The following is a 55,132-nucleotide window of genomic DNA, read 5'->3' as shown; positions in this document are numbered from 1 at the left end:
CCTCAATCCTGTCCACACTCGTCGAGGACGCCCTCGCGGAGTCGTCGTGACGATCTCGGCGACGCTATGAATCCCGAAGCGATCATCGGATCCGGCGCGCTCTGGCTCGCAATCCCTCTCGCCATGCTCGCCGGACTCGTGTCGTTCCTGTCCCCATGCGTGCTCCCTCTCGTCCCGGGCTACCTCGGCTTCCTCGGGGGAACGGCCGCTCCGCGAGGCGCTGCGTCTCGCGGAGCTCGCTCAACAACCGGGGATGCCGGATCGCCGTCGCGAGGACGGCTACTGTTCGGAGTGCTGCTGTTCATCTTCGGGTTCAGCATCGTCTTCGTGTTCATCACGGCACTCAGCGGCACGGTGGGCGTCTTCCTGCTGCAGTGGGGTGACCTGATCACACGGATCCTCGGTGTGATCATCATCATGATGGGGCTCGTGTTCCTCGGCTTCTTCGGCTTCGCCCAACGTGAGCTGCGCTTTCACATCGATTCCAAGTACGGCATTGTCGGTGCCCCGCTCCTGGGCATCGCGCTGGGCATTGGCTGGGCACCCTGCATGGGCCCGACCCTCGCCGCCATCGTGGCGATCTCTTTCAACGCCGGCGATCCCGTGCGTGCCAGCTTCCTCGGGCTCGCGTACTCCCTGGGCCTCGGTATCCCGTTCCTGCTCGTCGCTCTCGGATTCGGATGGGCGACGAAGACAATCGGGTTCCTCCGCCGACACATCCGCGTCGTGAACGCCATCGGCGGGGTGCTGCTCCTCGCGCTGGGCGCCTTGATGGTAAGCGGAATCTGGACCGACATCATGTCCCGGCTGACGGCGGTGATGGGCACCGTCATCCTTCCGCTCTAAGACTGGCGAGGCAGCGGACAGTGAAGCGGTGAGTTCCGAGGAGAGCCTCTCGATGGCCGCCGATGCCTGCAGCCCCGATCGGTTTGGTGCAGACGATGTCAACGGCGGGATCCTGCGGTTGCAGTCATCGGGGATCGACTGGCGACCCACAACGGTCGTGGCGCCACCGAGTAGGGAATGAGATGGAAGCTTGTTCGCGCATCGCCCGCGGGGTGGGGAGTGGGCAGCCCATTAGCGATTGGTCATCCACTGCTGTACAGTCAGTGTGTGCTGACTATTACTTCCCGTATCGACGTGATGAACCGGCTTGGCCGGGCGATGGCAGATCCCACGCGCTCACGGATCTTGATGACTCTGCTCGAAGGACCCAGTTATCCTGCAGTGCTTTCGCGGGACCTGGTCCTTACCCGTTCAAACGTTTCGAACCACCTGACATGCCTACGCGATTGTGGCATCGTGGTCGCCGAGCCTGAAGGTCGCCAGACCCGCTACGAGATCGCCGACCCGCATCTTGCAGCGGCCCTCGTCGCGCTCGTCGATGTGACGCTGGCTGTCGACGCGCATGCGCCGTGCGTGGATTCAGCGTGCATGGTGGCTGGTTGCTGCGCGACGGGAGTGGACGCGTGAGCGCGGCGTGCGGCTGCGAGCACGAGCCCTCTAGTACTGCTGACGAAGAATCCGACGCGGTCGAGCAGCCCTGGTGGCGAGACCGCGGGATCATGGTGCCTGTTTTCTCCGGCATAGCGTTCCTGGTCGGACTGATTCTCGAGTGGTCGGGTCAGGAGATCCCGGCGCTGGTACTGTTCTGGATCGGCCTACTGCTGGGTGCGTCGACGTTCACGCCCGGTGCGATTCGGAAGCTCTTCAAGGGCAAACTCGGCATCGGGCTGCTGATGACAATCAGCGCCATCGGAGCAGTCGTCCTCGGCTACGTGGAGGAGGCCGCGGCCCTGGCGTTCTTGTACTCCATCGCTGAGGCACTCGAGGACAAGGCGATGGACCGCGCCCGCGGCGGGCTGCGTGCACTGCTCAAGCTCGTACCGGAGACAGCGACCGTCTTGCAGGGCGGCACTGCCGTGCACGTCCAGGCGAGAGAGTTGATGGTCGGTCAGGTCATGGTTGTCCGACCGGGCGAGAGGATCGCGACCGACGGGATCGTCCGCTCCGGTCGCTCCAGCCTGGACACATCGGCTATCACTGGCGAATCGATCCCGGTCGAGGTCGAGCCCGGCGATGTGGTCTCGGCCGGCGCGATCAACAGTGTCGGTGCACTGGAGGTCGAGACAACTGCGGCCGGCAGCGACAACTCGCTCACCACGATCGTTGAGCTGGTGGAGAAGGCGCAGACGGAGAAGGGTGAGCGTGCTCGTCTAGCCGACAAGATCGCCCGACCGCTGGTGCCAGGCGTTCTGATCCTCGCGGCGCTCGTCGCGATCATCGGTTCGGTGCTGGGCGATCCTGAGGTGTGGATCACCCGCGCGCTTGTGGTACTCGTTGCGGCGTCTCCGTGTGCGCTCGCGATCTCGGTACCGCTGACGGTCGTCGCCGCGATCGGTGCGGCGAGCAAGTTCGGTGTAATCATCAAGTCCGGTGCTGTTTTCGAGCGCTTCGGTACGGTCCGCCACGTTGCCGTCGACAAGACCGGCACACTCACCCGCAACGAACCGGCAGTCACCGCCGTCCTCACCGCGAACGGCGTGACGGAGGCTCAGGCCCTGGCGTGGGCGGCAGCGTTAGAGCAGCACAGCACGCATCCTCTGGCTGCCGCGATCACCGCAGCGGCCCCGGGTACTCTGGCGGCTGCCGATGTGACCGAGCAGCCCGGGCACGGCATCGACGGCACCGTTGACGGATCGAGAATCACCGTCGGCAGCCCCCGCTGGCTGGACGCCGACGACCTGACGGACCGGGTGGCGGGGCTCGAGGAGCAGGGCATGACCGTCGTGATCGTGCACCGTGACGGGTCCCCGGTCGCCGCGATCGGCGTTCGCGACGAGCTGCGTCCCGAAGTCCCCGACGTGGTCCGGACGCTGACAAGACAGGGCATCGGCGTGACGATGCTCACCGGCGACAACACCCGCACCGCTCGTGCACTGGCTGCGCAGGCCGGCATCACTGACGTGCGAGCCGAGATGCGCCCCGAAGACAAGGCGGCCGCGATCGGTGAGCTGTCGAAGGCAGGGGCGGTCGCGATGATCGGCGACGGCATCAACGACGCTCCGGCCCTCGCTGGCGCGGACATCGGTATCGCGATGGGCGCGACCGGCTCCGACGCGGCGATCGAATCCGCGGACGTCGCGTTCACCGGCCATGATCTCCGCCTCATCCCACGGGCGTTCGATCACGCCCGCCGAGGGCGACGGATCATCAACCAGAACATCATCCTGTCGCTGCTGATCATCACGGCACTGCTCCCGCTCGCACTCTTCGGAGTGCTGGGGCTCGCGGCCGTCGTCCTGGTCCACGAGGTCGCGGAGGTCATCGTGATCCTCAACGGGCTGCGAGCCGCCCGCGCACACACTCCGCGGCTGGAAAGCTGATGCTCGCAACCATCGGATCAGCGATCGGCTTGTTCGCAGCGACCAACATCGACGACATCGTCGTGCTCACCGTGCTGTTCCTCGCCTCAAGCCGGGGGAAGCCCCGGCCCTGGCAGATCGTCGCTGGCCAGTACCTCGGGTTCATCGCCCTCGTCGTGATCAGCGTGATCGCCGCGCTCGGCCTCACGATCGTCCCGGACGAATGGGTCGGTTTCCTCGGCCTGATCCCGCTCGGCATCGGTATCTGGACGCTTGTCGCCGGCCTGCGCCGCAACGGCGATGACGATGACGACGACGCCAAGATCACCGCGGTTGGAATGTGGGGTGTTGCGGGGATCACGATTGCCAATGGGGCGGACAATATCTCTTTGTACACGCCGATCTTCCGCACCACCGCACCCGGCGACGTCGCCGTCATGATCGTCGTGTTCCTCGTTCTCGTCGCCGTCTGGTGCGCCGCTGGACGGCTGATCGGCACCAACAAGGCTGTCACTGAGGGGCTGGAACGCGTCGAGCACTGGCTCGTCCCGGCCGTGTTCATCGGTCTGGGTCTGTTCATCCTGATCGAATCCGGCGTCATCGTTCGTCTGATTGAGGTCCTCGCATGACGTCGCCCGAGGCAGAAGCTCGCCCGTCCGCTCCGCGGAAATTGTCGCCGGCACAGCGCTGGCAACTCACTGGCGGAGCGCTGCTGATCGCCGCGGTTGTTGTTCTGATCGATCAGGGAACGAAAATGTGGGCGGAAGCAAGCCTCACCGAACGCGAGCGCATCCCCCTGATCGGGCGGCCTGGCTGGTTGCAACTTGCTTACAACCCCGGAGCGGCATTCTCCTTCGGGGAGGGCTACACCTGGGTCTTCGCGCTACTCGCCGTCGCCGCCACCATCGCAGCGATCGTATTCGCACTCCGAGTTCAGCGCCCAGGTTGGGCGATCATCGTCGGCGCGCTCGGCGGAGCTGCAGCATCACACGCAGGCGATCGTCTCTTTCGGGGCCTGGATTCGCCCGCGGACATGTCGTGGACTTCCTCGCCTATGGGAACTGGTTCATCGGGAACATCGCCGACATCGTGATCTTCGCAGCGGCGATCGCGGCGCACTCCTAGTCTCGGCGACCTTCTGCGGCAGCGACTGGACCAGCCCTCCGACGCGCGTGACCTCCGCGGCTTTGGCCGCTTCGTTGCTTTTGACTCGTTGGAAATCGTCCCAACCGAGATAGGACGCCGCGTACGGGGCGGACACGCCGGAGGTGATGCCGAAGCTGGCGAGAGCAACGGCGCTGAGGGCGCGATGTCCGAGCGCCCCGCGCCGGCTGATGCGCAGCTTCCAGAAGGAGTCGCGTTCAGCGGGGGTGGGCGCGCACCCGCAGTCCTCGGATGATGCAGCTGCTTCGTTCGCGATGTGGGCGTTCACGCTTTCCCTTCTTTCAGTCGCATGGATAACGTGTTCGCGCGTCCATCGTCTCCTGGGGGGCTGCCGCTTCCGTGGCACCTCGCCACATGTGACTGATTCGCGCTGGGTATGGTCGGCGCGTAACTGCGTCGTCGCTGCGACCCGATGGCCGGGGTCCGTACATCAGTCATGGCGCTGATCCTTCTTTCGGCGCAACTGTCGTGCGACGAGAGCTGTGGCGATGACGCCAACTCCGACCACGCCTACGGCGATGATGAGGGGAATCGCGATGGCTGTGGTTTCGTCCTGGGGTGGGGATGTCGGTGCCGACGACGGCTCTGAGTTTTCCGTTTCACCGCTCGTTGTGGGGGTAGGCGACGGAGTCGACTTACCGGGTTGAGCGCGGGACTCTTCATTTCCGCATGCTGGTTTGTCCCACCCGAATTCGGGGTCCACGCCTGTCGGTGCGTAGGTGAACGTGTAGCTCTCGGAGATGGGGTGCCCATCGCTGGAGACCGCGTTCCAGAGGACGGTGTAGACACCAGGTTTTCCGAGTCTCACCGGAGTGGTGAGGACGTTGCGGTCGATAGTCGAGCACGCGCTCTCGTAGTACAGACCATCGGGGCCTTGGACCTGCGCGAAGCTGGCCTGGCTGAAGTCGATGAGCTCTCCGCTGAAGGTGAGGGCGACGGCGTCGAGCTGTGTCACCGTCTCTTCCGGCGCGGGTACCGCGTCGAGGAGGTTATCGTGCGCCATGGCCGCGGGTGCGGGGGCGACGATGATGCTCAAGGCAATCAGGGTCATGATGCTGCCGGCGAGCCAGGTCGGGCGTCGGGTCGAGGTCACCGCGATGCGTCCTTTCGGGAGGTGTGCGTGGGGAGGGTAACTGAGTTTGTGCGCTGGGGGCGCAGCACCGAGGCTGCGATCAGGGCCGCGAGCAAAGCCGCGATTCCGACGATGATGATTCCTCCGACGCGCTGGTCCTGGAGCGGGGTGGATCCCCAGCTCCGTCCCATGGCGCCGAACCACTCGGCGACGATGAGGTCTGTTCGGGTGATGGTGGCGATGCCGATGAACACCGTCGTCAGAGTCAGAGTGATGAGTGCGGTGAAGGTCCACCGCCGAGATCGCCCGGGAGCGGGCACGGCGCCATTGCGCCGGAAGAGCGAACTGACGAAGAGGCACCCGATAACGAGGAGGTGCGTGATCATCCATTCGCTTCCGAGTTGGTCGTAAAGCGACCATCGGAAGAGGTCCGAGTATGTGATCAGCCACATCGTGGCGGTGAACAGTATGGCGGTGATGATGGGGTTGAGCGCCAGCCGAATTGTTCGGCTGGCGGCAACCCACAGAAGCCATTCGAGAGCTCCGCGGCTGTCGTCGTCCCGAGGATGTATGACGGTGAGTGCGAGCACGAGGGGCGCAGCGGAAACGAGAAGTACCGGTATGACGAGGCCGAGAAGTGCGAAAGAGAGGAAACGCATACTGATCAGAGGTTCGTCGTACACAGCGAGCGGGCCACTGGTGGTCCACACGAGCGCGCCCATCCCGATCACCCAGCCGATGGTGCGCCGCATCGGCCAAGGCTGCCCGAGACGTCTCATGCGCTCCACCCCGGCAAGGTAGAAGAACACCGCGAAACCTCCCACAATCACCCACAGCAGATCAATGCTCCACGCCGTGAACCATCGCTCCGTCGTGAATTCTGGCGGGACTGGGGCGTCGGTGAGGATCTCCGCGGCCGTGGTCTGAGGAATCGTGATCGTGTCCGCGGGTGCGGCTGTTCGGGCAAGGGCCGCGGCGGCGCCGCTTGCGATACCCATGAATGCCAGCTCGACGCACACGAACATCCAGAAGGTGTTGCGGCCCTCGCCCGCTTTTGCGATGAGTCGACCGCGGTAGGCGGCTCCGAGGATGCCCATCACCACCAGCGCGAGGATCTTTGCGAGCAGGATCAGCCCATACGGCGTGACGAGGTCGTCCCATCGTCCGAGGGCAGTGAGCGCCCGGGCATACCCCGATACGGCGACGACGACGAAGGCGATGAGTGCCAACGTCGAGTACCGTCGGAGTATGTCCTCGAGGGTGGACGATGGAAGGCCCGGACGGATCACGATGAGCAATGTGAGCCCGCCGAGCCACACCGCCGCCGAAACGATATGCAGGGTGAGAGACATGACTGCCGCGTCGTGGTTGGCCAGTTCCCCGGAGTGCCCCTGAGTGGACATCGGAATCAGGCTGATGATCGCGAGCATCGTTGTGACGAGCACGGCACCGTAGCCGCGCACCGCGAATGCGAGCACGGTCACGACCGACGCGAAGATGGCGGTGATGAGCCAAGATCTTCCAAGCTCGGTGTCGAGGAGGAAACGGCCCAGTTGTGCGCCGAACTCTGCCTCCAGGCTCACCTTCGGGTTGAACGAGGACAGGAAGGTGAGGAAGGTGACCGTCCCGCTCGCGACGGTAAGAATTGCGGCACCCGCCGAGGCAAGATTGAGCGCGGTGAGGAAGGGCTTCGTGCCGGATGCGAGAGCGAACAGAGCGAACACGAGTGGTCCTACCATTGCAGCGCCAGAGAGGTTGACGAGTAGTTTCGCGACCGGGAGGCCCCAGCGAACCACCGCGCCGGGGTCGCTGGTCAGCCTCGGTGCAGCTCCTCCGCCGATCACCAGCCCGATGACGACGGCGACGATTGCAGAGACGACGAAAATCGTCAGCCCGGCGACGCGGAGAATAGGAGGCGTCACGGTGTCGCTCCCTCCGTCGAAGAGGTTTCTTCGTCAGGGTCTTTCGTGATCGGTTCTGTGCACGCATCGTTCTTCGGAAGCTGCTGAATCGCTCCGGCAAGTGCTTGGAGAACGGCGTCGGCCGACAACGTCGTCGTGTCCACATACACTTGCGCTGCGGGCTCCCGCCCGTAGGTCGTCAACCGTAGATTTGGTGTCTCCGCTTCGTCCACGATCCAATCGACGCCCCCCAAACTCACACATTGCAGCGTGGTGGGAGCCGGTGAGTCCAGCCCGCAGGTGAGCAGCACGCTGGTGGGACTTCCCCATGCGCCAGTGGCTTGCGCGTCCGTCCACACCCGCGCCTGATCACCGATAGAGTCGGGTAGCCGGGCCGTGACCTCCGCGCACAACGGATCGTTCGCTTTCGGAGCCGCCTCGAGATGCACGGTGGGAGCGCACCCGCTGAGCAGAAGCAGCGCGCCGAACGCCGCACCAAGCGAGAGCGATTTTGTCTTCACAGCGTGTTCCCTTCGTGAAAACGGAAATCCTCGCCCGCTCGCTGCTGACGAGTAGCGGTGGTGACGAGCAGCATCAATACGGTTCCCATGCTCAACGCCCACCCGATCCACGGCATAAGAACCACCGCTGGCGTGGTCCCGGTATAGAGGGGCACTTCGGTGACGTTTGCGCCTTGCGTGTTCACCGCGAGCTCTGCAAGTGGGGTCCCATCAGGGCGGATGACCTGGCTCGTGCCGGTCGTCGACACGTTCACGATGCTTCTTCCGGTTTCGATGGCGCGCATACGCGCAATAGCGAGCTGCTGGAGGTTCTCATCTGTGCCTCTGAAGTCGGCGTTGTTCGTCTGGAACACGTACAGTTGTGCGCCCTTCGCCGCGCTGTCCTCAATGACGTTGTCGTAGATGACGTCGAAACAGATCGCCAGACCGACGGGAACACCGCCGACGTTCACGAGGGGCGTGTTTGAGCCAGGCGTGTACTCGCGCTGAATGAGTCCGATGAGGTCAGGAGCGATGGCCTCGTAGAACCAACGGTCCGGGACGTATTCGCCGAAAGGCACGGGGTTGGCTTTGTCGTGGATCTGCTGCGGTCCGGCGCTCGTCCACAGGATCGACGTATTGAAAGTATCGTCGCCGCGCACGGTCGCCGCATTCACCAACACCGGAGCGCCGGCGTCTGCTACGAGTCGGTCAAGCCGGTCGGTGACGTCTGCATCCTGGAAAGGATCCGCGTCGACTGCGCCTTCTGGCCAGACGAGAAGATCCATCCCCCGACCGAGGAGAGGAGCTGTCGCCCCTTCCTGAGCCCGCATGATGTCGCCGGGTGCTTTGGTGTCGAAGTAGCCGCTTGGTCCGTTTCCTTGCACCCATCCGACACGTATGGCACCTGCCTGCGTAGTGGGGAACAGGGGGGCGAGCGCGGTGGCAGTGAGAGCGAGAACTGCGACTGCTCCCGGTCGCCGTCGTCGATGAGCGAGTGCGTCCAAGCTGCTCGCGCAGATGAGGACCGTCAGGAAGGAGAGCCCGGTAGTTCCCACCCAGGAGGCGGCTTCCGCGAACGGGCTTTGAGTAAGGGTGAATCCGATCCGCGCCCAGGGGAACCCCGTGTAAGGGAAAGTTCCCATCACGGTTTCGCGCAGCACCCACACGCCTGCGATGAGCGCAGGCGTGATCATGGAATATCCGCACCGCGAGCGGCTGGTCATCACCCTATATGCGAGCGCAATCAGCATCCCACCGGCACCAAAGAGCAGCGATTCCAGTCCGGCCAACGCCACCCAGGGGATGGGGCCGAGAAATCGTGAGACCCAGACGAGGTGGGTGAAATAGAACGCGGCCCCGTAGACGAGGGCAACCAAGAACGCCGCGGGTAGCGAACGCCCGCGCAGTGTCCACAGGCCGATCGTCACACTCGCAAAGGCCACGGGCCACCAGCCGAGCTCCGGGTACGCAAGATCCAGCGCGGCGCCGGCGATAGCGGACGCGACTATCGCAACGGGCAACGGTACTGCCGTCGACATGGTGCGTGGATCGAACCCGATGTGACGACTACACCTCCTGCGGGAGGCGATTGGGCGCCTCACGACTGCATCAACGTTGAGGGTCATCAGAGTTCAGTTTGCTGAGGTAGGAGTTATACGCGTCGAGCTCTGAGTTCCCATGCAGATCGACGTACCGGTCTGCAGCAGCAGCAGCGGCCGTGTCGCTGCGGAACCAGCGGTGCATCACGTACACCAGCATCAGCACCGTGGGCGCTTCGCCATACGACCAAGCCAGCGCGCCGGCAAGCTGTTGATCTTCGAGGGGGTCGACGCCCAGGGCCTCCGTGGGTGCGACGAACGAACCGACCAGGATCGTGCTGGCCATCATGAGAAACACTCCGAAAAACGCGTGGAGTGCGGCTTCGGCGAACACATCGAGTGCCCGCGCTCCGTGACCCAACCTCACCGGGAGTGGATCCGAAGACAGGATCGGAATGGTGAACAGCACGCCGGCGAGGAGGAACGCCAACTCGAGCATGACGTGGCCGGCAGGCAGGGCGAGGATGACGTCCGCCGAGCCCGCGAGGTAGAGGCCGTAGAAGGCGAACAGGTAGAGGGGAACCGTGCACCACGGGCTGAGCAACCACCTGGCGGCGCGACTCCGAAGACCGGTATGCGCTGCCGTGAGGATCATCCGGCCGGCTCCACGGTGCGGTGTCGCTCGGAGGAGAAGAGTGCCCGGCGAGCCCAGAACCAGCAACGGCGGCACCGTCATCATCAGGGTCAGCTGCTGGAACATGAACACAGAGACAAGGACTTCTCCGTACGCCTCTACCCCAAGGCCAGTGACTGCCGCCAGGAGAACACATCCGAGAAGAAAGCTGACGGTCCGCCAGACGGACCAGCGCCGACCATGCATCCATAGGCGGACCGCTCCGACGAGATAGAGGGCCGCAAGGACTCCGGCGATGACGGGCAACACAGGAATGGTCAGATCCGCCGGCGCGAGCAAGGACTGCAGCGTTGGCGGAGTGTCGGGGATCGCGCCGCTCACAAGCATGGTGTTGACGCGAGGTTCCCGCAGATCATTTCCGGATCACCTTGATCGTCGCCCCCGCCGCCAGGAAGACCACAGCGGCGACGGGCTGAGCTATCTCCCACACGACACCGGAGAAGGGGAAGGGCATCACCGGATTCCAGAGCACAGCCACCGCGACGAAGATCGGTACCCACCACCAATGACGGGCCTGCACGGCGAACCATGCGATGATCAGCCCGAAAATCGACGCAACAAACAGGACGAGTGGCGCCCAGCCCGCCTGGACGAGCAAAGGCGCGAGAAACAGGATGGCGGCAGCGACGAGGCTGGGGGCGAGAGCATTGCGCTGATAGGTGGAGGGAACACGTTGTTTGGGGCTCATGGGCGGGCCATCTCTTCGGCTGGTGCGGGATCTGTGGATTCGGGGCGAGAAGGCGAGGAGTGTCGGCGACTGGCGCGCAGACCCGCGATCACAAGGAACACGGCGCCGATACCCAGGGCGACATCGGCCAGATTTCCGATGAAGAGGTTTCCGTAGGCGAGGAAGTCGGTGACGTGTCCGATTCCGAACGACGGGGGAGAGAAGAGGCGATCGATGAGGTTGCCGATCGCGCCTCCCACGATGAAACCGAAGCCGACTGCTGACCATGCGTTTTGGGTTCGCGTAGCGGCTCCCACGAGCAGAGTGGTCGCGATGACGCCGACGACAGTGATGACCCAGGTCGCATCTTCGCCCAACGAGAAGATCGCCCCCGGGTTGAACGCCAATTGAAGACCGAGCCAATCGCCGACCAGGGGTATGCGCTGATCCTGGCTCAATGAGCTCAGAGCGAGGGCCTTGGTTCCCTGATCGACCAAAGTGACGATCGCGGCGATGATCAACACCACGGCGAACCTTCGTGCCCGGTCACGCATCGTGACCCCCCTCCCCAGCCGCCGTATCTCTAGAAGCCTGGGCACGGTCTTGCTGGTGGCGCCGGCGTCCGGCCAGAATCACTCCGACGACGCCGAACCCGAGAATCACTGCCAGGCCGCCGACGAAGAACACGGGCAGCATCTCGGACTCTGCTCCGCCTGATGGTGTGCCACCGTATGTCTGCCTGGCAGGAGCGGGCTCTGGCTCCTCCGTAGTGTTGTCGGATTCTTCCGGGCTGGGACTGGGATTGGGGCTCGGCGTTGCGGGTGGCGCGGTTTTCGTACTCGGTCCGGGCTGTCCGACGGTGTACGAGAACTGCCCGCTGATCGGATGCCCGTCCCCAGAGACTGTCTTCCAGCGCACTGTGAACAGACCATCGGCGGCTTCCGGGGAGAGATGCTGAGTGATCGATTGACCGCTCACCGTCGGCGAATCGACAGCAACGTCTTCTCCGCCTTCATCAAGGACCTCGATGATCGTCGTGCCGGCCTCGTTGTTGAGGGTTCCCGTGAACATCAGTGAGATCTCATCAGGCGAGCCGCTGATGGTCGAGTCGGCAACGGGGTACGACGAGTCGAAGTTGTCGTCAGCGACAGCGACCGTCGGGGTGGCGACGACGACTGCTCCTGACAACAGCACGGCGGATAAGACAATGGCGGTGCGTCTGGGGAGGTTCTTATGCATGGGTGTCGTGCTCTCCGGGATGCGATTCGGGTTCGATCTGGAAAGTGGAGTGCTCGATGCTGACGGCGAAGTGCTCGCTGACGCACTCCTGAAGAGTTGTCAGCAACGCCGCGGAGGTCTCCATGGTGACGGTGTCGTCGACCACGACGTGGGCACTGAGGGTGGGGAGGTCCGTTGAGACCTGAGTCGCGTGCAGATCATGCACCGCGACCACGTGCGGAAGGGCAAGGATGTGGCGGCGGACATCGTCCAGATCGAGACCCGGGGGTGTCGATTCCAACAGCACACGTCCGGATGCTCGCAACAGGATGAGCGTGCGAGGGATGATGAGCAGGGCGATCAAGATACCGGCGACGGCATCGGCCTGATACCAGCCGAAAGCGGCGATGAGGATCGCGCTGGCGATCACGCCTACGGAGCCGAGGGCGTCGTTGACGACCTCGAGGAATGCGGCGCGCATGTTGAGATTGCGTCCGCGGCCGCTGAACAGGACGAGCATGGATGCGATGTTGGCGACCAGGCCGACGATACCGAAGAACAGCAGGCTTCCTGACGCGATCTCTGGGGGTTCGAAGAGCCGCCGTATACCTTCGACGAGCGCGAAGATGCCGACCCCGAGGAGCAGCGCTGCTTGGGCGAGTGCTCCGAGAACCTCGGTCCTTTGCAGGCCAAAGGTGTACTTGGGGGTGGGAGGGCGATTCATGAGATGCGCCGCGGTGACGGCCATAGCCAACCCGGTGACATCGGTGAGCATGTGCGCCGCATCGACGAGTAGTGCGAGGCTGCCGGTGATGATCGCCCCGATCACCTCGATGACGAAGACCGAGGAGGTGATCGCGAAAGCGATGATCAGACGATTGCGGGGAGTGGCGTCACCCACTCCGTGCGAGTGCCCTGCTTCTGTCATGGTGATCCTTTCAGGGGCGGTCGATGATGTTGGGGGCGACGATGGCAGCATCACTCCATGCCCCCGGAATCGTGTCTGCGCCGGTTCGGGAGTACTTCGGGATGCCGACCGTGAACAGTCCGGGAATATGCGTGTTGGCTTGTGTCCGAGCACCGGTGGGTTCCGGGGCGGGTAGCCACTTGTCGCCGGGTTCGTAGCCGGTAGCGAGGATCATGGAGTGCGGCTGCATCGTCGACTCATCGGCAAATGTCACGACGGCTCCGTCGGCCTCCACGACGGGGGGCGCGTGGCTCACGCCGGCCAGAGCGGTGGGCGCGGGGCCGGAACGAATCGAGTGGTTGCGGCGCAGCCTCGGCCAGATGGACCATCGCGCTGACGGCCGCGGTCGTTCTGTTCGGGTGGATAGAGTGACATCTCGCGAGTGAGCGAGTTCTTCGGCGATCTGTACGCCGCTGAACCCTCCGCCGACCACCAACACGGTCCCCGAAGGGATCTGGCCCGGGTGTAGGTACTGACTGGAATGTAGAACCGTTCCGGGTGCCGACAGATTCTGGCGCCAGGTAGGGACTCGGGGCACTGCCGCAGATCCTGTGGCACAGACAACGTTTCGCGTTTGCACGTCCCCGATGGACGTCGAAAGGTGCAACGTGGATCCGTCTCCGCGGCGTTCCACCTCGAGAGCGCGAACGCCCCAGAGAGGTTTCACGCCGAGCGTCTTCTCTACAGAAGCCAGGTAGTCGCTCATCTCGCGACCGCCTGGATGACGGCGATTGTCCCCGGGAAAGGGGAACCCGGGGAGAGTGCTGTTGCGAGCATCGCTGAGAAGCCTCATCGAGTGCCAACGGGTTGCCCAGCTTCGTTGACCGGTCGGCGCGGAATCGATGATGACGAAGTCTTTCTGTGCCTCCAGCCCATAGGACGACAGCGCGGACGCCATCGCCAATCCAGATTGGCCGGCCCCGACGATAATCGCTCGGCGATGCGATAACGAACGCACCATCACTGCGTCCCGTTCACCGCAGCTTCGATGCCGTCCTCGAGGTCCGTCCACTTCTCCAATACGACCTGCTCCCCGTCGATGAAGAACGTCGGAGTGCTGCTGACGCCGAGTCGCTCGCCCTCATCAACGTCGAACTCCACTCGTTGTGCGGTCGCCGGATCCGCGACCGCTTCATCGAAAGCAGCCATATCCAACCCGAGCTCCACAGCGAAACCCCGGAACAGGTTCGCACGCGACTCCTGAGCCTCACCCCACTGGGCCTGTGTTTGGAACAAGCGGTGGTACATGTCTTCCAGCCGTCCCTGCTGGGCCGCCGCTTCTGCCGCGATCGCAGCGTTCTTCGAGTTGAAGTGGCCAGGCAACGGGAAATACCGGATGACGTAGGTGATCTCCCCATCAAACTTCTCACGAAGGTCCTCGACCAGCGGGTAGAAGGCGCCACACGCCTCGCACTCAAAATCGAGGAACTCGACCACGGTGACCGCTGCGTCGCCGCCATCGTCGAGCACATGTGAATTCTCTCGCACCACCTGAGGGCCGTCGTTGCCTTCTGTCTCGGGCGCGGAGGCCCGATTCTCACTGAGAAGGACGTACACCAGCGCGACGACAAGGAGGACAACGACGAGACCCACCGTGACGAGGATCGCCTTTTGAGACGCTTTCATTTCTCTCCAACCACAACACAGCACAACGAACGTGAACCCCACCGAATGTGAAGCGCCATCGTGAGATGGCTGATCGATGTCAGGTGCGCGACAGAGAGAGTTGCGTGAGGGAAAGAGTTCGTGCAAACGGGCGGTCGGGTGCGGCCCTCATCTCGGGCATGCGCGGAAGTCGCTCGCGATTTCCGTTCGGCACGCGATTTACGAAGGCTCGAGCGACGATGAGGATCAGGAAGGAGCAGACGAGGCCAAACACGCACCCTGTAAGGCCGATCAGTGCGTTCGCGGAGGCGCCGTCTATCAGGAGCCGTTCCGATGAGGCGCCACCAGAACCATGCGTCGACGAGCCAACCGCACCATAGCTCGTAAGCTCGGTTTCCATCGATGCAGTCGAGGTAGCAGTGAGATATGGAGAGGCGTCCGCGTCGCGATGACCACCGGACCATGCTCCGACAATCAAGAGCAGGGCCAACCCAAGGCCTGTAATGATCTTCGTTATCAGGAGCTTGTCAACAGACGCCGCCTGGTTACGAGACCGGCCAGACGTGATCATTTCACGAGGATGTTACCAGCCTCGACAATCAAACCGTACGGGTACGCACCCTCGTGGACGAGGCCTCCTGGACTAGTACCTACTAGGGCCCTCCATGACTGACACCACCACCAAGCGCTCCGTCCTCTTCGTCGGTGTCCACAACGCCGGACGCTCGCAGATGGCGGCCGGATGTCTCCGCGACATCGCAGGCGACCGCGTCGAGGTCCGCTCGGCGGGATCCATGCCCGCCGAGCGGTCCAACCCGACTGCTGACGAGGCGATGGGCGTGCTCGGAATCGACAGCACAGCCGAGCAGCCCAAAAGTGCTGACAACCGAAGCCGTGCAGGCGTCTGACGTCGTCATCAGTATGGGATGCGGCGAGGCCTGTCCGTTCTTTCTTGGCAAGCGCTACGAGGACTGGAAGCTGGACGACCCAGCGCGCCAGGGTATCGACGCCGTCCGTTCGAACTGCGACGACATCCGCGCACGCATCGAACAACTCGAGAGTGAACTCACCTGATCTCGTGGGCGGGATGGCAATCCGGTGGTGCATCGTCAGGAATGTGTCACCGCAAAGCGCGTAGAGAATCCGACGCCGTCCCCGTCCGAGTGACATCTAGCGTCATCTCACCGCGCTTCCGACATTATCGCGGCCGATGCACTCGTTCTCAGTGGGGTGTCCGACTGAACGGACATCCGGACGGGTGCAGCGGGGGGCTCCAGCGCACAAGACGCAGAACCTCTGATGTTTATCTGATGTACTCTGGTCTCATGAGCACCGCGACTTTCACCGATCTCCTCCGTAAGCCGAAGGATGTCCTTGCCCACATCGACGAGGGCCAGGTGCGTATCACTCGTCGGGATGGCGATGACCTGGTGATCCTTCGTGGCCACGACCTCGACACGCTCGAGCTTGGCGTGAAGCTCTCCAGTGAACTGCTCCGCGCTATCGGGCGGAACAGGGGCGATGTCGGCGCTGCGCTGCGGGAGCTCTTCGCGTGGACGAGTGAGTTCGATGAGGGCGAGCTGGCCACTTACGCGAGCGAAATTGAGCGGCTGGTTTACTCCGCCAGCGAGTTGGGCACGTTTGAACGCCTGCTGCGTGCTCAGCACGAGTGGCGGGAGACTGCTGCGGCTTACGCCATGGGTGCGCGGCCGGCTAAGCCGATCGATCTGACGGAGACGTCTGCGCGGGTCGAGCGCCCGTAATGGCGGGAAGGCGGGGATCGTCGGTTCCGCGACCGACAAGGGTCAGCGAGTACGAGATCGTCTTCGGCGACGTCGCGGCGGAGCGCGGGTGGCGCGACCTTCGCGCGACCGCGAAGAACGCCCTCGCGGATGCCTGGGACTACCTGACCGCTCACCCGACGCGGTTCGACAGCTCGCGCTGCTACCAGCTGAAGGGCAACCTATCTACAGCGGTGGTGGGCGGGAGGACCCTGCCCGTCTGGCAGTACAAGGTCACGGACGGCGCGAGGCTTCGCTACGCGGTCGACGCTCCCCAGCCGAAGGGCAAGAAGCCGGGACGGGTGATACTCATCGAGGCATCCCCGTCGCATCCGAACGACACGGACTCGTCGAAGAACTTCCGGTAGGCGCGATCCTGAGTGAAGCTCGGCACGTTCCAGGAGGTGGTGGACAAGGCGCCACGCCTCGATGCAGTGTCCAGTGGAGTCGCCATCGCTATAGTTCAGTGTCCCGTGTATAGTCATCGTGTGCTGACTATTGCTTCTCGTCTTGATGTGATGAACCGGCTGGGTCGGGCGATGGCCGACCCGACGCGTTCGAGGATCCTGCTGTCGCTGCTGGATGCCCCGGGTTATCCGGCCGAGCTCGCCCGTGATCTTGAACTGAGCCGCACGAACGTGTCGAACCATCTCACCTGTCTTCGGGGCTGTGGACTGGTGATCGCGACGCCGGAGGGTCGTCGCACGCGGTACGAGATCGCAGATCCGCACCTGACGGTGGGCCTGCGGCATCTTCTCGACGCGGTTGTGGCGGTCGATGAAGGCGTGCCGTGCGTTGACGAGAAGTGCGAGTGCTGCGCATGAGCGCGGAGTGCTGCGGCGACGACGAGCCGCGGAAGACAGGCACCATCCACCGCGTCGAGTTGTCGCTACCGCAGGGGGGAGACGGCTGCTGCGGCCCAGAGGTCGTGCAGGCGGCGGCGGGCGTATCTGCTCATGATGACGGCGATGCGTGCTGCGGCCCCGCCCTGCCACCAGCCGCCGGCGCCGATCACGAGTTCGAGGTGCGTCCACCGTGGTGGCGGGACATCGCTCTACTGCCGTCGGCGCTGTCCGGTGTGTTCCTACTCGCCGGGTACGCGTTCGAGTGGACGGGCCTGGAGATTGCCGCACTGGTGCTGCAGTGGGCAGCTCTGCTCGCTGGCGCGTACACGTTCGTTCCCGGTGCGATCCGGCGCGTGATCCGTGGCCGGCTCGGTGTCGGTCTGCTGATGACGATCGCTGCTGTCGGCGCCGTCCTGCTCGGGCACGTCGGTGAAGCAGCGACCCTGGCGTTCCTGTTCTCCCTCGCTGAGGCGCTGGAGGACCGAGCGATGGACCGCGCTAAGGAGGGCCTGCGCGCACTGCTGTCACTGATCCCGGAGACGGTGCGCGTCTCACGGCTCAGTGGCGACATCACGGTCCCTGCTGCCGATGTGCGCGAGCTCGACATCCTCGTCGTCGGAGCGGGCGAGCGTGTGGCGACCGACGGTGTCGTCGTCGAGGGACGCTCCAGCCTGGACACATCGGCGATCACCGGGGAGTCCATCCCGGTCGAGGTCGGGCCCGGCGACGTGGTCGCGGCAGGTTCGGTGAACGGGTCGGCGACGTTGCGGATCGAGGCGACCGCGGATGGCCGCGACAACTCCCTCACGCAGATCGTCTCGCTGGTGGAGCAGGCCCACGCCCGCAAGGGCGATCGGGCACGACTAGCGGATCGGATCGCGCGCCCGCTGGTTCCCGTCGTCCTGATCGCCGCGGCGCTCGTCGCGCTGTTCGGCTTCGTCGTCGGTGACCCCTGGACCTGGATCGAGCGGGCACTGGTGGTCCTGGTCGCGGCGTCCCCGTGCGCGCTGGCGATCGCGGTGCCGGTCACCGTGATCAGCGCCATCGGCTCCGCGTCGAAGTTCGGCGTGGTGATCAAGTCCGGGGAGGCGTTCGAGCAGCTCGGCACGATCCGCGCCGTCGCGCTGGACAAGACCGGGACGCTCACCCGCAACGAACCCGCGGTGGTCGACGTCCGACCCGCCGACGGGACCAATCGCGACGACCTGCTCGCCTGGGCTGCCGCCATCGAGGCGACCAGCACGCACCCCTTGGCCGCCGCGATCACCGCGGCATCCCCGAAGGCGCTGTCCGCCATCGATGTCGTGGAAGAAGCCGGCCACGGCATCGCCGGCCGCGTCGACGGCACACTCATCCGCGTCGGGAACGCGCGCTGGCTTGACCCGGCCGTGCTCAGCACCGCCGCCGAAGGGATGGCTGCGGAGGGCATGACCGTGGTCGTCGTCGAAGCCGACGGCGCTGTCGCCGGGCTCATCGGCATCCGTGACGAACTGCGCCCGGAGTCGGCCGAGACCGTGCGGATGCTCCACAGTCAGGGCATCGAGACCGTCATGCTCACCGGCGACAACGAACGCACCGCCCGCGCCATCGCCGCCCAGGCAGGCATCGACGATGTGCGGGCCGAGCAGCTGCCCGCCGACAAGGCCCACGCGATCGAATCCCTGACCACCGTCCGCCCGACGGCCATGGTCGGGGACGGCATCAACGACGCCCCAGCACTAGCGACCGCCACGGTCGGCATCGCCATGGGACTGAAAGGTTCGGCGGCCGCCATTGAGTCCGCCGATGTCGCGTTCACCGGCCACGACCTCCGCCTCATCCCCGGCGCGCTCGCGCACGCGCGCCGCGGGCGACGCATCATGACCGCGAACATCGCCCTGGCCCTCGCCATCATCATCGTGCTCTTCCCGCTGGCGCTGTTCGGCGTTCTCGGTCTGGCCGGTGTCGTCCTGGTACACGAGATCGCCGAGGTCGTCGTCATCCTCAACGGCGTCCGTGCAGCCCGACGCCCCGCTGCTCTCCGAGAGCTAGCGCCGGCACCCGAGCCCGCACGCGCCTGACCAACCCTGCGGTGATATCGCCGTCCGAGCTGGAGCCATCCTTCGTGAAGACCCCCGTCAAAGTCAGCCTCATCACCGGTGCCGTCGTTATCGTCCTCGTGATCGCAGCTCTGGTCGTGGTCATGCTGACCCGGCCCGCTGCTCCCGACCCTTCCGGCTCGGCGGGCGCACTGCCCGGCGCCCGGACTGACTCGCACGTCCTGGACGACGCCGGCCCGGATGCGCCGACGCTGGTGGAGTTTCTCGACTTCGAGTGCGAAGCCTGCGGAGCGTTCTACCCGGTGGTCGAACAGATCCGCGCCGACTATGAGGGCGAGATCAACTACGTCGTGCGGTACTTCCCATTGCCCGGACACTTCAACTCCATGAACGCCGCCCTCGCCGCCGAAGCGGCAGCTCAACAGGGCAAGTTCGAGGAGATGTACGCTCGCCTGTTCGAGACCCAGGCTCAGAGGGGCGAGCAGCAGACCTCTCACACCCAGTTGTTCCGGACGTTCGCCGAAGACCTAGGCCTCGACATGGACTCGTACGACGAAGCAATCGCCGACCCCGCCACCAAGGAAAGAGTCGAAGCAGACCGCAACGACGGCCAGTATCTCAACGTCAGTGGCACGCCGACCTTCTTCCTCGACGGCGAGAAGCTCGAGCTCACCCAGCTCAGGGACCTCACGGATGCCCTCGACGAGGCCGTCGCTCGCTGACACTATCGAGCGTGCGCGAGGCCCGCCTCAGCGGACAGACTTTGAATCAGAGGATTTCGTCGACCAACCTCTCGATGCGTGCCCGGATCTCGTCTCGGATCGGGCGAACAGCCTCGATGCCCTGACCGGCAGGATCGTCGAGCTTCCAATCCTCGTAGCGCTTGCCAGGGAAGAACGGGCAGGCGTCGCCGCATCCCATGGTGATCACGACGTCGGAGGCCTGCACGGCTTCGGTGGTGAGGATCTTGGGCTGCTCGGCGGTGATGTCGATGCCCAGTTCCTTCATCGCTTCCACGGCGATGGGGTTGATCTGGTCGGCCGGCATGGAGCCGGCGGAGCGGACCTCGATGCGGTCGCCGGCGATGTCGCGGAGGAACCCGGCAGCCATCTGGGAGCGGCCGGCGTTGTGCACGCAGACGAAGAGGACGGAGGGCTTGGTGGTGTCGGTCATGAGGGCTCCTGTGGGTGGTGGTCAGTGCGTGAGCTCATCGACGAGGGCGCGGACGCGGTCCTCGATGTCGTCGCGGATGGCTTCGACGCCCTCGCGGGATGCGAGGGCAGGGTCGCCGACGGCCCAGTCGTCGTAGCGGACGCCGGGGATGATCGGGCAGACGTCGCCGCAGCCCATCGTGATCACCACGTCGGCGGCACGGACGGCATCGTCGGTGAGGGGCTTGGGGAAGCGTTCGGCGGCCAGGTCGCCTTCGATCTCGGCGAGGATCGAGCGGACGTGCGGATGGATGACGTCCGCGGGAGCAGATCCTGCCGAGCGGGCGACAACCCTGCCGGCGGCGAGCTTGTTGACAAGCGCGGCAGCGAGCTGCGAACGCCCCGCATTGGCCACGCAGACGAACAACACCTGGGGTACAGCGGAGTCGCGGTCGCGCGTGAGGTCGGCGAGTCGCTGACGTGCGAAGCGTTCGGTGAGCGGGACAAGCGCTCCCGTGACTATTGCCGTGCGGGCGAGTGACGTGTACGACTCACGAACGATGCCCAGCACGGTCTCCGGGGCGAGCTCGGGGACCTCGGCGGCGAGCTCATCGGCGAGGTGGGTGATCCGCGCATCGAACTCGGGGTGGCCGGCGCGGCCTTCGGCGTCGCCGTCTTCGCCGGGCGCCGTCATGGTCGCAGGCGCGAAGGAGTCCAGCAGAGCGGTGACGGCGCCCCGGCGGCTGGGGTTGATGCGGTACCAGACCCAGGTGCCGCGCCGTTCGGAGGTGAGCACGTCGACGCCCTTGAGGACCTTCAGATGGTGCGACACGGTGGGCTGTGAGACGTGTGCGAGCTCGGCGAGATCGCACACGCAGGACTCGCCTCGCGGATCGGAAGCGATCGCGGAGAGCATGCGCAGGCGCAGCGGATCCGACAGAGCCTTTAAGGTCGCGGCGACGGTGGACGCCGCCTCGTGGCCGATGGCGTGGGTAGCGACCGGGCTGCAGCTGTCGACGGCGTCGGTGAGCGTGACGTTCATGAGGTGATCCTTTCGCCGGTGTAGGGATCGGTGTGGAACCAAGCGCGCGCCGCCCAGAGGGAGACGTAGACGAGTCCAACGAGGACGGGCACCTCGATGAGAGGGCCGACGACGCCCGCCAGAGCCTGCCCGGAGGCGGCGCCGAAGGTGCCGATGGCGACGGCGATGGCGAGTTCGAAGTTGTTCCCGGCCGCGGTGAAGGCCAGCGTGGTGGAGCGGGCGTAGTTCAGGCCCAGGCTCTTGCCGAGCAGGAGCCCTGCGAACCACATCAGCCCGAAGTAGACCAGCAGTGGCAGCGCGATCCGCGCGACGTCCAGCGGGTTGGCCAGGACCGCATCGCCCTGCAGCGCGAACAGCAGCACGATGGTGAACAGCAGCCCGTACAGCGCCCAGGGGCCGATCACGGGGAGGAACTTCTCCTCGTACCAGGCGCGGCCGCGACGCTTCTCGCCGATCCAGCGGGAAGCGAAGCCGGCGACGAGTGGCACGCCGAGGAAGACCAGCACGTTCAGGGCGATCTGCCAGACCGAGATCTCCAACCCCTGAGTGTCCAGACCCAGCCAGCCGGGCAGGACGGTGAGGTAGAACCAGCCCAGCAGTGAGAAGGCGACCACCTGGAAGACAGAGTTGATCGCGACGAGTACGGCGGTCGCTTCCCGATCGCCGCAGGCGAGGTCGTTCCAGATGACGACCATCGCGATGCAGCGGGCGAGACCGACGATGATCAGCCCCGTGCGGTACTCGGGCAGATCTGGCAGGAAGATCCAGGCGAGGGCGAACATGACCGCAGGGCCGACGAGCCAGTTCAGCACCAGCGAAGACACGAGGAGCTTCTTGTCGCCGGTGACGGCCGCGATCTTGTCGTAGCGGACCTTCGCGAGCACCGGGTACATCATCACCAGCAGCCCGAGCCCGATGGGCACCGAGATGCCGCCGACCTCGAGGTGGCCGAGCAGGTCCGACAGAGCGGGGACGAATCGGCCGAGGAGAAGTCCTGCGACCATGGCGAGCCCGATCCACAGTGGCAGCCACTTGTCGAGGGTGGACAGACGCCGGACGGCGGCGGGAGCGGAAGCTGCGGTTGCGGTGGTCATGCGAGCAGCGCCTCGATCTTCTCGGCGATGACGGGCTTCGGGTGCGCGCCGATGAGGATGTCCGTGCCGGTGCCGTCGCGGAAGAAGCCGAGGGTGGGGATCGACGTGACGCCAGCGGCGGTCACGGTCTCGGGATTCCGATCCGCATCGACCTTGACGATCTTCACTCGTCCATCGTACTCGGCGGCGAGCTGCTCAAGAAGCGGAGCGACCTGGCGGCACGGACCGCACCAGGTGGCCCAGATGTCGACGACGACAGGGATGTCGGAGTCGAGAACTTCGTCCTCGAACGTGGCGTCGGTGACGGCGGTGAGCGTGCTCATGCGAAGACCTCCTCGGCCTCGATCGGAGCGGCCGGGTCGTTCTCGAGGTTCGAGAGGTAGTGCTGGGCGTCCTGAGCGGCGGCGCAGCCGGTGCCGGCGGCGGTGATCGCCTGCCGGTAGGTGTGATCGACCAGATCGCCGGCCGCGAACACCCCGGGGATGTTCGTGCGGGTGGAAGGATGATCCACTCGGACGAACCCGCCTGCGTCGGTGACGACCTGTCCTGTGACCAACTCCGAGCGGGGGTCGTGGCCGATCGCGACGAAGACACCGGTCGCCGCCAGCTCGCGCTCGGTGCCGGTGACGGTGTCACGGAGGGTGACGGATTCGAGCTTCTCGTCGCCGTTCAGCCGGGCGATCTCGCTGTTCCATGCCACCTCGATCTTCGGGTGGTCAAGCACGCGCTGCGCCATGATCTTCGAAGCGCGGACCTCGCCGCGACGGTGCACGACGGTCACCTTGCATGCGAAACGGGTGAGAAACAGGGCCTCCTCCATCGCGGAGTCCCCGCCGCCGACGACGACGATCTCCTGCTCGCGGAAGAAGAACCCATCGCAGGTGGCGCACCAGGACACGCCTCGGCCGGTGAGTCGCTCCTCATCCGGCAACCCGAGCTTGCGATAGGCGGAGCCCATGGTGAGGATCACCGCACGCGCACGGAACGTCTCACCCGCGCCAGTCACGATGGCCTTGATCGGTCCGTCGAGGTCGACGCTGACTGCGTCGTCGAGGAGGATGCGGGCGCCGAACCGCTCGGCCTGCTGACGCATCGACTCCATCAACTCCGGTCCGTTGACGGCGTCGACGAACCCAGGGAAGTTCTCCACCTCGGTCGTCGTCATCAGCGCACCACCGGTGGTCACCGAACCGGCGATAACGACCGGGGCGAGGTTTGCCCGGGCCGCGTAGATCGCGGCGGTGAAGCCTGCGGGGCCCGATCCGATGATGACCAGCTCAATCTGTTGATTCGACATGAATCTATATTGACATTCTTCAAAGTAAGGCGCAATCGGCGGCGAGACAGTTCACGGACACTGCACCTGGATGCCAAGAAGCGACCTCCCAATCGGGAAGTCGCCCTCTCGTGGGTCGGTCAGACTGCGCCGACGGGCCTTGCGCCGATCTGCGCAGTACGGATGGCGTGCCGCAGCAGCTGGCACCCTCGGCGTCGAAGCCGCCGGCACCGCCGCAGACCCCGGTGTCGGGAAGGACGAGCTCGTTGCGCTCCGCAGCCTCGTGATCTCCGGCAAGGTGAGCTGCGACGCTGCGGACCTGCTCCTAGCCCGTGAGCGCCAGGAAGGTGGGGGCGCGGCCATAAGACTTCGCACCGACGATGAACAGGTCCTTCTCGGGCTGCGCGAGCTGGCGTGCGCCGGTGGCTCCGACGGAGCCGCAGGAGTGGATGTTCGGGTCGATCTCCGAGGCGATGCTGGCCACGGCGTCGAGCACTGGCGAGGATACGGCCATCGCAGCCGTCCTGGTCGACCGTGTGCACAACGAATGGCTGGCCCTTGCGGCCGCTGTCTACGTCTTTGTCGCGCCCCTGCCGCGCGATTCCCGTCACCGTTGTGCCGTAGAGGACGCGGTCACCCAGCACATCGACGAGTGGGGTGAGGTACTCACTCACCCACTCCGCCCCCGTCGGGTAGCCGTTTGCCGGCGCCGTCCCGGTCGGCTCGAGCAGGCGACGCGCTGCAGTGTCGGTGAGCTCCGGCCAGCCTGAGAAGAGGCGTGCATGACCCCACTCGGACACGGCAGCACCAGCGGAGGAGCCACGCTCGACGACCACGTCATCGACGCCACGTTCGGTTAGATGGGCGGCTGCAGCCGGATGGCCAGCCCAAGCCCGTCATCGATCACGATGGCATCCTCGATCAGTTGCTCGATTCTCAGCGTCAGGACGGCGCCTTTGACTACAGGCGCGCAAAGTCCTGAGCGTCCACTCGCCCAGAGCTATCCGAGGAGCATCGAAGGCATCCGCGGGGCCGCCTCGCTGGCTTAGCGGACGAGGCGTGCGATGGCCTGGGATGCTTCAGTGATCTTGGCCTCGGCAATGTCTCCGCCTGCACGTGCGGCGTCGGTGACGCAGTGGCGGAGATGGTCTTCGAGAAGACCGACAGCAACGCCCTGGAGTGAGCTCGTCAGCGCTGAGATCTGGGTGAGGATGTCGATGCAGTACTTCTCCTCGTCGACCATGCGGTGGATGCCGCGGGCTTGTCCTTCGATCCGTTTGAGACGGGCGAGATAGCGGGCTTTGTCGGTGATGTAGCCGTGTTCGCCGTGTTCGCCGTGTTCGCAGGCGGTGTCGGACTCGACCTGGTCGGTCTCGATGGTGTCGGTCATCGTGGTCTCCGGTTCTGGATTGGTTATCGGTTGAGGATCGCGCGGGCCGTGGTTTCCGGGCGAAGGTCGAGTCGCCGCAGGAGCTGCGCGTTGAGGGCAACCACGATGGTGGACAGGGACATCAGGATCGCCCCGACCGACATCGGCAGCACGAACCCGATGGGGGCGAGGACGCCGGCGGCGAGGGGTACGGAGATCAGGTTGTAGCCGGCGGCCCACCAGAGGTTCTGCTTCATCTTCCGGTATGCGGCGCGGGACAGTTCGATGACGGAGAGCACCGAGCGGGGGTCGTCGCTGGCGAGGATGACTCCGGCAGAGGCGATGGCAACGTCCGTGCCGGCGCCGATCGCGAGCCCGACATCGGCCTGGGCGAGGGCGGGGGCGTCATTGACGCCGTCACCGACCATCGCGACCTTGCGTCCCTCGTTCTGGAGCTCCTGCACCTTCGCGGCCTTGTCCTCCGGTCGGACGCCGGCGAAGACACGGTCGATGCCGAGGTCCTCGGCCACGGTGTGCGCGACGGCTTCGGCATCGCCGGTGATCATCACGACCTGCACACCCAGCGCGTGCAGTGCATCGACGGCTTCGCGCGATTCCGACCGCACCTCATCGGCGAGCTTGAGAGCGCCGATCACACGGCCGTCCTGAACCACGTGGAGGATGATCGCACCGTCATTGCGCCACCGCTCGGCAACGGGCAGCTCCTGCGCATCTTCCTCGGTGAGCAGGTGCGGTCCCCCCACCCGTACAACGGTCCCGTCGACGGTCGCGGTGACGCCGACTGCGGGAGAGGAGGTGAAGTCCGAGCTGCGGGGCACGTCGAGGTGACGGTCGGCGGCGGCGCGGACGATGGCCTTGGCGAGCGGGTGTTCACTGTCGGCCTCCGCGGCGGCGGCCAGGGCGAGCACCCGGTCGGTGTCGTTGCCTTCGACGACTGAGACCTCGGAGACGGTCGGTTCGCCCTTGGTGAGGGTGCCTGTCTTGTCGAACAGCACGGTGTCGACGGTGCGCATGCTCTCCAGCGCGAGCCTGTCCTTCACGAGTACGCCACCGCGTGCGGCGCGTTCGGTGGCGATGGAGACGACCAAGGGGATTGCGAGACCGAGTGCGTGGGGGCAAGCGATGACGAGCACCGTGATGGTGCGGATGACGGCATCATCGGGAAGCCCAACGAGCGTCCACACGATCGCCGTGATCACGCCAGCGCCGAGAGCGAACCAGAACAGCCAGCCTGCCGCCGTGTCGGCAAGGCGCTGCGCGCGCGAGGACGAGCTCTGTGCTTCGGTGACCAGGCGTTGGATGCCGGCGAGAGTGGTGTCGTCACCGGTGGCGGTAATCTCCACGCGCAGCCCGGAGTCGGTCGCCACAGTTCCGGCCGTGACCTGGTCATCGATACCGCGCGTCACGGTGCGGGACTCGCCGGTGACCATTGACTCGTCCATCGACGCGCGACCGTCGACGATGCGACCGTCGGCGGGGACGCTGCCCCCGGGGCGAACGATGACGACATCACCGACGACGAGTTCGGCAGGCGAGACCGTCACGACCTGGTCACCTTCGACGCGTTCTGCTTCGTCGGGCAGGAGCGCGGCCAGGGAGTCGAGAGCGGACGTGGTCTGCGCGAGGGACCGCATCTCGATCCAGTGCCCGAGCAGCATGATCACGATGAGGAGCGCGAGCTCCCACCAGAAGTCGAGCTCGTGGTGCAGCAGGCCGAGGCTCGCACCCCAAGAGGCGATGAACGCAACGGTGATGGCGAGTCCGATGAGGAGCATCATCCCGGGCTTGCGGTCGCGGATTTCGCTGACAGCACCGACGAGGAACGGCTTTCCACCCCAGATGTACATCACTGTTCCCAGTACCGGGGACACCCAGGCCAGGCCGGGAATGTCGGGGAGGGTGTAGCCGAGGATCATCGCGAACATGCCCGACAGCGCGACGGTGGGGACGGCGAGGATCAGCATGATCCAGAACAGGCGACGGAACTGTCCGACGTGGTCGCCATGCCCCGCATGACCCCCGTGTCCACCGTGAGCGTCGTGTCCACCATGTGCGTCATGGCCGGCATGCTCGCCGTGACCCTGGTGGCCCATCGGCGCGCCGCTTCCGTGCGGTGCAGTATCGGGACCGTCGTGGTGCACGGCGGTGTCGTGGTGAGGGGTGTGGACGGGGGGGTCTTCTGTGGCCGCGGCGGGGACCGATGGGGTGTGCCCGTGCGCTGCGTGTTCGTGGGTGTGATCAGCGTCGTCGCTGTGTGGCTGGCTCATGAGGCTATCCTCCTCGGAAACGATGAAGCTGTGCGGGGCGATCCGTGTGCCGCCCCGCACAGGTGAAGCGATGTCAGGCTGCGGTCACGTACTTGGCGGGGTCAGCGTCGAACAGGGGGCCGCAGGCGGCGCAGCAGAAGTAATAGCGGGTGCCCTCGTAGTCGCGGTAGAGGCCAGCGGCTTCAGCGTCCGCTTTCACGACGGTGCTGCCGACCATCACGGGGCATTCGGCGAGCTGTTCGGCGGACGGCGCGAGGAGGTCCTTGCGTCCGTCGGCTGGGACAGAGCCGTGGCTGTTGTGGCTGCAGCAGGATCCGGAATCAGACATGTGTGTTCCTCTTTCGTGATTTCAGTGGGTTCCGACGGTTGCGTTCCGCGTCGCATGATCACGCGGTGCGGGCGCGGCGGTCGGGGATGGGTCCGCCGCCTGGCTGCGGAACGTGCGCAGGCGGAGGCTGTTGCCGACGACGAAGACGCTGGAGAACGCCATCGCGGCGCCGGCGAGCATGGGATTGAGCAGACCGAGGGCTGCCAGCGGGATGGCGGCGACGTTGTAGGCGAAGGCCCAGAACAGGTTGCCCTTGATCGTGCCGAGCGTCTTCCGAGACAGACGGATCGCGTCGGCCGCGCTGCGCAGATCGCCGCGGACGAGCGTGATGTCGCTGGCCTCGATCGCCACATCGGTGCCCGTGCCCATGGCCAACCCCAGGTCTGCCTGGGCGAGCGCGGCCGCATCGTTGACGCCGTCTCCGACCATCGCCACGACCTTGCCCTCGCGCTGCAGCCTGGTGACCACGTCGACCTTGTCTTTCGGGAGCACTTCGGCGATGACCTCATCGATGCCGACCTCAGACGCGATCTGCTCGGCCACGGCACGGTTATCTCCGGTGAGGAGCACCGGTGTCAGTCCCAGCGCCTTCAGCTGCCTGATGGCTTCGGTGCTGGTCGGCTTGATGGTGTCCGCGACGATGAGCACACCGCGTGCTTCCCCGTCCCACCCCACGGCGACCGCGGTCTTGCCCTGACGCTCTGCTTCGCTCTTCGCGGCGGCGAGATTCTCGGGAAGGCGCTGGGACCAGTCCTCGAGAAGCGACTCGCGGCCGACAAGGACGGCGTGCCCGTCGACGATGCCCTGCACTCCCTTGCCCTCGATGTTCGCGAAACCCTCGGGTGTCGGAAGCGTGCCGACCTCTTGGACTGCGGCTTTGGCGATGGCCTGCGCGATGGGATGCTCGGAGGCGTCCTCCACCGCACCCGCCAGGCGCAGCAGCTCGCCGCGGTCGACGCCGTCAGCGGTGAACACGCCGGTGAGCGTCATCCGCCCTGTGGTCACCGTCCCGGTCTTATCCAGAACGACGGTGTCCACCCGTCGCGTCGACTCGAGAACTTCCGGACCCTTGATGAGGATGCCCATCTGCGCGCCGCGGCCCGTGCCCACCAGCAGTGCGGTGGGCGTGGCAAGGCCCAGGGCGCACGGGCAGGCGATGATCAGCACCGCGACCGCGGCGGTGAACGCCGCCGCGGCAGGGAATCCCGCGCCGAGCCAAGCGCCCAGCGTGGCGATGGCGATCGCGATGACAATGGGCACGAAGATACCCGACACCCGGTCGGCGAGGCGCTGCACCTCGGCCTTGCCCGATTGGGCGTCCTCGACGAGCTTCGCCATCTGCGCCAACTGGGTGTCCGACCCGACCCTCGTCGCCCGGATGACGAGCCGGCCACCGGCATTGACCGTCGCCCCCGTGACGGAGTCTCCTTCGCCGACCTCGACCGGCACGGATTCACCGGTGAGCATGGACGCGTCGACCGCGGAGGTGCCGGAGACGATCACACCATCGGTGGCGATCTTCTCGCCGGGCCGTACGACGAACTCGTCGCCCTCTCGCAGGTCCGCGATGGGAATGCGGGTCTCGGCGCCGGCGCGAAGCACAGCAACATCCTTCGCTCCCAGCTCCAACAGCGCGCGCAGGGCGGCGCCCGCCTGCCGTTTCGCCTTCTTCTCGAAGTAGCGTCCGGCGAGGATGAACATCGTCACCGCGGCACCCACTTCGAGGTAGATGTTCGCCGCCCCGTCCGACGGTGCCACGGTGAGCTCGAACGGGTGGGTCATCCCGGGGACGCCGGCCGTGCCGAAGAACAGCGCGTAGAGCGACCACAGTAAGGCGGCTATCGTCCCCATCGAGATGAGCGTGTCCATGGTCGCCGCACCGTGCCGGAGATTCGTCCACGCTGCCTTGTGGAAAGGCCAGGCCGCCCAAACGATGACGGGGCCGGCCAGGGCGAGTGAGAGCCACTGCCAGTAAGTGAACTGCAATGCGGGGATCATCGACATCGCAATCACAGGAAGGGTCAGCACGATGGAAGCGATCAAACGGTTCCGCAGGCTCACCAGCTCCCTATCCGGAGCGTCCTCACCGTCGACTACCGCGGACGGCTCCGGTGAGGGAAGGGCGGCCGTGTAGCCGGTCTTCTCCACCTCGGCGATCAGCAGCGCCGGGTCGAACCCGTTCGGTGCGGTGACCTTCGCCTTCTCCGTCGCATAGTTCACGGTGGCGGTGACACCGTCCAGCTTGTTGAGCTTCTTCTCGATGCGCATCGCGCACGACGCGCAGGTCATCCCGCCGATCTCCAGCTCCACGCTGGACGCGGCTGCTGACTGCGTATCCGTCATGATGTCTCCTCGATCCTTCTTGCAACTCGATGCGCACTGAGCGGGTCAGTGCCCGTCGTGCTCGGCGTCGTCTTCGGTGTCCGCCTGGTCGCCGGTGGCGGGGGTCGCCTCGAGTACGAACTGTGCGGTGTGGACCTGTCCGTCGACCTGGAAGTCCAGGTACAGCAGGTAGCGGCCGGTGGTGGGTGTCTCGGCGGTGAATTCCACCTCGGGGCCGGCCAGATCGCCCGGCTGTGGTTCCTCGCCGCGCGCGTGCACATGCAGATACGCCAGGTCGCCATCGCGCAGGGCAACGAGGTGGCCGAACGCACCGAGGTACGGCTCCAGCACCGTGACGGGTTCCCCGTCCCGAGAGACCTTGACAGTCAGTTCGCTTCCAGTTCCGGCGACCAGGTCGCCGCTGACGGTCACGTCGAAGCCGTCGACCGTGTCGCTTGTCTTGACGGCGACCTCGGGCTCCGGTGTCAGCTGCCCCGCCACATCGACGGTGCGGGAGAGCGTGGCGCTCACCCCCTCAGAGGTGAAGTCCGCATACAGCCGGTACGTTCCCGCGGTATCCCAGGACCATGGCAGCGACCAGACCCCGGTCCTCGGGTCGAGTTCGGGGTGCACGTGACGGTATTCACGCCCGTCGTTGCGGACCACGATCAGGTGCAACTGCTTATCGTGGGCCTCGTCGAAATCGGTGATCGGGACACCTGAGGGATCGCGGATGTCGAAGGAGAGTTCACCGTCCGTCTCGACGTTCGCCGGCGCCTGTACGGGGCTCATTGTGAATCCCGATGCCGCGCTCATCACTCCACTCACCCCCATCTCCTGATCGTCTTTCGTGCCAGCAGCATCCTCGGGCGCTTGCGCGTCATGCGAGGAATGCCCGGCGTCCGCCCATGCGGTCACCGTGCTGTCGGGCACGAGTGCGCCCGCGGCGGCGAAGGCGGCGCCGAAGACAACGACAAGGCCCGCGCCGTAGAGGCCGAGGCGGCCCGGGGCGTTCATGAGAGTCGGACCGCCTCGTACCCGGCCTCATCGACGGCCGCGAGCACGGCCGCGTCATCCACTGCGGAACTCGTCGTGACGAGAAGCCGGCCGGTCTGCGCACTCACTTCGATGTTCTCGACGCCGGGGACCTGGCTGACCTCGCCGCGAACAGCGACCTCGCAGTGGCCGCAGCTCATCCCGCTCACCTGGTACTCGCTCGTGCTCATGATGGCTTCCTTCCCTCGATTCGGAATACCCCGGTAGGGTACTGGTATGCCTAACCATATACCCACCCAGGGTATTCCGGTCAAGGGGGTGAAGGGAGCTTCTCATGGATAAGACCAGCTCGGATGTGCTCATCGTCGGCGCGGGCGCCGCGGGTCATTCTGCGGCGGTCACGTTGCGGCGCAGCGGTTTCGACGGGTCGATCCGGATCGTGCATGCGGAGCCGTTCGCCCCGTACAACCGCACGCTGGTGACCAAGGGCATCCTTCGTGGCCTGCTCACCCCGGAGCAATCCGCGCTGCCTGCCTTGGACTCGATCGATGTCGAGACGATCCCCGGCAGCGCTGTCGGGATGGAAGAGCGGGGCATCTTGCTGCACGATGGCAGACGGCTGATATTCGCAACGGCTGTCGTGGCGACCGGCGCCGCCCCGCGTCCCCTGCAGGCGACAGGCGTCAGCGAGGGGGTCTTCACGCTGCACAGCGCGTCCGACGCGCTACGCATCCGAGGGCATGCGGGTCCGACGTTCGAAAGGCGGGTTGTCACTGTCCTCGGTGCCGGGCTGGTCGGAGCAGAAGCAGCAAGCTACCTTGTGAGCGCTGGTGCCAGAGTGCATCTCGTCGCGCGCTCCGAAATCCCCTTGGCGCACAGCCTCGGGTTGCCGATCGCCACCCGGCTCCGCGATCTGCACGCTGCGCACACGGAGTTCCATCCAGGCCGGACAGTGCGCTCCATCTCGGCTTCCGGAAGCGGGGGTGACGTACTCCTCGATGATGGGACATCTGTATCGTCAGACGTGATCGTCCTCGCCCACGGAACAGTTCCGGCTGTCTCATGGATCCGCTCAGACGGTGCCGCGATCGAGGTCGATGACCGGCTCCGTGCCAGGACGATCCCGGCAGTGTATGCGGCCGGTGGGGTCGCCGCTCATGTCGGTCCCGACGGTTCGCTCTATCGTATGGATCATTGGGATGATGCGGTGGCACAAGGGGCTCACGCCGCCCGAGCGCTGCTTCATGATCTGCACGGCGGGGACGATCCTGGCCCGTACCGGCACGTTTCCGGGTTCACGGTGAATGTGCACGGCGTCACGCTGAGTGGAGCGGGCGTCGTCTTGCCGCAGGCGACCGCGGAAACGACGTCATCGGCCGGCGGCGGCCTCGTCTCGACCTTCAGGACCGCCGACGGCAAGAGGGCGGGTGCTGTCGGGTGGTCAGCGGCAAGGGAAATCCTGGCGGTCAAGCACGAGCTGGCAGGCGGCTTCTGAGTGTGCACAGGATCGATGTCGGGCACACAGGCGGCGGTGCTAGCGTCGTGAGGAACAGGAAGGATCGAGGATGCAGGTGACGGTTCGCGCCACAAGCCCGCAGTTGTCGCTGCGCACCCTGCTGATGCTCGGCACCGCGGCCGTCCTGATCATCGTCGGCCTCCTGGGCATGCACACCTTCACCGCGGAACCTGCCGGGCACGGCTCCTCGGGCGTCGCCCATTCCGCATCGACAGTCGCTCACGTTCCGGACGCCACGGCGAGCCTCGACGACGGTGGTGCCGCTGCCTGCGACGGGCCGTGCCACGTGACCACCGGACAAGGGCAGGGTCACGACGACATGGTCACCGCCTGCGTACTCGCGTTGCTGGCCGGCCTTCTGCTCCTCGTCCCACCGACGTTTGCCCGACGCTCCGGCATCTCCCTTCGCGAGGTGACCAGCTGGTTGCGGTGGGAAGCGACCGATGCCCTCCCTCGTGGCCCCTCGTTGACGGTTCTTTCGATCAGTCGAACTTGAGTATTCGCACGCCGACCCAACTGTGGGCGGCCCTGCGGCGCCCGTTGGCGCCGCCGCTTCAGCGAACTCTCATACGACTTACGAAGGAACGACCATGAACAAGAAGATCCCCCTCGCACTCAGCACCGGCGCTCTCACCCTCGCCCTGGTACTGACCGGCTGCGCCGACACCGGCACCGCGCCGTCCGGTACCAGCAGCTCACCGTCCGCGTCGACGTCCTCGTCGGCCTCAACCGAGGCTGACGAGATGTTCGTCACGATGATGATCCCTCATCATGAGCAGGCCATCGAGATGTCGGACATTCTGCTGGCCAAGGACGGCGCGGACCCGCGGGTGGTCGAGCTCGCCGAACAGATCAAGGCGGCGCAGGGCCCGGAGATCGACAAGATGCTCGGGTGGCTCGAGGACTGGGGTGTGGAGTACGACCCCGATTCGATGGGCGGCATGGACCACGGCTCCATGGGCGGCGACGACAGCATGATGTCCGAAGAGGACATGACCATGTTGGAAGACGCCGACGCGACCGAGGCCAGCCGTTTGTTCCTCGAGCAGATGATCGTGCACCACGAAGGCGCCGTCGACATGGCACAGACGGCGCTTGACGACGCGCAGAACCCGGACGTCCTCGAGCTCGCGCAACAGGTGATCGATGACCAGACGGCGGAGATCGCCACGATGAAGGACCTCCTCGGAGAACTGTAGAACCACGCGGGGCGGGCCGATTCCCGAACGACCCGCCCTGCGTTTCCCGCGCGATCGCCCCGCGCGAAGACCGACCCCGCGGCGCGCTCCCTGCTGCCCGCGTCACAAGCCTGGCCACCCTCCTGGCCGCTACCCGGAAACCATCATGAAACGATCATTTCTTCTCGCCGCCGCAACCATCCCCGTGCTGACGCTCGTCATTACGGGCTGTACTGCCGCGCAGTCCGACGAGCCCGATGCGACACCCCGCATCGACCACATCCACGGCATCGCCGAAGACCCCCGCGGTGACGATCTGCTCGTCGCCACGCACAACGGCATCTTCACCGTCACACCGGACGGGAACGTCTCCGGACCCGTCGGCGGCCATGACTTCGATGCCATGGGATTCACTGTCACCGGCGACACCCTGTTCGCCTCCGGACACCCCGGAGAGCAAACCCCGGCCGAGCTGGGATCCCCGAACCTCGGCATCATCCGTAGCGATGACTATGGCCTCAACTGGTCGCCCATCGCCCTGAACGGAACAACCGACTTCCACGTCCTCACCGCCAGCCCCGACGGAACCCTGTACGGCATCGCTTCCAGCCAAATCGACCTGCTCTCCAGCACCGACAACGGAACGAACTGGACCACCCATGCCCCTCTAGCGGCAGCCGACCTCGCCGCCACAGAGTCCGGGCTCTATGCCGCCACCGAAGAAGGACTGCTCGTCAGCACCGACGGTGGCGACACCTTCACCCCCGTCCCCGAATCACCCCTGCTCTACGCCCTCGTAGCACGCACAGACGGCACACTCGTCGGCGCCGGCACCGACGGGGTCCTCTGGGCCCAAGATCAGAACGGGACGTGGCAGCAGCTGGGGCCACTCGACGGAGCCGTTCAAGCCCTCAGCACCATCGATGACCGCATCATCCTCGTCGATGACCGAGGCATCGTTGGTGTCACTGTCGACGGCTTCACCGTCCTCAGCCCGGCCCGGTAACCGCAGCCCACTCACGAATCCACCATGAACGAACACAAGAATCCGTTCCGGAACTTCGTCTTCTTCATCACCGCGGCAACGATCGCCGTCGTCCTCCTCGCCTTCGCCACCTACCTCGCGATTGGAGCGATCCTCTGATGTCGCCGGACGCACGATTCGATCCGCTCCGCCTGTCCGCGCTCAGCCATCGTTCCGCACCGAGCAGGCCGCCACCTCGCCCGTCGCGTGCGTACCGACTGCACCGCCGACTTGTGCGGTTAGGGATTGTGCTCCTGGCAGCCGGACCCGCGCTCGTCCTGATCCATCTGAGCACCGATACACAATACGGAAGCCACAATGGCACTTGGTGGACGTACACGGTGGCGAGCTACGACGTCGCCATCATCACCACGATCATCGGGGTAGCACTGGTCTGGCGATCGCCGCCGGCCTCCGATGAACGGCGTGAATGACTGGCCGAATCGCGGCGTCAAGAGACAGGGACATCCCAACGTCTCATGACCTTGTCGATCTCGACGAGGCCGGCGAAGCGGGCAACGTCGCGTCCACCCATGACGCGGTTCCGAGCGAGCTTCGCCGGGAACTGCTTCAGGGGAGGGATCTCGGTCTCGTGTTGCGGCGAGGGTCTGGCGTTGAGCCTGGACGGTCGCCGCTAGCGCACGCCGGAACGGAGCCACTGATCGTGTAGCAGTTGGCTCATCGCCACGCGTGGTGTCAGGTCACCGTGTCGAGCTCCACGCCGTAGTCATCGGCGTTCTGCGTTATCGGCACGAATATCGAATCATCCCCGGCGTACTCAGCGAGCTCCGGCGGGCAATCGAGATCGCCGATCGAGAGCGCACGTTCAGGTGGCAAGAGATGGGCTTGTTCGAAGCCCTTGCCCGAGGGTCGACGATTCGGTAGCCGTCAGCGAGACTGGCGGAGATCGAGGCCGAGGGCAGACTCGGACCGCAGATCATCGGCCCCTCGATTGCGGGGCATCCAGCTCAAGAAGGGCGGTATCCATGACCGACGCATCCACTCCCCCAAGCGACACCGTCAACGATCTGACCAACCCACCCGTGCCGCCGGGAGCCTTGTTGCTGGAGCTCGTGCCGGTTCCGGTCACCGACATCGAACGAGCAAAGACCTTCTACCGAGACCAGCTCGGCTTTCGGCTCGACGTCGACATCAACCCAGAGCCCGGCGTCCGCATCGTCCAGCTCACGCCACCGGGTTCGGCATGCTCGATCACCCTGGCCGAGGGCCTGCCCACGCTCGACATGCCTCCGGGGACCCTGCGAGGGCTGCACCTGGTGGTCGCCGACATCGAGGCATCTCGTGCCGAACTGGTCGAGCGCGGCGTCGAGATCAGCGAGGTCGAGGACCTCGGCGGAGTGTTCTACGCCTTCTTCGCCGACCCCGACGGCAACACCTGGTGCCTGCAGCACATGCCCTGGCGATAGCTACGACGCCGGCGAGGGCGCCGGGGTCGGTTTGATGCGGCGGGTCGGCACACGCAGGAGGACGAGCGCGACAAGGTAGATGCCGCCGACGACGATCGCGATGTCGGCGACGTTGCCGATGAACAGATCGAAGTAGCCGATGAAGTCGATGACGCCACCGCGTGCCAGGCGGTCAGCGGCATGACTGATCGCACCGCCGAGGACCAGGCCCAGCCCGATTGCCCACCAGAGCGATCCCACCCGCCACAGGTAGACCGTGATGGCGACCGCGGCGGCAGCGGCGAGGAGTCCGAGCAGCCAGGTGAAGTCGGTGCCGAGGGAGAACGCGGCGCCACGGTTGACGGTGAGTTGGAACTCGAGAACCGGTGGCAGGACGTCCTTCGATTCTCCGCCCGAGAGCGCAGAGGCGGCCCAGATCTTGGTCCATTGGTCGACGGCGACGACGACCGCTGCGATGGCCAGCCCGGCGAGGAAGGACCAGCGCACTCCCGAGCGTCGGTTCGTGGTCGGTGACGTCACTGTGCAGTTCCCTCTTCGTGCGATAGCTCGTGCCGGGCCGGTTTTCGGTTACCGGCTTCACCAGACTATTCGCTGGGCTATGGCCGAGAGGTCAGGGCTTCGACGCCAGTCACACTTTCACGGGGAACGTCGCCAAGATGACCACACCGATGACAGCGAGAGTCAGGCCCAGAATGAAGAAGGTGCGCCGGCGCCATTCGGCGCGCTGGTTCTGGGACAGCGCCGCGAAGAACAGCACGAGCGCGAAGAGCACGGTGAGCAGAGCGTAGTTGTCTCCGCGCTGGTTGTTCACGAGTGCTTCGTCGAACTTGGCGTCCGCGCGCGCGTGCAGGTCTTCCGCTTCCTCGGTCCCCGGCGGAATGTACTCCTCCCTGGCGAGGGGCCCCTGGGATACGCGCCCCTCCGCCGTCCAGGCGTCGAACGCGATCCGGAACTCGTCCGTGAAGCGTTCCTCGATGAAGGTGACGAGTTCCTGGTCGTCGTCTGCGGTGGCGAGCACCCATTCGGTGTAGATGGTCAGATCGTATTGGCGCGCCGCTTGGGCCCTGCTTTCGGCGGAGGCGGCCTGGACACGTGCGCTGGACGCTTGGCTGAAGGCGATAGACATCTCACCGCCCCATTTCGACGCCTCGAATCCGCACCATGCGGTGATGACCGCGGTTATGGACAGCAGCACCACCGTGGCCACCTCCAACCACCGGCCGGGATGAGTGACTTTCTCGGTGGCGTCCATGCGCGCCGTCTTTTAGGGCAGCACGATCTCGAATGCCGGGTCTCCGGGGGTCAGTACGCCGAGCAACTGCTTCAGGACGCCGAGGTCGCCGCGCACGTCCAGGCCCTCGGCGTCGAGGTCTCCGCCGGCGAGGCGGATGAGCCGCTCCTTGGTGAGGGTGAGATGCAGTGCGGCATCTGTGGCGGGTTCGCGCTCGACGTAGACGAGCACGCCGTTGCGGAGCGTGACGTGGAACGAGCGGTCGAGATCACTGAGTGTGATGTCGAATCCGAGGTCGAGGTCCCAGGCGCGCGGGCCGTCGACGGTGATCGCGACGGCATCGAACAGCTGTTCCGGGGTGAGCTGCGCTCGGATGGCTGGGGCGTTGGTCACGGTCGGGGTACCGAAGTTTCCCTCGCGCAGTTCGGTCGCCCCGGAGAGGAAGAAGTTGCGCCAGGTGCCGTTCTCAGCGCCGTAGCCGAGCTGCTCGAGGGTGTCGGCGTAGAGCGCCTTCGCTTCCGCATTGTTCTCCTCGGTGAAGACCGCGTGGTCGAGCAGTGTGGCCGCCCAGCGGAAGTCTCCCGAGTCGAAGGCGGCGCGGGCGAGCTCGAGGACCCGGTCGATGCCTCCGATCGCGTCGACGTAGCGCTTCGCCTGCTCCTTCGGCGCGTGCGGCCAGAGCCGAGCCGGGTTCCCGTCGAACCAGCCCATGTACCGCTGGTAGATGGCCTTTACGTTGTGGCTGACCGAGCCGTAGTAGCCGCGGGCGTGCCAGGCGTTCTCGAGCGCGGGCGGCAGCTGGATCGCCTCGGCGATCTCGGCGCCCTGCATGCCCTGGTTCAGCATCCGCAGCGTCTGGTCGTGCAGGTACCCGTACAGGTCCCGCTGCAGACCGAGGAACTCACGGATCTCCGCGTTGCCCCAGGTCGGCCAGTGGTGCGAGGTGAACACGACTTCGGCGTCGTCGCCGTAACGCTCGATGGCCTCGGTGAGGTACTGCGACCACACGTGCGGATCCCGCACGACCGCGCCCCGCAGGGTGAGCAGGTTGTGCAGCGTGTGCGTGGCGTTCTCCGCCATGCACAGCGCCCGGTACTTCGGGAAGTAGAAGTGCATCTCGCTGGGCGCCTCGGTGCCCGGCGCCATCTGGAATTCGATCTCCAGCCCGTCGACGGTGTGGGTCTGCCCCGTCTCGGTGATCTCCAGCGTCGGCGCGAGCAGGGTCGCCTCCCCGGTCGACGTCGTCTGTCCGAGACCGGCGCCGACTGCCCCCTGCGGGCCGCGTGCGAGTGCCGCGCCGTACATGTACCCGGCGCGCCGGCCCATCGCGGTGCCCGCGTAGACGTTCTCTGCCACCGCGTGCTCGACCATGCCCGCGGGGACGATGATCTCGACCCCCGCGTCGACGTCGGCCTGTGAGACGATGCCCTGCACGCCGCCGAAGTGGTCGATGTGAGAGTGGGTGTGGATGACAGCGGTGATCTTGCGGTCACCGCGGTGACGCCGGTAGAGCGCCATCGCCGCGGCTGCGGTCTCCTTCGAGATCAGCGGGTCGATCACGATCACGCCGGTGTCGCCCTCGACGAATGACATCACCGACAGGTCGAGCCCGCGGATCTGGTACAGGCCGGGCACGACCTCGAACAGGCCGTGCTTGGCGACCAGCGTGCTCTGGCGCCACAGGCTCGGGTTCACCGTCTCCGGAGCATCACCCTGCAAGAAGTCATAGGTGGACGCGTCCCAGATGATATCGCCGGCGGCGTTGCGGATCGCAGGCTCGTCTAGCGTGCCGATGAATCCTCGCTCGGCCGCCGCGAGATCCCGCTCATCGTCGAACGGGAGCCGTGCCTGCAGCTCTGCCTGCTGTTGCCGGATGGTCTCTGATGCGTCGCGCTGACCCATGATGGTGCTCCCGTCTCCGAAGAACAGTTCACGACGAGTCTTGCGGTCACGAAAGACGGTGACAACCACCTTTCGTCTGAACCTTGTGCCGGCCGCTGTCACGCGGCATCCTGAGGTATCGGATCACCGCGGGCCCCCGCGGGTGTCCGGTTCTGGGGACGAGGCTGGGGAGGCCTCACGCGGGATGCCTCATGGGTGGCGACTCCCTCGGTCGCACGTGCGGCATCCCGCACACCCGGACGGACGCTGGCTGATACCGTCGGCGCATGCCCCGACGTATGGCGGACCCTGAGTTTCGACAGCAGCAGTGGGACGATCGCTATGCGCTGCACATCGCGCCGGTCAACGAGTACGTCGACGAACTGCGTGAGGTCGGCCGCGGGTGGGCGCCGTACGTCGCGCCCCTTCATGGTGGAGTCGAAGCGCGGGTGCTGAGCATTCTTCGCGATCCAGGGCCCGCGACGCAGGACGGCAAGGGTTCGGGCTTCATCTGCGTCGAGAACAACGACGGCAGCGCCGAGCTTCAGGCGGTCCTGCTCGAGCAAGCAGCGCTATCTCCGTACGAGCTGCTGCCGTGGAATGCGTACCCCTGGTACATCAACCGCGCCCCGAAGGCGGCTGAGCTGGATGCCGGCGTCCAGACGATCCTGCACCTGCTGGAACTCGCGCCGAGGCTGAAGGTCGTGCTACTCCAGGGTGGTGATGCGGATCACGCCTGGCGCCGGTTGCTTAGGCAGTCCCCTGAGATCGAGCGTGAGCGGGGTCTCACCGTCGTTCGGACGTTTCACCCTTCGCCGCAGGCTCTCTTCGTGCGGGATCTCGAGGAGAGAGCTGCACGCGTAAAGCGACGAGCCGACGCGTTCGTCGAGGTGGCAGGTCTGCTCGAGCCCGTGCGATCGACGCCATGACGGGCACGGGGAGCTCGCCACGCGAGCGCTGATGACCGTCCGGTAACGATGGTCATCAGCGCCTTTCGCGTCTCGCACTGAGAACCGAAGGTGTCAGTAGGCGCTGATACGGTCAGCGTCGACATCAACCTGCTCGGAGAGGCATCCCTTGAACATCACAGCACCCAAGCTCGGCGCGACCATCGCACTTCTGGCACTCCTCGGCATCAGCGCCGTGGGGTGCGCATCTCCCGAACCGTCCAGCTCGTCGTCTGGCGGCGAGTCCTCCTCGTCCGAGACCGAGCAGGTCCAGGAGGAGGAAGCTCCGGAGCCGGTGAGTCTGGAGGGCTCCTGGAAGCAGAACAACTCCAACTCCGAGGACGCGTGGCAGGAGGCCACGATCACCGGTGACACGATCGAGGTCCACTGGGTCGCCGACGGCGGTGACACGAAGTCGCTGTACTGGGCCGGCACCGTCGAGGTCCCGGCAGAGGGCGACTCGTTCACCTTCGATTCGGCGAACGACACGTCCAAGACCGAGTCCTCGATCATGGCATCGAGCGACGCGACCAAGACGTTCACGTACGAGAACGACGAGCTCAGCTACGAGGTCACCGCGATGGGCACCACGATGACCGTGCGCCTCAGCCGCGAGTAAGCACTTCGCTCACTAGTCGGCACAGCCCCCACGCTCTCGGAGCGAATGGGGGCTGTTCTGTTGCAGTTGGTGGCTCGTTCCAGGCGAGTCCCGACGGACACATGGTGTCGCGAATCTTCAAGCACGCTGGTTCTCGCGCCCCGTAACGTCGAAGCCATGACAGGAAGAGGACACCGTTGAGCGCGTTGATGGGCGAAGAGATCAGGACCGCGGAGGTCAGTGGCGACATGAGGACGGCAAGAGGAACGTTCGAGGTGTCGCTCGAGCCCGCGGAGCACGATCAGGCGGGCATCCGCCGAATGGTCATCACCAAGACATGGCGGGGTGACCTTGCCGGGCAGGGGGCCGGGACGATGCTCGCAGCTGGCGATCCGGCAACCGGAAAGGCGGGCTATGTCGCCGTGGAAACCGTTGACGGCGAGCTCGACGGGTTGCGCGGAGGCTTCGCGTTCCAGCAGTTCGGAACGATGACGGCACCCGACCAACAGCTGCGCTACGAGATCGTGCCCGGCTCGGGAACCGCGGACCTGGCAGGAATCACCGGAACGCTCGACCTCGAGATCATCGACGGGAACACCGCTACCTGTTGACCTACGCGCTGAGCTGACAGCACGGGTGAAGCGCAAGCGGCTCGCCTGTTGAAGGTGTCTCAGGCCTGACTGAGATTGCTCGCGGCTTCAGTCTGCTGGTCAGGCGCGGCGGCGTCGAAGACGCGCGTTCTGATGACCTGGTCGACGCCGACGAGGCCGGCGAGCTTCACTACATCGCGGCCGCCCATGATGCGGTTCAACATGAACTGCGGCGGGAAGAGGTCCAGCAGCGGGTTCTCACCGTCGAACGACCGCGAGGTCCTGGCGGCGAAGATGCGCGTGGTGTCGAGAGCTCTGAAGCTGTCGATCGAGAGGATGGACGTTCGGGGATCGGGCCAGATCAACCGGTCCAGAGGCTTCGCACCGGTCCAGTGCTGCTTGATGCGCTTCATCACTCCGACCGAGGCGTTCGTCGCGCCGACATACGCCTGGCGGTACTCGTCGAGCACCATGACGTAGAGGCCGGGCACCCCATCCCACTTCGTGAGATCGGTGACCTCGGTCATGCCCGGTTGGCTGGTGATTGCCGCCTGCAGCGCGGCATCGAACTCGGCAGTGTCGAGGGAGGCGAAGTGCGCCATGTTGAGGTCGTAGTTCGCCAGTGCCAGCTCCTGGAGGAACGAGCACCATGCGTCTGTGTAGATGCGGTGGTCGGGGTCCTCGTATCTGTCGTCGATCGCGTCCCAGAGATACGGGTCCTCCTCGCGGTACCAGCGTTGCAGGGAGGAGCGCTTGTTGATCCGGGCGTAGGTCTCGCGCGACATGCGGAGGCCGAGCTCGCGGCTGCCGCGGACCTTGAGTCCGAAGTGCACGGCGCTTTCGACCGGACTGGTGCCTGCTCGGCGACCACGCTGCGACGAGACGGCGACCCCCCAGATCTTCCGGGCTGGTCGCGGATGCCACCGGTGCCAGAAGAGCACGTGACCGGAGTCGACGAGCATCTGCAGGGACGCGTTCGCGTCGGCGCCGATGTCGACGTTGAAGATCCGCGCAGGGTCGAACTCGAGATGCTCGCCCTCGGGGATGATGCTCTGCTGGTTCAGCTCCCACGGATCAGCATCGAGCACTAGGTAGCCGGAGTCAGTCAGCTCTCGTCGCAGCTGTGCAGCGTGCTCGGTCGACGGCGCCCAGACGAGTGTCTCGCGCGGAGTAGCGGTGATCTCGAGTTCCACGATGGCGTTCAGCCCTCGGGGCGCCACGCGGCGGCCTCGGCGGCCATCGCGGCTCGAGCAGCCGAGAGCCGGGGGAGCCTGCCGGGGTTCTTGTCCAAGTTGATCGGTGGTGTGAGGCGCACGATGACGCTGGTCTCGACGTCGCCGAGCGGGACCCGCATGTCCGCTGGCGCCGGCCAGACAGAGAGCTGGAGGCGCGCGTGCATCCACTCGTTGAGGCGTGCGTCGACGCCGTCGGCAAGGGCGTAGTTCGCGAAGCGCTCCGGCTTCGCGAGGTTGCGCGGGACCGCATGCAGATCGAGGAAGTCGCGCAGGAGGGCGGCGAACGACCGCCGGACCGTGGACCCGCCGGTGCGGGGCTTGGACTTCGGGTTCGTGGCGAAGTGACCGTTCAGGTCGCGCGAGACCAGGCTCTCCTCGGCCTTGCCGACGTACAGGGGATGATCCGGAGCCGGCTCAAGCTGGAGATCCCGCCAGGCCTGCTCGTCGCCGTAGATGGCGTACAGTCCGGGACGGGCGGGGACGAGTTGCGCGGCCTCCATGATCGCCCAGCGCTCTCCGGTGAGCGCGGCGACGGCAGGATTGGTGAGGTCGTGCAGGGAGTCAGCGCTCACGCCGAGGTCCTGCCGAAGTGCGCACGAACCTCGTCGGCCTGCTCGGGGGTCAGCTCCCAGCGCTGGTTCTTCAAGTGGTCGGGGTAGCGCTCGCGCAGATAGCGGCGCACAGTGATGCCGGGCCGATCACCGTCGTTGTGACCGAGTTCGCGGCCGAGCTCGGCGGGGGTGATGACGTCGTGCGATGCGCTCATGAGGTCATCATGCACGATGCCCTCGTTGACCGCATTCCCACGGATTGTCCTCGAAGGTCGGCAGTGTCCCGGGTTGTTCTCAGTGCTGCAGGCCATCTTCTCGCTGAGGTGCGGAGGAGCCAGCAAGACCATACCGATCGAGGTGCACACCGCGAAGCTCGGGGAAGGCATCGGAGACGCGCTTCGGTGGCGCGGGAGTCCGCGGCACCTTCGGGGCGGGGGTGTGCTGAGCCGCACTCTGCAAGCTGGACCGAACCATGTGCGAGGTGAACTGTCGCGGCCGCATCATCAGCCGGCCGTTCCATGCGGGACCGAGATCGATGAGGTGATGGTCGGAGGAGACGATCACGTCCGCGTCGACGGCGGGGTCCTTCGCGAGGGCGAGGATGTTATTGTCCTCGTGATTCCCGATGGCATAGTCGCGGACGACCGGGTCCACGATCGCGCCTCCGGAGTCGTCGCAGGCCTCGGCGACGAACTCGATGTACTTGGCCGTGGTTCGTTCAGACTGCCCGGAGGCGATCATCAGGCGGTGGACGTTCCGCAGGATGTGCGGCGAGGTGAACAAACGCACCTGCTGATCGAACGCGAGCGAGAGAGCGTCGGATGCCGCCGAAGGGGAGGGGAGCTTGTCGGGGAGCAGCATTCCGGTGCCGCTACGGATGTGGTCGAGGTAGACGTTGATGTCGTAGACGACCGCGATCCGAGGGCGCTCCCGCTGGCTGTTCATGAGGTTCCCAAGTCCTCGATGAGCTTGAGCGTTTCCTCGGTCGTGTAGACCTTGCCGCCGCGCTCTTCGAGCATCTCGGCGTGCAGATCGTTCATCTGCTGGACGCGGAGCTTCTTCTTGAACTCCTTCATGGCGACGCGCAGGAATTCGCTGCGGTTGCCGCCGCCGAACGCATCGGCGAGCTCCTGGAGCAAAGGGACGTCCGTCTCTTCGACGGCGAAACTGATCGGTCGTGCAGCCATTCGAGGCCTCCAAGCGTGTTAGTAATGCATTAGTAATGGTACGTCGAGAGGTCGACATCGACAAGAGTGGTCTCGAATCCCGCACGCAGTTCGCGGGATATCGGCCACCATTGCGATTCGGCTTAGATGCTGGCTGATATGTTCGGCGGCATGGCCCGCAAAATCGTGCATCAGCTCGTCGACGACATCGACGGAGAAGTCCTGGAAGTCGGATCCGGCGAGGCGGTGACCTTCTCCCTGAACGGCACCGCGTACGAGATCGATCTGTCCGAGAAGAACGCAGCAGCGTTGCGAGAGGCCTTTGAGCCGTGGATCGCGGCAGCCCGCCGGGTGTCCGCCGGCGGTACTCGCGGAGGCCGTGGGCGCCGGAACTCGCAGGGCGCCGCCAAGCGCGACCTCTCGGCAATCCGCGCGTGGGCGAAGGAGAACGGTCACCAGGTCTCCGACCGCGGCCGCGTCCCCGACGCGGTGCAGCAGGCGTACGACGCCGCGCACTGAGGCCGCCGTGGGAGAGGCGCGCGGGTTCGAGCAGGGGACGAACTGGAAGGCGAAGAACGCCGCGAGTATCCGTCTGCGCGTCGGCGACGGAAAGAAGCACCCGGTTCGTTCCTCTGATGGCGCCCCGCGGCTTACGTCTGAGGAGCAGCGGCGAGCGGACGTCCTGCGTGAGCAGGAGCGTGAACGCATCGCGAAAGAGCGCCAGGCGCGCGCGGGGCGCGCACGTGGGCAACGGCGTGAGGCCGGGCTCGACGCACGCCATGCTGAGCGCGATCACACACCAAAGGGGTGGGTGCCGGCGAACCGGCGAGGGTACGTCGATCCGCTCTCGCAGGCAGCTGATCCACGGCCGACGGCGCCGCTCAAGAAGAAGAAGTTCCGTCGCGGCCGCCGCGAGCTACAGTAGCTGAATCTCAGCGGTACTGACGAGCCTGCGCCGCGAGAATCGCTTCGCGCATCACGTCGCCGAGTTCGGCGACGATGATCTCGATGCCGGCGTCGCGGATGGAAGCCGTCAGCCACGCGCCCGGGCGATGCAGGTAGCTGGCCGCCGCCTCGTCAGCCACGGCGAGGATGAGCCGGGTCGCACCGAGCTTCTGACCGGCCCAGGCGAGTTTGAACGCGTCGGTGGCGAGCTTGCGGGGCTGCGCACCCTTGAGTGCGCCGATACGGGCGTAGGCCTCCACGAGGACCATGCGGTCTGGGGTCGCCCGTCGATCTCCATGTGGGCGTCATCGATCGCGATCCGAGCGGGAGTGAGCGCGACGCCCAGCTGCTCGGCGACGGCCGCGACGATCGCGCGCTCCGCCATGCGCTGCTCCGCCATGCGCTGCTCGGCCGAGTCGGAGGCGTGCGGGGTGGCGGATGACGGACTCATTCCGCGGCCACCAGGTCCGCGCACCCGATGGCGAACTTCGACGTATAGTCGACATGGCCACAGGCACTGCTTTCTGCAGCCTGGAGCTGGTCGCTCGAGACGGGCGCTTTGCCTGCAGCGGCGTGGAGAGCGTTCACTGCTGCGAGCATCTGCTCGCGTTCATAGAGAACCCATCCGAGCTCCGTGTTGCCGTCCTCGAGCTGGACAAATTCCTGGCGCCGATAGCGCGTCTGCTGAGCACGCGTGAGCGTAGTGCGAAGGTATTCGAGGTCTTGAGACCAGGTACGGGCGGTCATGACACCCTCCTTTCGGGTCTCTACGCCAAGCCGAGGCCTAGGGTCTTCGCGAACGACTCGAGCGTCACGGTGAGTCCAGGCGAGCTGAGTTCGATGTCCGCGGTCGGGCTCACCGGCAGGGCGTCTTCGGCGCGCTCCCACAGCGCCGCGGCGCGAGCCTCGGGGAGCTGCGGACGCTGCGCGATGGTGCGGGGGCGGTAGAAGACGCCGTCGACGTCGGGATATGCCTGGTGGATGGCGCGGGCCCACGGCCGGGACAGCGACCGATCGCCAGTGTTGATCTGATCGTTCCCGCCGACGTCCGTGACCCAGGTGCTGTCGATAAGGTCGAGGAGTGTGATCTCGCGGGTGGTCGCGAACAGCACGAACCGAGGCTGCGTGCCCCCGGTCCCTCCCGCTCCGACGCCACCGCGTTCGATGACGCCTCGGTCGCTGAAGCACTCTGATAGGCAAACGAGCAGGAGGCTCTGAACTGCCGTCTCCGGTGGAACCGTGATCTGGGGCGTGACGTAGGTCACGGCGTGGTTCGGATGGTGACCCACGGGATCGGGGTGGTGATCGAATCGGCTCCCCGTGGGCCCGAAGTGGCGGAGCTCGTGCCACCGGGCAGGGTGAGCGCCGCCGGCGTCGTAGATGCGTCCGAAGATCGTGCCGGCCGGCAGCGTACGGACAGCGCTCGGGGGGAGAGGATGCGGGAACTTCGATGCGTCGGGGGCAGGAAGCGCGCTCATCGGATCGAGAACGCCTGCTCGGCCAGCGCCGCGACAGGTTCTGCGGGCTTGCCGGCTGCGAGCCACTGGGCAGGAGTCAGCTCGCCGTCTCCCAGGTCGGGGTGAGCGTGAGTGAGGAAGTACTCCACGGCCACGGGGTTCGCCCCTTCGGGCAGCGCTCGGCTCACCGTTCCCCAGCCCGGGAGCTCACCGTGGTCGGTGAACTGGAACGTCGGGAACCGCAGGCCGCGGCCGGGGCCCGGGATCGCGAAGAGAGTCCCCTCGCCGTGGCGCTGGCGCACTCGGCCTTCGGTCACGTCGAGCAGTTCTGCGACGCGCTTAGTCGGCAGCGCCTCAGCGAGGATGTCCTGCTGGCGGAGGGCCGTGAGCACGCTGGGGCGCTCTTCGACAGGCAGCGCGTTCTCCGGCTCAACGAGCGAGCCGGCTGCGCGCAGTGCGTCCAGCTCAGCCTCCGTCAGCGACGAGTGCCCAGGCTCTTCCTCGAGCCGGAGCGCCTTGTTCACGCCCTGCAGGATGCTGATGAGGTGAGCGCGCCGACCGCTGGAGCCCAGCACGTTCAGCTCGTGCGCGAGCTCCTCGGCCTCGTGGTCCGTGAATTCCACAGGACCGACGATCTTGATGGTGATCTCGCGACCTTCGTCCGACCGAGTCGCCGTGAGGTATGCGCGTCGATCGCTGCGGAGGGGGTGTGCGGTTGCGTTCGACATCATCGGATCCTAACGGTCATTAGCGAGTATAGCTTGCGTAAGCGGCGGGGGGTCACTGTTGATGCAGAACCTCAGCGATCAGGTCGACATCGTCGTAGTCGGCGCGGCCGGGGCAGGCGCCCGTGACCTAGCTATCGACGTCCCGCGTCGATGTGTTCAGAGCGACGTGACCACGTAGCTGCGTGGGCCGGCGTGCGCGCAACGTGAGCTGCCCCGCGAAATAAACAAAGTAAATACGATTCGGCTCATCGAGTTCAGCATCGAGCCGGGTTCATCATCATCCAGGCCGCTGGCGGTCCAATGACACACTTAGCTCCATCGGCGTCCGCTGAGGTCTCATTCCCGTGATTAGAAGGGCAGAGAGGTCAGATTTGTGCCACGCCCGGAGACGAGTTCTGGGCGGATGAGCACAGGGCTCAGCGGAATGCTCCTACGGAGCTGGGGCGCTCGCTAAGCCCCCAGCAACCGGTTCGGGGCAGCGCGATCTGCGCCTCGAAGTGGAGAGCGCATGAGGCCAGTCGCTTCCGGGCTGCTCGCATCATCCCGCGGAGGGTGACGATCCGCCGGTCCATCAGCTGCGAACGACGGCGCCATCGCCTTGATCAGCGCGGTGCTTGTACCGTCGTCTTCCGCCGCGGATCTCGTTGAGTGGAAGTGGGCTGAACGCGAGGCCCGCGAGGTCGAGCACTCCTGCGTTGCAGGCAAACGTGTCCCGATCGAGACTGACCACGGTCCTGCCGTCCTCGCGCTCAAACTTACCGTAAACGTGCATATGGCCGTGCATGTGCAAGCGGGGGAGCGCAGCATCAGATACACGTTGCACACGCTCTCTCTGTGCAGCAGATACGGCCAACGCCTCGGGAGGAAAATCATGCGGATTGTTCGTGAGCAGCCGCTGCACCTCCGGTACCGCGATCGCTGGAGACTCGTGCGTGAGCATAAGGTCGGCCGGGCCGCCGGCAATCGCGGCGGCTTCCATCGGTTCCGTGATGAGTTCATCCTCGAACCAGTCCTTGCCCGCAGTTCGAAACGCCTTGTCGACGCTGGACGCGCCGCCGAGCGATAGCACCTCGCGTCCCGCGATCTGAAAACGGAACGGCCGGGGGATGAGCCACACGACGTCACTGACCCTGATCGCCATACCGGAGGCGCTTTCCTGCGCCGGGGTGATGTGGTTCCACTCTTCGTGGTTGCCAGGCGTGACCAGCACGCGCTCGATGCCTGTGCGCTTCGCCCAATAATCGACCGGGCCAGTCCCGGGCTGAGCATGCTCGAAACCGTAATCTCCGAGTTGAAGGATGGTGCGCAGCGATGGGTCATGCCGACGCATCGCGGGCAGCAGCGTTTGAATCCATCCAGCATTGCCGTGGAGGTCGCCCACGACCCACACGCGCTCATCCGGCAGGTCGAAGCTGTCGGCTGTCTCATGGATCTGCATCCATCCATCATGCCCGTGAGTGCCGACTCGGACATGGCGTCGACAACTCAACGTGGAGAATGCGAAACGGCCGAGATCAGTGGGCGCCGAGCGACCATATTGTGGTCATGTTCTGGCCACCCCTGCTGCCCAGCGAAATGCCGGTGTCCCGTTAGTGACCACGAACCGGCCTGTAAAGGACCAGCTGAAGCCCGTTTTTCGGACTGCCACTAGCGACTATGTAGTGTGGGCACCGTCGGACCACTATATGGACACGAGGCGGTCACCGGCCACCCACTGCACAGTGCTAGTCGCCGATGCTCCGTTCTTGGTGATCGGGCGCGGAAAGCTCCGCCTCTTCGAAGAGTGCGGGGAACCGCAGTCGCAGCGGGCGAGGCTTGGGGGAGGTCTCCTGATTCTCACCGGTGTTAGCCTGCGGCCGCGCCGATCGCGGTTGCTCGACGTCGTGCGGACGGTAGTCGGGAACCGTGACCTCCGTTTCTGGTTCCTCTGGGTCCGCGATCCGTGGCTGAGTTTCTCGGAGTTCCGACAGTCCCATTGTGCCCGGGACTGCGGGTAGCTCGGTGGGAGCGTGCGCACCGGAATTCTCGTGTTCGCTTGTCATCGCGTCGGCGTTTGACAGGGCTGTAGCCACCAGGCGTTGCGCGGCGCGATTTGCCTCCTGTGTCGCCTCGTCCAGAGCGATCATCATGCGTTTCTTGGGCGACAGTCGGCGTTCAACAGTCGTGTGTTGTGGCACGGACAATGTCACCGCGCTGTTGCGAGCGAAAGCGGTCTCAACAGCGTCCCTCTCGAAGGCCGTGCCGAGTGTGGTGCAGCGGCGTCGATCACTCGGCGTTGGATCGGCTGGGGTTCGGTCCGGATTCTCGCGAAGCATGCCGTACGAAATGCCACGGCCCTTCTTGCCGCGCTGTTCGATCTGAACGCCTCGGGTTCTACCGACTTCGACGAAGCTGTCCCAGTCGACAACGGCTGGATCGGCGAGCGTGTTCTCGATGCTCGCCCTCAGCACGGTGAGACTAAAAGGTTGCTTGTTGCGGGGCGCACCGAACTCATCCGCGAGGTCGCATTCTGTTTCCCAGATGATGTGCCGCTGCCATTCGCGAAGCTCACTGTCCGCGGTCGACCCGGCGCGGCGAAGACCGCTCGGCTCGCCCCGCTCGAAGCGCTCGTTCGCGTCGCTGAAGGCCTGCTTGAGGTCCGCTCGCTGCTCGAAGCCGCGCTGTTCAAGAACACGCTCATGTGCCTCGACAAGGCGTGCGTGCGTGACGACTGAACTGTTGAGACTGCGGCCGGTTTTGGTCTCGATGGAGTTCGCGACGAGGTGGTTGTGCACACAGCCTGTTCGCCCGTCTCGTTGTGTTACAACGAGCACCTGTCGGCCGGGGAACCTCTCTTCTGCGAGTGCTGTCCCGAGCTTCTGAGCCGTCAGCCAGTCGTCTGGCTCTTCGGGGTCCAACTCGTCCTTCGCGAAAGACTGGATGACGTGATACGCCTGGACGAACGCGCCAGGCTTGTCCTTACCCCACTTCTTGCGGACGTCGCGCATCTGCTGCTTCGCGACCGATACCAGCATGCCGCCCACGCCGGACGCCATGACGTACCGCTCGCCATCTTGCTCGGGCTTGTCATCGAGCGCATAGTTGATCAGCGCATCGGCCGACCGCGTCGAGCTCGCCACCACAACAGGCATAACTACACCGTCCCGCGCGGCGGCAGGCCATGGTCCACGAGGCGTGCGATGCGCTTCTCGATATCGTCGGGAACATCGCGTAGCTCAGCCACCGTAAGGAGAGCCTCCGAGACCTCCCCAGCGGTCACCGGGTCGCCGATATTCAGCCGCTTCGCGATCTGATTGAGGTTGCCGCCGATATGCGCGATGTGATTGCGAATCGGACCGAGCTCGTACCCGAGCCGATCGGAGATGTCGGCCAGGCCCCAGTCGGTCACGTTCGGGCCCTGGCGCTCGATAGCCAGCGCCCTCGCTTCCACCTCGGCGGCACCCTCACGGTCAGTAATGAGCAGGCGCAGAGCTTCGGAGAAGGAGACCTCTTCGAGGTCGCGTCCGGAGGACTTGGCCAAAGCTCGCCGCACGTCGTCGACGGCTCGTTCCTCGTCGTCGCTGAACCTCAGTGTGCGGCGCTTCGCAAAGTTGACGACCCTCTTCCTCGGACGACGCGGCGTCGCTTCGCTCGCCTTGCCGGTCCTCGTCATCAGGTCGTCCCCTTCGCTCGGTTCTTTGTGCAGTCTGGGCCTTTGCTTCCCCGCTCCGCGAGGGTGGTCCCAGACTACACAAATAACGGCAAGCAGTTTATCCGTCAGACATATCGCTGCGCTCCTGTCCTTGGATACTCCTTGGTCAGGCCTCCGGCCCGACACCCGGATGAAGGCTCCCGCCTCCACGCACAGGTCGTGGCGCCACCTTCCGAAACGGAGAAACCCCATCAGCGCCTCTTCGAGGGCAGATGGGGTTTCTCTACTCGCCGCGACCGCACGGGGCCGCGGGCGACGCAACGCTCAGGCGGCTGGCTGCTTGACCGCCGTCGGCGTGCTTGAAGTCGTCGCGACCAGGGCCGGAGAAGCCGCCTGCGGCGGTCTCTCAGCTGCCTGAGCAGGAACCTGACGATCACTGCCGACTGGTTGCGTCGTAGGCTGCTCCTCAATTGATAGCAGGACGGTGACAGCCTCGATGAGGCGAGCAGCGCGCTTGGCCTCGTCCTTATCGGACGTGACCTCGTAGCGGCCGTGCTTGCCATCACGAATGATGGGTGGTTCAGGCTGGACGTCGAGAAGCTCGTACAGCTGCTCGACGGCGTCACAGCGTGCGAACGCCGCGACCTTGATCGCGTCGTTCACGTTCTTGTCGTAGGCGTCCTGCTCGGCCTGCAGCGCGGCGATCTGCGCAGCTCGGAGCTGACTACGGGTCCTTCGCATGGTGTTCTCCTAACGGTGCGGTGTAGTGGTCAGCCCCGATCAACGGGGCTCGGTCTTAGGTGGGGCTACGGTCTCCTCGCCCCTACCCGGAGGTGCAAAGGGATCGCTGCCGACGTACTGGTCCAGGTCAGCAACGCTGATACCGAGAGCCGTGAGTTCGTCCGCGAGTCGTGAGGTCAGCGCTCGGGACCGCTGCAACGGCGTGTCCCACTCGGAGCGCCAGCCGGCAGTGCAGCCGGGCGTCCGGCAAGTGATAGGGAAGCCCGAGCTCGCAGCGGATCCGTGGTCGGTGGCGCATGAGGCGGTGGCCCCGTTCGCCATGAACCTAGCGATCCACGCTCGAACGTCTTCAGCGACGAACTCGCGGGTCAGTTTCACGCTCGCAAGATCCGCATCGGAGATGGCGGAATCCGGAGGCACCAGAACCCAAGTCTTGGAACGCTTGGTGGTCGGGTCCGGCTTGATCTCGTCGATCTGCCACCCTGCCTTTCGAAGATCCGGAGCCACTCGCCGGAGCTTGCCACTCATGCCACGAGGCTCGGGCCAATAGCGATCGTCCGAGGGTCTGCGCAAGAGCTCGTGAAGGGCCTTGCCGGTACCCGTCCAGCGACGTTTGATCGTCTCGGTGATCGCCACCAGGAACTGGTCGGTGCTCACGATGTCCTCGGCGACAGAATCTTGCGCCCGCCGGTAACGGCTCAGAGTGTCTGACCCCGTTGCATGATCAAGAGCGGCCAAGATCTCGGCGAAGTCCGCCATCCGAGGCTTGTTGCCGAGTTTCACGACGGGCAGCTGCTGCAAGGTCAGAACAACAAGGTCCAACAATGCACCCACCATCGAGGCGTAGCTCGCGTTCCAAGCGGAGTTCAACTCGCGTTCTGAGCGACGCCTGTCTGCGGGGATCACCTCAAGATCTCCCCAGACGCATCGCTCGGCGAGGTCGCCGTTGAGAACGCCGATATCGATACTGGTGAATCCCAGGACGCCCTGCACCTGCATGATGCGCACGTCGTCGTCGGTGTACAGCGCGCGGTCGACATCAGCTTCACCGGTCACGAATCGGCACAAGCCGTCCGACAACCAACGCGGCATCGACGACATATTGTCGAAGACCACGCCGCGCGAGTGAGCCCCGGCGTGAAGCAGCCGGTCCGCATCGTTCGGTGGGCGCCTCACCGGCGCGGTGGTCGGATCGAACAGGGAGAAGAGCCGTCGTGCACTACTGGTCTTGGCGGTTCCCTGTTCACCGAGCAGAGCCAAGGCCGGGCACGGAAGACCGACAAGGATCGTCGCAGCGACGAGCCAGCCGATGATCAAGCCGCGGTCCGAGGCCGGCAGATTGACGAACTCCCACAATGCGTCGAGGTTTCCGCCGCGCGCAGGGACGGGCAAAGGGGCGGTCACGGCGGTGCGGCGAAACAGCACGGGAAGGTCATCGTCGCCGTCGAGGATCTCCCAGCCGGCTGCCGTCACGCGGATGACCTGCTCACTGCGATCGCCGATGTCGATGAAGATCTCGTCGTCGCTGGGGCGCGCCGTGCGCAGGTGCAGCTTGATGGGCTCGAAACTCTCCTCCGCCTCGTACTCAAGCGCGCTCATCGCCTCAGTCAACGCGTTCTGCGAGGCTGTGCGAGCGGTCCGACGCCGGTACATGCCGCCGAGTTCCTTGCGGACGGAGCGTCTGCTGCCGAGGAGAGGAATCGCTACGTGACCGCCCTTGCGAACACCGAAAGGCTTGCCATCGGTATCGACGTGAAGGTCGTAGTGATCGAGGGCCAACTCAACGAGCTGCTGCGCGGTGGACCGCTTCCCGAGCGCCTCGGGGATATCGCGGTCTTCAGGTACGCTGGTGGTAGTCAAATGCAGGATCTCCTTTCAGATCCGCCATGGGGTCGCCGAGTTGCAGCTCGGTGGCCCTTTTTGTTTCTTCCGTATGGGTAGTGCTCGCTCAGGGTTCGAGCGTGATGTCGATCTTGTGGTTGCGGTCCCTTCGTATCCGCGCCTGCACCCTGCCGTGCGCGTGTTGAGCACCAGCAGGCCGCTTCGGGGGCGAGGCAAGAGCAGGCACGCTCCCGGGAGCCGAGGAAGATCGGTAGTGCGGAAGTCACCCCCGCACTTCTCCTGCGCGGACTGCACCTATTTCGCCTCCGAGGTGCCAATAGAGAAGTGATGGGGTTCCGTCCGCATCTCCGCTCCCGTGCGCGGGTTATCTAGGCGACGGCGGGGCGCGCCACGTGCGGAACACCACGCGGAACGTGTCGGTCCCGACAGTTGCCTCGAAGTTCCGCACGGTTTCCGCGCGCAATGGGTCCGGCGAGGACGCATCACATCGCCGGCTCGAGCTGCTCCTCGATCCAACGGTCGACATCGGCCTGACGCCAGCGAACAGCGGCGCCGATCTTCACGGCCCGGGGGAGCGGCTCACCGAGCGACCGCTTGCGGTAGATAGTCGACACAGACATGCCGGTCTGGGCGGAGAGATCGTGAACGTCGAGGAGGGTGTTCGTCGTCTGTGTCATGCGGAGTCCTTTGATAGCGAGTACCAGAAATTTGTAACTTGTGAGGTACCGTAACACAAGCTACATGATTCTGGTAACTTGTAAGCATGGAATCAATGGCATACGCGGAAGCGGTGGGCGGATTTCTTGCCGCCTACCGGCGGCGGCACGGGATTACCCTTGAGGCGATCGCGACCGTTGGACGCGATTACGGAGCAACGTGGAGCCTGTCTAGCGTCCAGGCGATTGAGCGGGGCAAGGCTGCGCCGACGGTTCCGACGCTTCTCACGCTCGCACTCGCACTTGGAAAGCTCTCTGGTGAGCCGCTTCGACTCGCCGACCTTCTTGGGGCTGCGGAGTTGCTGGAACGGCCGTACGAGCTCCGTGAGGATCAGCCCGTGCGGCGGGAGTGGGTCAACCGCGTACTGTCGGGCGCACCGATCGCGCTCGAGGATGGCGACTATGCGCACGTGGGCGCCGCGCCGATAGGTGGGGATCACGAGTGGGACGAGGAACTCGAGATGGCGGCCCTTGAGCATATGAGGGTGCACGGCAGGAAGTCC

General features: G+C 65.4%; 63 protein-coding genes and 2 pseudogenes (2 of these 65 only partly in view). 23 read left to right on the top strand and 42 right to left on the bottom strand.

The genetic code is table 11. The annotated features are described in order from the left end of the window. The 6 genes from AB0E56_RS17800 to AB0E56_RS17775 all read left to right on the top strand — a co-directional run. Positions 1-50, top strand: the 3' portion of a protein-coding gene (locus tag AB0E56_RS17800) for a TlpA disulfide reductase family protein (RefSeq protein ID WP_105950738.1). It extends 517 nt beyond the left edge of the window; only the last 50 of its 567 coding nucleotides appear in the window; the start codon falls outside the window, past its left edge; it ends in the stop codon at positions 48-50. Between the two features lie 16 nt (positions 51-66). Next, entirely contained in the window at positions 67-846 is a 780-nt protein-coding gene (locus AB0E56_RS17795) for a cytochrome c biogenesis CcdA family protein (protein ID WP_029266247.1), read from the top strand. 267 nt (positions 847-1,113) lie between these two features. Continuing rightward, positions 1,114-1,473 (top strand): metalloregulator ArsR/SmtB family transcription factor, encoded by a 360-nt coding sequence (locus tag AB0E56_RS17790; RefSeq protein WP_081859720.1) that lies wholly within the window; start codon positions 1,114-1,116, stop codon positions 1,471-1,473. Continuing rightward, the gene (locus AB0E56_RS17785) at positions 1,470-3,386 is read left to right on the top strand and encodes a cation-translocating P-type ATPase (RefSeq protein WP_062635479.1); all 1,917 of its coding nucleotides are present in this window, start codon (positions 1,470-1,472) and stop codon (positions 3,384-3,386) included. Before AB0E56_RS17790 ends, AB0E56_RS17785 begins: the two co-directional genes overlap by 4 nt. Further along, positions 3,386-3,994, top strand: coding sequence for a cadmium resistance transporter (locus tag AB0E56_RS17780; protein WP_029266243.1), 609 nt, complete (start codon positions 3,386-3,388; stop codon positions 3,992-3,994). Before AB0E56_RS17785 ends, AB0E56_RS17780 begins: the two co-directional genes overlap by 1 nt. Next, positions 3,991-4,458 carry a signal peptidase II gene (locus AB0E56_RS17775; protein ID WP_231868230.1) on the top strand — a complete coding sequence of 156 codons (468 nt, stop codon included), beginning with the start codon at positions 3,991-3,993 and terminating at the stop codon, positions 4,456-4,458. The genes AB0E56_RS17780 and AB0E56_RS17775 overlap by 4 nt, the downstream gene beginning before the upstream one ends. Positions 4,459-4,959: 501 nt before the next feature. Here the strand turns inward: AB0E56_RS17775 and AB0E56_RS17770 are convergent. The 12 genes from AB0E56_RS17770 to AB0E56_RS17715 form a co-directional block, all read right to left on the bottom strand. After that, on the bottom strand, positions 4,960-5,622 hold the full coding sequence (locus AB0E56_RS17770) for a copper resistance CopC family protein (protein WP_051667920.1): 663 nt from the start codon (positions 5,620-5,622) through the stop codon (positions 4,960-4,962). Further along, on the bottom strand, positions 5,619-7,445 hold the full coding sequence (locus tag AB0E56_RS17765; protein ID WP_136025419.1) for a cytochrome c oxidase assembly protein: 1,827 nt from the start codon (positions 7,443-7,445) through the stop codon (positions 5,619-5,621). The genes AB0E56_RS17770 and AB0E56_RS17765 overlap by 4 nt, the downstream gene beginning before the upstream one ends. 74 nt (positions 7,446-7,519) lie before the next feature. Continuing rightward, a complete protein-coding gene (locus AB0E56_RS17760; RefSeq protein ID WP_036331304.1) occupies positions 7,520-8,023 on the bottom strand; it encodes a DUF3515 family protein in 504 nt (167 codons plus the stop codon). Further along, positions 8,020-9,543: an apolipoprotein N-acyltransferase gene (lnt, locus tag AB0E56_RS17755; RefSeq protein ID WP_051667918.1), complete on the bottom strand. Its 1,524-nt coding sequence runs from the start codon at positions 9,541-9,543 to the stop codon at positions 8,020-8,022. The genes AB0E56_RS17760 and lnt overlap by 4 nt, the downstream gene beginning before the upstream one ends. Before the next feature lie 70 nt (positions 9,544-9,613). Beyond that, positions 9,614-10,564 (bottom strand): cytochrome c oxidase assembly protein, encoded by a 951-nt coding sequence (locus tag AB0E56_RS17750; RefSeq protein ID WP_029266234.1) that lies wholly within the window; start codon positions 10,562-10,564, stop codon positions 9,614-9,616. A gap of 25 nt (positions 10,565-10,589) precedes the next feature. After that, the gene (locus AB0E56_RS17745) at positions 10,590-10,925 is read right to left on the bottom strand and encodes a DUF6804 family protein (RefSeq protein ID WP_029266233.1); all 336 of its coding nucleotides are present in this window, start codon (positions 10,923-10,925) and stop codon (positions 10,590-10,592) included. Next, positions 10,922-11,431 (bottom strand): signal peptidase II, encoded by a 510-nt coding sequence (locus AB0E56_RS17740; protein ID WP_231868231.1) that lies wholly within the window; start codon positions 11,429-11,431, stop codon positions 10,922-10,924. The genes AB0E56_RS17745 and AB0E56_RS17740 overlap by 4 nt, the downstream gene beginning before the upstream one ends. Before the next feature lie 19 nt (positions 11,432-11,450). Beyond that, positions 11,451-12,143: a copper resistance CopC family protein gene (locus AB0E56_RS17735; protein WP_029266231.1), complete on the bottom strand. Its 693-nt coding sequence runs from the start codon at positions 12,141-12,143 to the stop codon at positions 11,451-11,453. Next, on the bottom strand, positions 12,136-13,050 hold the full coding sequence (locus AB0E56_RS17730) for a cation diffusion facilitator family transporter (RefSeq protein ID WP_029266230.1): 915 nt from the start codon (positions 13,048-13,050) through the stop codon (positions 12,136-12,138). Before AB0E56_RS17730 ends, AB0E56_RS17735 begins: the two co-directional genes overlap by 8 nt. Positions 13,051-13,060: 10 nt before the next feature. After that, on the bottom strand, positions 13,061-14,050 hold the full coding sequence (locus AB0E56_RS17725; RefSeq protein ID WP_029266228.1) for an NAD(P)/FAD-dependent oxidoreductase: 990 nt from the start codon (positions 14,048-14,050) through the stop codon (positions 13,061-13,063). Then, positions 14,050-14,715 carry a thioredoxin domain-containing protein gene (locus AB0E56_RS17720; RefSeq protein ID WP_029266226.1) on the bottom strand — a complete coding sequence of 222 codons (666 nt, stop codon included), beginning with the start codon at positions 14,713-14,715 and terminating at the stop codon, positions 14,050-14,052. The genes AB0E56_RS17725 and AB0E56_RS17720 overlap by 1 nt, the downstream gene beginning before the upstream one ends. A gap of 79 nt (positions 14,716-14,794) precedes the next feature. Then, the gene (locus tag AB0E56_RS17715; RefSeq protein WP_143049227.1) at positions 14,795-15,094 is read right to left on the bottom strand and encodes a hypothetical protein; all 300 of its coding nucleotides are present in this window, start codon (positions 15,092-15,094) and stop codon (positions 14,795-14,797) included. 265 nt (positions 15,095-15,359) lie between these two features. On the opposite strand from AB0E56_RS17715, the pseudogene AB0E56_RS17710 reads away from it, so the two are divergent. The 6 genes and pseudogenes from AB0E56_RS17710 (at position 15,360) to AB0E56_RS17685 (ending at position 20,081) form a co-directional block, all read left to right on the top strand. Next, positions 15,360-15,768 (top strand): annotated as a pseudogene (locus AB0E56_RS17710) (heat-shock protein HtpX). Between the two features lie 251 nt (positions 15,769-16,019). Beyond that, positions 16,020-16,457, top strand: coding sequence for a hypothetical protein (locus tag AB0E56_RS17705; protein ID WP_136025417.1), 438 nt, complete (start codon positions 16,020-16,022; stop codon positions 16,455-16,457). Continuing rightward, complete coding sequence (locus AB0E56_RS17700; protein ID WP_029266222.1) at positions 16,457-16,843, top strand: hypothetical protein; 387 nt, start codon at positions 16,457-16,459, stop codon at positions 16,841-16,843. The genes AB0E56_RS17705 and AB0E56_RS17700 overlap by 1 nt, the downstream gene beginning before the upstream one ends. Positions 16,844-16,963: 120 nt before the next feature. Further along, positions 16,964-17,299, top strand: coding sequence for a metalloregulator ArsR/SmtB family transcription factor (locus tag AB0E56_RS17695; RefSeq protein ID WP_029266220.1), 336 nt, complete (start codon positions 16,964-16,966; stop codon positions 17,297-17,299). Further along, positions 17,296-19,380, top strand: coding sequence for a cation-translocating P-type ATPase (locus AB0E56_RS17690; RefSeq protein ID WP_231479865.1), 2,085 nt, complete (start codon positions 17,296-17,298; stop codon positions 19,378-19,380). Before AB0E56_RS17695 ends, AB0E56_RS17690 begins: the two co-directional genes overlap by 4 nt. Positions 19,381-19,424: 44 nt before the next feature. After that, positions 19,425-20,081, top strand: a complete 657-nt coding sequence (locus AB0E56_RS17685) for a thioredoxin domain-containing protein (RefSeq protein WP_029266216.1) — start codon at positions 19,425-19,427, stop codon at positions 20,079-20,081. A gap of 46 nt (positions 20,082-20,127) precedes the next feature. Here the strand turns inward: AB0E56_RS17685 and AB0E56_RS17680 are convergent, their stop codons facing one another. The 12 genes and pseudogenes from AB0E56_RS17680 to AB0E56_RS17625 form a co-directional block, all read right to left on the bottom strand. Then, the gene (locus tag AB0E56_RS17680) at positions 20,128-20,532 is read right to left on the bottom strand and encodes an arsenate reductase ArsC (protein ID WP_029266214.1); all 405 of its coding nucleotides are present in this window, start codon (positions 20,530-20,532) and stop codon (positions 20,128-20,130) included. A gap of 21 nt (positions 20,533-20,553) precedes the next feature. Next, positions 20,554-21,552, bottom strand: coding sequence for a metalloregulator ArsR/SmtB family transcription factor (locus AB0E56_RS17675; RefSeq protein ID WP_029266212.1), 999 nt, complete (start codon positions 21,550-21,552; stop codon positions 20,554-20,556). After that, on the bottom strand, positions 21,549-22,646 hold the full coding sequence (gene arsB / locus AB0E56_RS17670; protein WP_029266210.1) for an ACR3 family arsenite efflux transporter: 1,098 nt from the start codon (positions 22,644-22,646) through the stop codon (positions 21,549-21,551). The genes AB0E56_RS17675 and arsB overlap by 4 nt, the downstream gene beginning before the upstream one ends. Then, positions 22,643-22,969 (bottom strand): thioredoxin, encoded by a 327-nt coding sequence (gene trxA, locus AB0E56_RS17665; RefSeq protein ID WP_029266209.1) that lies wholly within the window; start codon positions 22,967-22,969, stop codon positions 22,643-22,645. Before trxA ends, arsB begins: the two co-directional genes overlap by 4 nt. Beyond that, on the bottom strand, positions 22,966-23,943 hold the full coding sequence (trxB, locus tag AB0E56_RS17660; RefSeq protein ID WP_029266208.1) for a thioredoxin-disulfide reductase: 978 nt from the start codon (positions 23,941-23,943) through the stop codon (positions 22,966-22,968). The genes trxA and trxB overlap by 4 nt, the downstream gene beginning before the upstream one ends. A 119-nt stretch (positions 23,944-24,062) precedes the next feature. Further along, positions 24,063-24,758, bottom strand: a pseudogene (locus AB0E56_RS17655) (hypothetical protein). A gap of 209 nt (positions 24,759-24,967) precedes the next feature. After that, positions 24,968-25,312, bottom strand: a complete 345-nt coding sequence (locus AB0E56_RS17650) for a metal-sensitive transcriptional regulator (RefSeq protein ID WP_029266204.1) — start codon at positions 25,310-25,312, stop codon at positions 24,968-24,970. Positions 25,313-25,335: 23 nt separating this feature from the next. Beyond that, positions 25,336-27,405, bottom strand: a complete 2,070-nt coding sequence (locus tag AB0E56_RS17645; RefSeq protein ID WP_231479864.1) for a heavy metal translocating P-type ATPase — start codon at positions 27,403-27,405, stop codon at positions 25,336-25,338. Positions 27,406-27,652: 247 nt separating this feature from the next. Next, positions 27,653-27,907 (bottom strand): YHS domain-containing protein, encoded by a 255-nt coding sequence (locus tag AB0E56_RS17640; protein ID WP_029266198.1) that lies wholly within the window; start codon positions 27,905-27,907, stop codon positions 27,653-27,655. Positions 27,908-27,928: 21 nt separating this feature from the next. Beyond that, complete coding sequence (locus AB0E56_RS17635; RefSeq protein WP_029266196.1) at positions 27,929-30,250, bottom strand: heavy metal translocating P-type ATPase; 2,322 nt, start codon at positions 30,248-30,250, stop codon at positions 27,929-27,931. Between the two features lie 45 nt (positions 30,251-30,295). After that, positions 30,296-31,246: a hypothetical protein gene (locus tag AB0E56_RS17630; protein ID WP_029266194.1), complete on the bottom strand. Its 951-nt coding sequence runs from the start codon at positions 31,244-31,246 to the stop codon at positions 30,296-30,298. Continuing rightward, a complete protein-coding gene (locus tag AB0E56_RS17625) occupies positions 31,243-31,455 on the bottom strand; it encodes a heavy metal-associated domain-containing protein (RefSeq protein ID WP_029266192.1) in 213 nt (70 codons plus the stop codon). Before AB0E56_RS17625 ends, AB0E56_RS17630 begins: the two co-directional genes overlap by 4 nt. A gap of 104 nt (positions 31,456-31,559) precedes the next feature. Here AB0E56_RS17625 and AB0E56_RS17620 point away from each other — a divergent pair, with 104 nt between their 5' ends. From AB0E56_RS17620 to AB0E56_RS17600, 5 genes are all read left to right on the top strand, one after another. Further along, positions 31,560-32,720: an FAD-dependent oxidoreductase gene (locus AB0E56_RS17620; protein ID WP_051667917.1), complete on the top strand. Its 1,161-nt coding sequence runs from the start codon at positions 31,560-31,562 to the stop codon at positions 32,718-32,720. Positions 32,721-32,790: 70 nt separating this feature from the next. Next, entirely contained in the window at positions 32,791-33,237 is a 447-nt protein-coding gene (locus tag AB0E56_RS17615) for a DUF6153 family protein (protein WP_029266188.1), read from the top strand. Positions 33,238-33,331: 94 nt separating this feature from the next. Beyond that, complete coding sequence (locus AB0E56_RS17610) at positions 33,332-33,940, top strand: DUF305 domain-containing protein (RefSeq protein WP_029266186.1); 609 nt, start codon at positions 33,332-33,334, stop codon at positions 33,938-33,940. A 145-nt stretch (positions 33,941-34,085) separates the two neighbouring features. Then, positions 34,086-34,925, top strand: a complete 840-nt coding sequence (locus tag AB0E56_RS17605; RefSeq protein ID WP_029266184.1) for a F510_1955 family glycosylhydrolase — start codon at positions 34,086-34,088, stop codon at positions 34,923-34,925. A gap of 1,004 nt (positions 34,926-35,929) precedes the next feature. Beyond that, the gene (locus AB0E56_RS17600) at positions 35,930-36,370 is read left to right on the top strand and encodes a VOC family protein (RefSeq protein WP_036331298.1); all 441 of its coding nucleotides are present in this window, start codon (positions 35,930-35,932) and stop codon (positions 36,368-36,370) included. Here the strand turns inward: AB0E56_RS17600 and lspA are convergent, their stop codons facing one another. The 3 genes from lspA to AB0E56_RS17585 all read right to left on the bottom strand — a co-directional run bounded on the left by lspA (position 36,371) and on the right by AB0E56_RS17585 (position 39,503). Next, positions 36,371-36,889 carry a signal peptidase II gene (gene lspA / locus AB0E56_RS17595; RefSeq protein WP_081859717.1) on the bottom strand — a complete coding sequence of 173 codons (519 nt, stop codon included), beginning with the start codon at positions 36,887-36,889 and terminating at the stop codon, positions 36,371-36,373. 109 nt (positions 36,890-36,998) lie between these two features. Beyond that, the gene (locus AB0E56_RS17590; RefSeq protein ID WP_051667916.1) at positions 36,999-37,622 is read right to left on the bottom strand and encodes a hypothetical protein; all 624 of its coding nucleotides are present in this window, start codon (positions 37,620-37,622) and stop codon (positions 36,999-37,001) included. A 12-nt stretch (positions 37,623-37,634) separates the two neighbouring features. Continuing rightward, complete coding sequence (locus tag AB0E56_RS17585; RefSeq protein ID WP_036331343.1) at positions 37,635-39,503, bottom strand: alkyl sulfatase dimerization domain-containing protein; 1,869 nt, start codon at positions 39,501-39,503, stop codon at positions 37,635-37,637. Between the two features lie 266 nt (positions 39,504-39,769). Here AB0E56_RS17585 and AB0E56_RS17580 point away from each other — a divergent pair, with 266 nt between their 5' ends. From AB0E56_RS17580 to AB0E56_RS17570, 3 genes are all read left to right on the top strand, one after another. Further along, entirely contained in the window at positions 39,770-40,411 is a 642-nt protein-coding gene (locus tag AB0E56_RS17580; protein WP_029266173.1) for a uracil-DNA glycosylase, read from the top strand. Positions 40,412-40,559: 148 nt separating this feature from the next. Further along, on the top strand, positions 40,560-41,048 hold the full coding sequence (locus AB0E56_RS17575; protein ID WP_029266170.1) for a hypothetical protein: 489 nt from the start codon (positions 40,560-40,562) through the stop codon (positions 41,046-41,048). Between the two features lie 176 nt (positions 41,049-41,224). Continuing rightward, complete coding sequence (locus AB0E56_RS17570; RefSeq protein ID WP_197462133.1) at positions 41,225-41,638, top strand: DUF3224 domain-containing protein; 414 nt, start codon at positions 41,225-41,227, stop codon at positions 41,636-41,638. A gap of 59 nt (positions 41,639-41,697) precedes the next feature. Here AB0E56_RS17570 and AB0E56_RS17565 read toward each other — a convergent pair whose 3' ends face one another. The 5 genes from AB0E56_RS17565 to AB0E56_RS17545 form a co-directional block, all read right to left on the bottom strand. Next, the gene (locus AB0E56_RS17565; protein ID WP_062635485.1) at positions 41,698-42,837 is read right to left on the bottom strand and encodes a hypothetical protein; all 1,140 of its coding nucleotides are present in this window, start codon (positions 42,835-42,837) and stop codon (positions 41,698-41,700) included. Further along, the gene (locus tag AB0E56_RS17560) at positions 42,819-43,424 is read right to left on the bottom strand and encodes a GIY-YIG nuclease family protein (protein ID WP_359801147.1); all 606 of its coding nucleotides are present in this window, start codon (positions 43,422-43,424) and stop codon (positions 42,819-42,821) included. Before AB0E56_RS17560 ends, AB0E56_RS17565 begins: the two co-directional genes overlap by 19 nt. After that, a complete protein-coding gene (locus tag AB0E56_RS17555; RefSeq protein ID WP_071327683.1) occupies positions 43,421-43,618 on the bottom strand; it encodes a hypothetical protein in 198 nt (65 codons plus the stop codon). The genes AB0E56_RS17560 and AB0E56_RS17555 overlap by 4 nt, the downstream gene beginning before the upstream one ends. Positions 43,619-43,697: 79 nt before the next feature. Beyond that, entirely contained in the window at positions 43,698-44,348 is a 651-nt protein-coding gene (locus tag AB0E56_RS17550) for a hypothetical protein (RefSeq protein WP_029266162.1), read from the bottom strand. Then, positions 44,345-44,590 carry a hypothetical protein gene (locus tag AB0E56_RS17545; protein WP_029266161.1) on the bottom strand — a complete coding sequence of 82 codons (246 nt, stop codon included), beginning with the start codon at positions 44,588-44,590 and terminating at the stop codon, positions 44,345-44,347. The genes AB0E56_RS17550 and AB0E56_RS17545 overlap by 4 nt, the downstream gene beginning before the upstream one ends. 150 nt (positions 44,591-44,740) lie before the next feature. Between AB0E56_RS17545 and AB0E56_RS17540 the strand changes: the two genes are divergently transcribed. Further along, positions 44,741-45,088, top strand: coding sequence for an Lsr2 family protein (locus tag AB0E56_RS17540; protein ID WP_029266159.1), 348 nt, complete (start codon positions 44,741-44,743; stop codon positions 45,086-45,088). Between the two features lie 413 nt (positions 45,089-45,501). On the opposite strand, the gene AB0E56_RS17535 is transcribed toward AB0E56_RS17540, so the two are convergent. Continuing rightward, positions 45,502-45,783 carry a hypothetical protein gene (locus tag AB0E56_RS17535; RefSeq protein WP_029266155.1) on the bottom strand — a complete coding sequence of 94 codons (282 nt, stop codon included), beginning with the start codon at positions 45,781-45,783 and terminating at the stop codon, positions 45,502-45,504. Between the two features lie 29 nt (positions 45,784-45,812). On the opposite strand from AB0E56_RS17535, the gene AB0E56_RS17530 reads away from it, so the two are divergent. Beyond that, complete coding sequence (locus AB0E56_RS17530; RefSeq protein ID WP_156040315.1) at positions 45,813-45,956, top strand: hypothetical protein; 144 nt, start codon at positions 45,813-45,815, stop codon at positions 45,954-45,956. 5 nt (positions 45,957-45,961) lie between these two features. Here the strand turns inward: AB0E56_RS17530 and AB0E56_RS17525 are convergent, their stop codons facing one another. The 9 genes from AB0E56_RS17525 to AB0E56_RS17485 form a co-directional block, all read right to left on the bottom strand. Continuing rightward, positions 45,962-46,261 (bottom strand): hypothetical protein, encoded by a 300-nt coding sequence (locus AB0E56_RS17525; RefSeq protein WP_029266153.1) that lies wholly within the window; start codon positions 46,259-46,261, stop codon positions 45,962-45,964. Positions 46,262-46,281: 20 nt separating this feature from the next. After that, entirely contained in the window at positions 46,282-46,626 is a 345-nt protein-coding gene (locus AB0E56_RS17520) for a hypothetical protein (RefSeq protein ID WP_143049226.1), read from the bottom strand. Between the two features lie 362 nt (positions 46,627-46,988). Next, on the bottom strand, positions 46,989-47,699 hold the full coding sequence (locus tag AB0E56_RS17515) for a hypothetical protein (protein WP_102207978.1): 711 nt from the start codon (positions 47,697-47,699) through the stop codon (positions 46,989-46,991). Between the two features lie 571 nt (positions 47,700-48,270). After that, complete coding sequence (locus AB0E56_RS17510) at positions 48,271-49,137, bottom strand: metallophosphoesterase (RefSeq protein ID WP_051667912.1); 867 nt, start codon at positions 49,135-49,137, stop codon at positions 48,271-48,273. A 286-nt stretch (positions 49,138-49,423) separates the two neighbouring features. Next, positions 49,424-50,830: a relaxase/mobilization nuclease domain-containing protein gene (locus tag AB0E56_RS17505; protein WP_029266145.1), complete on the bottom strand. Its 1,407-nt coding sequence runs from the start codon at positions 50,828-50,830 to the stop codon at positions 49,424-49,426. Between the two features lie 2 nt (positions 50,831-50,832). Beyond that, on the bottom strand, positions 50,833-51,351 hold the full coding sequence (mobC, locus tag AB0E56_RS17500; RefSeq protein ID WP_029266142.1) for a plasmid mobilization relaxosome protein MobC: 519 nt from the start codon (positions 51,349-51,351) through the stop codon (positions 50,833-50,835). Between the two features lie 303 nt (positions 51,352-51,654). Beyond that, complete coding sequence (locus tag AB0E56_RS17495) at positions 51,655-52,071, bottom strand: hypothetical protein (RefSeq protein WP_029266140.1); 417 nt, start codon at positions 52,069-52,071, stop codon at positions 51,655-51,657. 39 nt (positions 52,072-52,110) lie between these two features. Then, positions 52,111-53,931 (bottom strand): hypothetical protein, encoded by a 1,821-nt coding sequence (locus AB0E56_RS17490; RefSeq protein WP_051667911.1) that lies wholly within the window; start codon positions 53,929-53,931, stop codon positions 52,111-52,113. A 464-nt stretch (positions 53,932-54,395) separates the two neighbouring features. Next, complete coding sequence (locus AB0E56_RS17485) at positions 54,396-54,590, bottom strand: helix-turn-helix domain-containing protein (protein WP_062635491.1); 195 nt, start codon at positions 54,588-54,590, stop codon at positions 54,396-54,398. Positions 54,591-54,685: 95 nt separating this feature from the next. Here AB0E56_RS17485 and AB0E56_RS17480 point away from each other — a divergent pair, with 95 nt between their 5' ends. Beyond that, positions 54,686-55,132, top strand: the 5' portion of a protein-coding gene (locus AB0E56_RS17480; protein ID WP_062635493.1) for a helix-turn-helix domain-containing protein. Its footprint extends 291 nt past the window's final position; 447 of the gene's 738 nt are visible here — the first part of the coding sequence; the start codon lies at positions 54,686-54,688; its stop codon lies beyond the right edge, outside the window.

Origin of the sequence: Microbacterium sp. NPDC028030 (assembly GCF_040637855.1) — a bacterium.
Taxonomy (GTDB): Bacteria; Actinomycetota; Actinomycetes; order Actinomycetales; family Microbacteriaceae; genus Microbacterium.
This window is presented reverse-complemented; position numbering and strand designations above follow the sequence as displayed.

Bases quoted from the DNA above. Each gene is read 5' to 3' on its own strand.
- AB0E56_RS17715 (WP_143049227.1), bottom strand. From the start codon at position 15,094: ATGGAAACCGAGCTTACGAGCTATGGTGCGGTTGGCTCGTCGACGCAT.
- AB0E56_RS17680 (WP_029266214.1), bottom strand. From the start codon at position 20,532: ATGACCGACACCACCAAGCCCTCCGTCCTCTTCGTCTGCGTGCACAAC.
- AB0E56_RS17650 (WP_029266204.1), bottom strand. From the start codon at position 25,312: ATGACCGACACCATCGAGACCGACCAGGTCGAGTCCGACACCGCCTGC.
- AB0E56_RS17620 (WP_051667917.1), top strand. From the start codon at position 31,560: ATGGATAAGACCAGCTCGGATGTGCTCATCGTCGGCGCGGGCGCCGCG.
- AB0E56_RS17735 (WP_029266231.1), bottom strand. From the start codon at position 12,143: ATGCATAAGAACCTCCCCAGACGCACCGCCATTGTCTTATCCGCCGTG.
- arsB (WP_029266210.1), bottom strand. From the start codon at position 22,646: ATGACCACCGCAACCGCAGCTTCCGCTCCCGCCGCCGTCCGGCGTCTG.
- AB0E56_RS17600 (WP_036331298.1), top strand. From the start codon at position 35,930: ATGACCGACGCATCCACTCCCCCAAGCGACACCGTCAACGATCTGACC.
- AB0E56_RS17725 (WP_029266228.1), bottom strand. From the start codon at position 14,050: ATGGTGCGTTCGTTATCGCATCGCCGAGCGATTATCGTCGGGGCCGGC.
- AB0E56_RS17495 (WP_029266140.1), bottom strand. From the start codon at position 52,071: ATGCGAAGGACCCGTAGTCAGCTCCGAGCTGCGCAGATCGCCGCGCTG.
- AB0E56_RS17510 (WP_051667912.1), bottom strand. From the start codon at position 49,137: ATGCAGATCCATGAGACAGCCGACAGCTTCGACCTGCCGGATGAGCGC.
- AB0E56_RS17730 (WP_029266230.1), bottom strand. From the start codon at position 13,050: ATGACAGAAGCAGGGCACTCGCACGGAGTGGGTGACGCCACTCCCCGC.
- AB0E56_RS17505 (WP_029266145.1), bottom strand. From the start codon at position 50,830: ATGCCTGTTGTGGTGGCGAGCTCGACGCGGTCGGCCGATGCGCTGATC.
- AB0E56_RS17550 (WP_029266162.1), bottom strand. From the start codon at position 44,348: ATGAACAGCCAGCGGGAGCGCCCTCGGATCGCGGTCGTCTACGACATC.
- AB0E56_RS17545 (WP_029266161.1), bottom strand. From the start codon at position 44,590: ATGGCTGCACGACCGATCAGTTTCGCCGTCGAAGAGACGGACGTCCCT.
- AB0E56_RS17625 (WP_029266192.1), bottom strand. From the start codon at position 31,455: ATGAGCACGAGCGAGTACCAGGTGAGCGGGATGAGCTGCGGCCACTGC.
- AB0E56_RS17705 (WP_136025417.1), top strand. From the start codon at position 16,020: ATGAGCACCGCGACTTTCACCGATCTCCTCCGTAAGCCGAAGGATGTC.
- AB0E56_RS17515 (WP_102207978.1), bottom strand. From the start codon at position 47,699: ATGTCGAACGCAACCGCACACCCCCTCCGCAGCGATCGACGCGCATAC.
- AB0E56_RS17700 (WP_029266222.1), top strand. From the start codon at position 16,457: ATGGCGGGAAGGCGGGGATCGTCGGTTCCGCGACCGACAAGGGTCAGC.
- AB0E56_RS17645 (WP_231479864.1), bottom strand. From the start codon at position 27,405: ATGGGCCACCAGGGTCACGGCGAGCATGCCGGCCATGACGCACATGGT.
- mobC (WP_029266142.1), bottom strand. From the start codon at position 51,351: ATGACGAGGACCGGCAAGGCGAGCGAAGCGACGCCGCGTCGTCCGAGG.
- AB0E56_RS17615 (WP_029266188.1), top strand. From the start codon at position 32,791: ATGCAGGTGACGGTTCGCGCCACAAGCCCGCAGTTGTCGCTGCGCACC.
- AB0E56_RS17585 (WP_036331343.1), bottom strand. From the start codon at position 39,503: ATGGGTCAGCGCGACGCATCAGAGACCATCCGGCAACAGCAGGCAGAG.
- AB0E56_RS17775 (WP_231868230.1), top strand. From the start codon at position 3,991: ATGACGTCGCCCGAGGCAGAAGCTCGCCCGTCCGCTCCGCGGAAATTG.
- AB0E56_RS17605 (WP_029266184.1), top strand. From the start codon at position 34,086: ATGAAACGATCATTTCTTCTCGCCGCCGCAACCATCCCCGTGCTGACG.
- AB0E56_RS17555 (WP_071327683.1), bottom strand. From the start codon at position 43,618: ATGAGCGCATCGCACGACGTCATCACCCCCGCCGAGCTCGGCCGCGAA.
- AB0E56_RS17795 (WP_029266247.1), top strand. From the start codon at position 67: ATGAATCCCGAAGCGATCATCGGATCCGGCGCGCTCTGGCTCGCAATC.
- AB0E56_RS17640 (WP_029266198.1), bottom strand. From the start codon at position 27,907: ATGTCTGATTCCGGATCCTGCTGCAGCCACAACAGCCACGGCTCTGTC.
- AB0E56_RS17525 (WP_029266153.1), bottom strand. From the start codon at position 46,261: ATGACCGCCCGTACCTGGTCTCAAGACCTCGAATACCTTCGCACTACG.
- trxB (WP_029266208.1), bottom strand. From the start codon at position 23,943: ATGTCGAATCAACAGATTGAGCTGGTCATCATCGGATCGGGCCCCGCA.
- AB0E56_RS17540 (WP_029266159.1), top strand. From the start codon at position 44,741: ATGGCCCGCAAAATCGTGCATCAGCTCGTCGACGACATCGACGGAGAA.
- AB0E56_RS17690 (WP_231479865.1), top strand. From the start codon at position 17,296: ATGAGCGCGGAGTGCTGCGGCGACGACGAGCCGCGGAAGACAGGCACC.
- AB0E56_RS17720 (WP_029266226.1), bottom strand. From the start codon at position 14,715: ATGAAAGCGTCTCAAAAGGCGATCCTCGTCACGGTGGGTCTCGTCGTT.
- lnt (WP_051667918.1), bottom strand. From the start codon at position 9,543: ATGTCGACGGCAGTACCGTTGCCCGTTGCGATAGTCGCGTCCGCTATC.
- AB0E56_RS17535 (WP_029266155.1), bottom strand. From the start codon at position 45,783: ATGGTCCTCGTGGAGGCCTACGCCCGTATCGGCGCACTCAAGGGTGCG.
- AB0E56_RS17635 (WP_029266196.1), bottom strand. From the start codon at position 30,250: ATGACGGATACGCAGTCAGCAGCCGCGTCCAGCGTGGAGCTGGAGATC.
- AB0E56_RS17780 (WP_029266243.1), top strand. From the start codon at position 3,386: ATGCTCGCAACCATCGGATCAGCGATCGGCTTGTTCGCAGCGACCAAC.
- AB0E56_RS17590 (WP_051667916.1), bottom strand. From the start codon at position 37,622: ATGGACGCCACCGAGAAAGTCACTCATCCCGGCCGGTGGTTGGAGGTG.
- AB0E56_RS17610 (WP_029266186.1), top strand. From the start codon at position 33,332: ATGAACAAGAAGATCCCCCTCGCACTCAGCACCGGCGCTCTCACCCTC.
- AB0E56_RS17675 (WP_029266212.1), bottom strand. From the start codon at position 21,552: ATGAACGTCACGCTCACCGACGCCGTCGACAGCTGCAGCCCGGTCGCT.
- trxA (WP_029266209.1), bottom strand. From the start codon at position 22,969: ATGAGCACGCTCACCGCCGTCACCGACGCCACGTTCGAGGACGAAGTT.
- AB0E56_RS17485 (WP_062635491.1), bottom strand. From the start codon at position 54,590: ATGACACAGACGACGAACACCCTCCTCGACGTTCACGATCTCTCCGCC.
- AB0E56_RS17630 (WP_029266194.1), bottom strand. From the start codon at position 31,246: ATGAACGCCCCGGGCCGCCTCGGCCTCTACGGCGCGGGCCTTGTCGTT.
- AB0E56_RS17580 (WP_029266173.1), top strand. From the start codon at position 39,770: ATGCCCCGACGTATGGCGGACCCTGAGTTTCGACAGCAGCAGTGGGAC.
- AB0E56_RS17745 (WP_029266233.1), bottom strand. From the start codon at position 10,925: ATGAGCCCCAAACAACGTGTTCCCTCCACCTATCAGCGCAATGCTCTC.
- AB0E56_RS17750 (WP_029266234.1), bottom strand. From the start codon at position 10,564: ATGCTTGTGAGCGGCGCGATCCCCGACACTCCGCCAACGCTGCAGTCC.